This window comes from Enterobacter cloacae complex sp. IR5412 (genome assembly GCF_049237385.1).
Lineage (GTDB): Bacteria > Pseudomonadota > Gammaproteobacteria > Enterobacterales > Enterobacteriaceae > Enterobacter > Enterobacter intestinihominis.
The window spans coordinates 435,504-491,957 of sequence record NZ_JBMKHQ010000003.1; the positions used below are offsets into that span (position 1 = coordinate 435,504).

Sequence of the window (56,454 nt, forward strand, 5' to 3'; positions counted from 1 at the left end):
TCCCCTTTCCCGCCAGGTCGCCAACGGTAAGCTGAAGGCATTAAGCGCCGGGGCTGACATTATCCGTCGCGAGCTTGCCCGCTAACCTTCAGGTTTGCCAGTACAGTGGCGTACCGAACCGCTCAATATAGTAGTCAATCACCGCCCTGACGTTCAGGGGCGGATGACGCGCGTTCGGGTAAATCGCCGCAATCGTCAGTGGCTCCGTATTAATAGAACACTCCATTTCCGGCAGCAGTGCCACCAGCTCACCGCTTTTGAGCCGTTCGCTCACCATCCAGTCCGGGAATAGCACAACGCCCATGCCGCCCAGCGCCGCAATCAGGAGCGTTTCCGCGTTATTGGAAGTCATCAGCGGTACGATGGGATAGTGAACCCACGCCTCGCCCGACTGCCGGATCAGCCAGCGGTTAGGCCCGGACGAGCCGCGGTAAACCAGACAGTGGTGACGGCTGAGATCGTCCGGCCCCTCGGGTGCGCCATGTTTTTGCAGATAGTCCGGCGAGGCCGCCAGATGGTAGAACTGCTGACCGAACACCCGGGCGTGAAACGAGGAGTCCGTCAGCGCGCCGATGCGGAAGATAACGTCCGCGGCGTCGCGGTGCGGATCGATAAAATCGTCGGTGAGGGTCAGTTCAATGGAGAGACGAGGATAACGCGCCAGAAGCCCCGGCAGGCCCGGCGCGATGTGCCGTTGTCCGAAAAAGACCGGGCCATTGATACGCAGCGTGCCCGACGGCTCGCGGGCGCGTTCATCCAGCTCGCGTCGCGCATCCTCCAGATTTCCGGCCATCGCCCGGGCATAGCGCACAAAAAGATGCCCGCTCTCTGTGGGCATAATCGCCCGCGTGTTGCGGTAGAAAAGCTGTTGCCCGAGGGCATCCTCAAGCTGGTGGATCATGCGGGAAACCTGCGACGCAGAAATCCCTTCCCGCCTCGCCACCACGGAAAAATTCTGCGTTTCATAAACGTCGATGAAGATCAGCAGCGCGCGAACGCTGATATGTCCGGCATCCATCATTAATGCATTTCCTGCACAGGTGTTTCCTGCATTATGGCATTTTTCTCAATGATGTTCAGACGTAATCTTCTCCGCCTGGAAAAAGGAGAAAAAGCGTTATGCACATTATTTTAATTTTACTGGTGATTGCCGGCGGCATGGGGTTGTCCGTGGAAGCCGGGCTGCTGGGGCCGCTGGGCGCGGAGGTGGGCGACCTGTGGGCGGCGTTCAGCATATTTAGCGTGGGAACCGGGCTGACGTTTCTGCTGATGCTGTTTTTCAGCCCCCGCAACAGTCCCTCATTTTTTGCGCAGCCGTCATGGCACCTGCTGGGCGGCGTGCTCGGCCCGGTCTACGTCATCATTCTCACCATTGCCACGCCAGCGATCGGTATTGCCATGACGATGATCGGCATTCTGGCAGGCCAGGTCTTTAAAAGCCTGATTATTGACCACTATGGCCTGCTGGGTACGCCGCACCGCAGGATTGATACAAAACGCATTATTGCGCTGGGATTTATCATCGCCGCGCTCATTCTCGTGGCGCAGGGGTAACGTTATGACAGTGATTATGATTATTCTGGCGGTGATTGGCGGCGCGACGCTGAGCATTCAGGCTGCCATTAACGGGCAATTAGGCAGCAGCGTGGGGGTATTCAAAAGCGCGTTTCTGACCTTTTCCGTCGGCGCGCTGGTAACCGCCCTGCTCATTTTCTTTTTTGAGCCGAAACAGGCGGTCAGCCTGATGGATGTGCCCAAGTGGCAGCTTCTGGGCGCCCTGTGCGGCGTGCCCTATATAGTAATTATGGTGCTCGCGGTGCAGCGTATCGGCACCGCCGTTGCCACGGTAGCGGTGATCCTGGGTCAGCTGGCCATGAGCATGCTGATTGATAACTTTGGCTGGCTGAACAATGAAGCCATTCCGTTTTCAGCGAGCCGTTTCGGGGCCGTGGTCTGCCTGAGTATCGCGCTCTTCTTCATCTACTCAAGCAGTAAACCTCAGCCCGAAGAGGATTAACCGCCCTCTTTGCGGGTAAAGAACAGCGTCACCGTGGCGACGGTGACGCCAAATTTCTTCATCTCGGTTTTATTGAATAGGCGGGTGCTGTCCTGCAAATACATCCAGTCATCAAAGTGCAGCAGCCAGGTTTTGCCGTCCGCCTTCACGTTCATGCTGTAGCGCCAGTTAAGGGCGTTGCCCGAAACCTGACCTGTCGCGACACCTTCTATGTCACCCGCCGTGCCTTCGTAACGATCGTGGCCAATGCGGCGGATATGCCAGACGCGCTTTTGCTTCTCGCCGTCGTCATAGACAAAATGCTCGTTCAGCGTCAGCGTATCGCCGATAACATCTCCGGCGATCTCGACGTGAAAACGGCGGATCTGCTTACCGCTGCGGTCCTGCACCATCCCCCACGCCTCGGTTTTGCCCTGGAAGTAGTGGAAAATATCAAGCCTTGGCTGCTGCTGACGATACTCGGTCACTTCTGTGCTGCACCCGGCCACCAGCATTGTCAGTGTAAGCGCCATTAACAGGAATCGTTTCATTGTGGTCCTCCGATTAACTGCTGACGCAGTTCAGGATACTCGGTGCGGGGATCGAGCCAGATCGCCAGAAAGCGCGAGCTAAACGCTGCCGACTGGCGCGGCCCGAGGGGCGTAAATTTTTTCTGCGACGCCGTGGGGCGATACCAGAATTGCCCCTGACCGTTATTAACCACAAACGCGAGCTGCGTGCCGGGCGTGACGTCGGGCCAGAGCGCTTTTAGCATCCGCAGCCAGGCTTCACTCTGCGGCTCCTGCTGCAAAATGCCCTGCGCCTGCCACTGGTCGCGGGTCGCCTCGACCAGGTCGTCGCCATCGATATCCCGGGCATAGGTGATAATCAGCGCGTTATCGCTGTTTGTTCCTGTATATCTGCCGTCGGGCGTCAGCAGCTGAGAGGTATAAACGGTAAACAGCCCCCAGGTGAGGGTGGCATCGCCTACCTTGCGCCAGCTCAGCCAGTCAGTCGCCTGCGCGTTACAGGCCATAACGGTTAGCGCGAGCGCGAGTAACAGATGTCTCATTGTTGTCTCCCCATCAGCAGGTGGAAAAACAGCATCAGCACCAGCCAGCCCGGGATCATCCAGCTGACGACGATAAAAGTCGGCTCCAGGAACGTGATGGCCCCCAAACGCTCGCCAAACAGGTAGGCCAGCGGCCCGCCCAGGGTCGCCAGCGCCGTCAGCAGCCAGCCCGGCAAGGTGGTCGTGCGGGTCAGTTGCGTCCAGACGGTGGCAAACATCAGCCACAGCGCCACCATCCATAGCGGCATCAGAGACGTGCCAGTGAATGAAATCAACCCCGTCAGCGCCCAGAGGGCGTCCAGCATCGCGCCCGACGCCGCCAGCACAAGGGCGTATACCCGGTGTGATGGCGGTAACAACAGCCAGGCAATCAGCGCCAGCGCGATCCAGATGACCAGCCCCTGCTCGCGAAACAGCACCACCAGCGTCCAGTAGAGATCAAACCCGATGGCCAGCAGAAAGACCTGCCCGTAGCGCTTCATACGCGTTCCGCAGTCAGTTGCACCACGCTGATGGTGCGGGCGTTAAACCCGGCTTCACAGTAGCCGAGGTAGTACAGCCACATCCTACGGAAACGGTCATCAAATCCGAGCTTTTCAATCTCCTGCCAGGCGTGAACGAAGCGCTGACGCCAGTGCGCCAGCGTGCGGGCGTAGTCCGGCCCCATATCGAAGAGGTTACGCACGACAAAATCGGTATGGCGGGTCATCAGTTCATTCATGGCGGTGATGCTGGGCAAAAAGCCGCCGGGGAAGATGTAGCGCTGAATAAAATCGACGCTTTTGCTGTAGTCGCGATAGCGCTGATCCTGAATGGTGATGGCCTGAATCGCCATCCGCCCGCCCGGACGCAGACGCGCCTGGCAGGTGCGGAAAAACGTTGGCAGGTAGCGTTGGCCGACGGCTTCAATCATCTCAACCGACACCAGCTTATCGTACACTCCGGTCAGATCGCGGTAGTCACAGAGCAGCACCTCAACGCGATCCTGCAACCCTGCCCGGGCGATCCGCGCGGTGGCCCAGTGGTACTGCTCCTGAGACAGCGTGGTGGTGGTCACCCGGCAGCCGTAATGACGGGCGACATATTCCGCCATCGCCCCCCAGCCGGTGCCAATCTCCAGCAGATGATCGTTTGCGGTGAGCGCCAGTTGGTCGCACAGCCTGGCCATTTTTGCCTGCTGAGCCGCTGCCAGATCCTGCTCTTCCCCGGTAAACAGCGCGCTGGAGTAAAGGAGTTGTTCATCAAGGAAATGGGCGTAAAAGGCGTTGCCCAAATCGTAATGGGCGGCAATATTTTCCCGTGCCTGCGCGCGGGAGTTGCGCCGCATCCAGTGCCGTAGCCGCTCTACCGGTTTCCCGAGCAGGCGAAACCCTTTTTCCAGTTGCCCGAGGATCTGGCTATTGCGCGCTATCAGCTCCAGCAGCGGCGTCAGGTGGGCCGTCTCCCAGTCGCCATCTATCCACGCTTGTGCCGCGGCGAGGCTGCCCCCGGTTAGAATGCGCCAGTAGACGCCCGGAGCGAGTACCTGCACCTCAGCGTGAAGCGCGGCGGAGGCGTCGCCGAACTGGAATGTCTGCGCGCCTTCACGCAGCGTCAGCGAGCCGCCGCGCAGCCCGTTCAGCAGGCGAAAAAGCAGCCATCGCGCGACGCGGACGTTGCGCGGGATATCGGGTTCAAGCGCAAAGACGGGATCGGTCATGAGCGTTCACTCCTGCTTAGGGGATGGTTATGCAGCGGCACGCGCTTCAGCCACAGCCTGAGCGCCTGCCAGTAAATGGCGAAAACGGTTTTGAGGGTCATCAACGGGATCCGCGCCAGCAGCGACCGCAGCGCTGCGCGCGTCAGCGGCTCCCGGCGCAGCGTCAGAGTGGCATCAAACACCTTCGTCTCCTGATGGTTTTCGATATGCATGCGCAGCGTGCTGGCCGGACTGTTGAAGCGCCAGTGGTAGACCATGTCCATCGGATTAAAGGGCGAGACGTGAAACGCTTTTTCCGTCGGCGGGGCGTCCCGCCCCGCTACCGCGTAGTAGTGTCGTTCATTCCACGGCGTGTTGCGGACTTCGGCGAGAACCCAGCGCAGGGTGTCTTCCCCGTCATAGCAGTAGTAAAAATTGACTGGGTTAAAATGAAAGCCGAAATAACGCAGTTGGGTTAGAAGCATGACCCGCCCCGCCGGGCGTTCGCCGGTCAGATTTTCCAGACGCTCAAGGACGCACTCTTTGAGCGGGGTGCCCAGCGGGTAGTCCGCATCATAAAATGCCGCGGGCGCAACGCGGTTACGGCGCACACCGACGGAGGGCAGCGCGTCCAGCTCATCGAGATCGAGCCAGGCCATAAAGACGCTGTAGGTAAAGTGGTGCGCTTTTGGCGAAAGACGGCGATGGCGCAATGTGCCGTGGTAAAGGCAGCTGTTCATCTCAGTTGCCCTCCCCGGCCGCGATAGCGTTTACCACATCCAGCGCACTGCGTACCCCATCTTCGTGGAAGCCGTTGTACCAGTACGCGCCGCAGAACCAGCTCCGCTGGCGACCGTTTATTTCGCCACGCCGGGCCTGGGCTTGCCAGCTTTGCGGGTTAAAAAGCGGATGCTCATAGACAAAGCGGCGCAGCACATAGCGTTCTTCCACCGGCGTTTCCGGGTTGAGGGTGACGCAAAACAGCGGGCTACCCGGCGGCAGTCCCTGCAAGATATTCATGTTGTAGGTGACACAGGCGCTGGCCCGATCCTGCTCGCTGAGGCGGTAGTTCCAGCTCGCCCACGCGCGCTTGCGCACCGGCAGCCAGCGCGGATCGCTGTGAAGCACCACCTCGTTACGCTGCCAGCCGATATCACCCAGCACCTCACGTTCAGCCTGCGTAGGGCTGGCGAGCATCGCCAGCGCCTGAGCGGAGTGGCAGGCGAAGATCACCTGATCAAAGTTGTCTGTTACGCCCTCACGCGTTATATCAACCCCGCGATCGTGGCGAATAACCTGCTGCACCGGCGCATTGAGGTGCAGCGTCAGGCGATTGCCAAGCTTGTCCATCATCGCGCGGATGTACTCCCGGGAGCCGCCCGGCACCACGTACCACTGCGGACGATGGGTAATGTCCAGCAGACCGTGGTTTTCAAAAAAGCGTAAAAAGAGCGGCAGCGGAAAGCGTTTCATCTCCTGTAGCGAGGATGACCAGATAGCCGCCCCCATTGGCAGAATGTAGTGACGCGCAAAAAAAGGCGTGAAGCGGTGCTGGTGCAGGAACGTCTCCAGCGTGGCGGACTCGCTGACGTCACCCCGGAGCGTCTGTTTCGCCAGCCGGTTAAAGCGCACGATCTCCTTCAGCAGCGTCCAGAAGGCAGGGTTTAACAGATTACGACGCTGGGCGAACAGCGACGTCAGCGTGTGGCCGTTGTACTCCAGCCCGCTCTGCGGGTTATGCACCGAAAAACTCATCTGCGTTTTTTGCCCGCTGATGCCCAGTTCGCTCAGCAGCCCCATGAAGCGCGGATAGGTGCGGTCGTTGTAGACAATAAAACCGGTGTCGATGGCAAAGTTGCCCTGCGGCGTGTCGACATCCACCGTTGCGGTATGACCGCCCGGCGTGGCCTGCGCTTCAAACAGCGTGACCTGATGATGTCCGGCGAGCCGCCAGGCACAGGTTAACCCGGCGATACCGCTGCCGATAATCGCGATCTTCATGGTCGCACCATCCTGCGCAGCAGTGCGCGCTGAAGTTTATCGGGCAGACCGGAGAGCAGGCGCAGCGCCAGGCTAAACCCGGCGGGAAACGCGATATGATCCTTCCCTTTTGCCAGACCGCGACGAATGGCATGGACGGCGTCCTCCACGCTGACCCGGCCCGGCATCGGGAAATCATTTTTTCGGGTCAGCGGCGTGTCGACAAAACCAGGTGAAACGACCGTGACGGCGATCCCTTTCGGCTCCCAGTCGAGGCGCAGCGTGTCGGCAAACCAGGTTAACGCCGCTTTAGAGGCGCCATAGGCTTCGGCTCGCGGGAAGTGAAGCCAGTGCGCCATCGAACTGATCAGCACCACGCGGTTGCCGGATATCAGCTGCGGCTGCAACGCCGCAAGGCAGTTTACCGGCCCCATGAAATTGGTGGTCATGACCCGCGCCACCAACGCGGCATCCACCTCGCCGCGATCGAGATACTCGCAGGTTCCGGCGCAAAGAATCACCGTGTCGGCAGCACAGTCCGCCAGCGCCTGGCGACAGGCGTCCCTGTCTGTCATATCGAACAGGCGCACCGTAATGTTGGGGCTGTGCTGATGCACAGCTGCCAGACGTTTCGCATCGCGCCCGCAGGCAATCACCCGGTAACCATCGTCGGCAAAAGATTTCGCCAGCCCGGCCCCTATGCCCGAGCTTGCGCCGGTGATCAGAACCGTTTTCATGATTTCACTCTCCGCTTCACGCCGCGTACGGCCCAGCCGAGCACCGGAAGATGTTCGTAAATCATCTCTCCGGCATCGTAGTAATCCCGCTGGCGAACTATGCGATCGTCGCGCATGTCTACCACAGAGCAGCCCGGCAGCTGGCGCATTGCCCCCCGGGCAATACGCGGGTGCGACCAGTGCATCATCCAGGTAACAACAAAGCGATCGCCCTGCTGCAACGGTGCATCGACGGTAAAGCGGCACCGCTGGACGTTAGCCAGCAGGTGAGTGAAATAGCGCTGAATCGCGAACAACCCGCTGTGTTCGCCAAAGGGATCGATAAGCGTGGCATCGGCGCGATAAATCTTTGCCAGCGCCGAAGGTGGCTGGGTATCCAGCGTGGCGTAATAATCAACGAATCGACTGATGACGGACGGCAACGTGCTCATGGGTCACATCCTGGCTGTAAACAACGTAGCGAAATCGCATAATTAAAACTTACACAATTATCGTTATTTGTCCAAGTTTGTGCAGATATATTTTTTATACCTCTTTTAATTCAGTATTTTAAAAACTTTCCCTGAGGTGCCAATTTGAGTCAAAAGCAGATTCTCACCGCCGTGCCGTTATTTTTTAGGGATAACCTTAAGGCAAAGGTGCCATTTATCTTCCAGACTTATCCTTTTAATTCATAAGGATGTCACGCGATGAAAAATTTACTGATGGCGCTCTTTTCCAGCCCGGAATCCTTGTTGCAGGTTATGAGTCACCAGGAAATTATCGAAGCCGTAGAGGATGGCGACCGCATCATCATCGATCAGGATGGAAACGCCTCGGTTAACTACAAAAGTAACGAGGTTCGGCAGGACTTTCTGCGCCATGTCAACGCGCTGAAGAGGGCCTGAAATGGGAACGGCAATATTCATGGTATTGATGGTATGCGGCTACTGGTACACCAGCCGCGATCTCTCAACCCGGTTCAAAATTAAGCGTTCATTCGGCTGGGATGTCTATTTCCTTGTGGCGCTGTATGGCTGCATTTTCGTTTTACAGGGCGTGATCGCCACCGGCCTGCTCTGGCTGCTGTTGTTCGCCCTCTCCGCCGCCGACAACACGTTCCATTTCACGTCCGCAAAATACGCCGACTGGCAAATTGATTTTATGAACTGGAGCTTTTTAGGGATTCAGGCTCCGGTCGTGGTGATGCTGGCCTTTGCGATCCTGTTTTGTCTCTATCGTTCTAACTGGGCCGGCAGCGCGCGGCTGGACGGCGAAGGCCGGAAAAAGCTCTACAAGCGGCTGGCGCAATCGAGCGGGATTGAACAACTGCTCTATCAGTGCATGGAGGAAGGTGAACTTGCGCACGTCACGCTGAAGTCGCGGCGGATTTATATTGGCATGATCCATACCGCCACGCTGGAGTATGAAAAAACCGCCAATATCGTGCTTATCCCGATGCTGAGCGGCTACCGCGACGGGGAGAACATGCAGCTGTGTATTGAGCACAACTACAGCAAATGGTACGCCGAGCATGAGGTTACGCTCGACTCAGAGCCAAAAAGCGCTATGGATTTCCGTAAGGTGATCATGCTTGATCAGATCGAGAGTATTTCACTGTTCGATCCGGCAAGTGCCAGCGCGCTGGCGATGCGTGAATAAAAAAATGGCGCCTTATTTCTAAGGCGCCAGGATTATGTGGACGAAACCTGAACTTATGGCGTTACGATATTGAACCAGAAGTCAAATTTGTCCATGTAGCTCAGCATCTCTTCCAGCTTCGCCCCGTTTCCACTCACCTTCACGTCACCTTTATCCATCGCCTGCTTCAGCGTCTCTTTCTTAAGGATGATGTTGTTCAGCGTGGTGCGGTCAAGCGCGATAGTTGCGTCGGCATCCTTCGCCTGCGCGTTGGCGGTATGGTTCAGCACGCCGTTTTCCAGCTCCAGCTTGTATTTTCCGCCATCCTTACCGAGATCGACATTGAAGACCGCCTTCGCGTTACCGGCCCGCACCCCATTGATGTGCACACCCAGGTAGTCGAAGAACATTTCCGGGGTCATCGCCCGCACGGTATCCGGGCTGGCGGTGTTCGGCGTCGGCAGCTTCTTCACGCCATTACGCAGTTCTTGCGCGCCGGTCAGGTAGAAGTTACGCCAGGTGCCCGCCTCCGCCTGGTAACCTAACTGCTCAAGCGCGTCGGCTTCCAGATTACGGGCAGCCTGGTTGTTAGGATCGGCAAAGACCACTTTGCTGACCACCTGAGCAACCCAACGGTAATTACCCTGCTGATAATCCGCTTTGGCTTTCTGCATGATGGCATCAGCGCCGCCCATGTACTGCACGAACTTCTTCGCAGCCTGTTCAGGCGGCAGCTCGTCGAGGGTTGCCGGGTTGCCGTCGAACCAGCCGAGATAAAACACGTAAGTGGCTTTGACGTCGTGGCTAACGGAGCCGTAGTAACCGCGGCTTGCCCACTGTTTCTCGAGCGATTCCGGCAGCTTAAATTCTGCGGCGATCTCATCGCGAGTCAGGCCTTTGTTGGCCATACGCAGGGTCTGGTCGTTGATGTAGCGGTACATATCGCGCTGGCCTTTCATCAGCTTGACGATATTCTCGTTACCCCAGGTCGGCCAGTGGTGCTGCGCAATAATCACTTCCGCGTCTGCGCCCCAGCGCTCAATGGCGGCGTTAATGTACTTAGACCAGGCCAGCGGGTCGCGGATTTTCGCGCCGCGCAGGGAGTAGGTGTTGTGCAGAGTATGGGTCACGTCCTCTGCGGCCTCGATCATTTTCTTCTCTTTGACGTACCACAGCATCTCCGACGGAGCTTCTGAACCCGGCGCCATCATAAAGTCGTAGGTCAAGCCGTCGATCACTTCTTCCTGACCGGTATGGGTAATGTAGTCGGTCGGCGGGATGAGGGTGACAGTACCCGCAGAGGTGGTGGTGCCAAGGCCTGCACCCACCTGGCCTTTTGCATCCGGCTTCAGCAGGTTGCCGTACATATAGCTCGCACGGCGGCTCATCGCGTTTCCGGCCATAATGTTTTCGGAAACCGCCTCTTTCATAAAGCCATCCGGCGCGTAGATTTTCACTTTGCCAGACTTGACGTCAGCTTCGTCAACCACGCCGCGCAGGCCGCCATAGTGGTCAACGTGGCTGTGGGTGATCACCACAGCGACGACCGGTTTCTTGCCGCGGTTTGCATAGTAGAGATCCAGCGCTTCTTTCGCCGGTTCAGCGCTTAACAGCGGGTCGATAACGGTAATGCCCTTCTCGCCCTCAATGATGGTCATGTTGGAGAGATCGAGATTACGGATCTGATACACGCCGTCGGTGACCTTAAACAGCCCGCCAATGTTGATCAGCTGTGACTGACGCCACAGGCTCGGGTTAACCGTATCCGGGGCTTTTTCACCCTCTTTGACGAAATCATATTTCGCCGGGTTCCAGATAACGTTCCCCTGCTCGCCTTTGATCATGTTTTGCGGCAGCGGGGCGATAAAGCCTTTATGGGCATTTTCAAAGTCGGTTTTATCGGCAAACGGTAATTTGTTATACAGGGCGTTATTAGCCTGCTGGGTTGTAGGAGTGGCATCCTGCGGCTGTACTTCCGCAAACGCGGAAAGCGACAGCGACGTCAACACACCGGCCAGCGCCAGATGTTTAGCGATTATCGTTAATTTCATTAAATGGCCTCATAGATTAATTGCGCCGCCAGCGATATTTAATTGTGGCGGATAATTTTAATGCGAACTCATTGAGGACCATTCTAACCAGAATACCTTCCCTTCATAGTCCCATATGGGACTGGTTATTTATCGATTCGTAATCCGTGGGCTATTGCTGCTATACTCGCTACCATAGCAGACGTTGCGGGGAGAGGCTTAGCGTGAATTTTCAGGATATCCATACCTATTATCAGCAACTCAATATTGGGCAATTTTTTCCGCAAATGCTTTGTGAAGGCGAGGTCTTAACCGTTGCCGCAAATAAAAAACTCACCGTTGAACCTGGCTATATTTATTTCTGTACTGAAGGGTCGCTGACGATATTAATGCCTGATGATGGGCTGAATATTGGCAATACTATTGAGTATATGCCGATCGGGTTAATGGAAAGGTATTGTCCACTCGCGAAGTATGAATATCGCAGCAGTGCCAGGGTGAAACTGGTGAGAATATCCTGGGCCGCCTTCGACCAGATATTTTTCCAGGGTGGGCCTGAGCGCATGCAGGCGCTGGCCACCATACTGACCTATATGTCGATATTCACCATCGACCTGCATAACGAACGCAGGCAGGTCACCAGCTACCAGACCATTAAACCCATGCTCTATCGCTATCTTTATCGGCAGGAAACCCACACGGGAGAGAATGAGGGTCTGGCGCTGTTTATCATCAAGCGCACTAACCTGTCGCGAACGCATGTCTTTCGCGTGCTGGCGGATCTTAAAGCCGGGGGCTATATCACCATGAAGCGCGGAAAGCTGGTGTCGATAGACCGTCCGCTGCCGGAGGCGTATTAAATTACGCCCCTGAAGCGAATGCTTCAGGGGCTGGCTGATTAACGCACCAGGTGCAGGAAGTGCAGATGTTTTTCATACTGGTCCAGAATATCGTTAATTAACTGCTCCTGGTTCCAGCCCATCACATCGTAATTTTGCCCACCTTCCTTGAGGTAGATTTCTGCCCGATAGTACCGGTGCTGTTCTGCCTGAATCTCATCATTCTCCATGGCCGCTAGCGCGAAGGTCGGCGAGTTATAGCCACGCAGCCTGACTTCATAAATGAAATTCAGCTCATTGCCTAAATCCACCTCAAGGCGAATACGATCGTCCGACGCGTCGCTGATATGGCTCTGCGTTCCCTGCTTATTCAGTTCATCCTGCACCAGCACCATGGCCGGTTTGATCACCTCCTCCATAAAGCGTTTCACCAGGGAGCGTTTAGGTAAGTAGGCGATGTTACGCAGTCTGCGCTGCCACGGAATGGGGTTACGGGCCGCTGTCGGCGCGATCGTGGCCATACTCAGGCTCTCGCGTTTGGTCAAATCGCGTCGGAGCGCCTTCAGCAGGCCATAGATCGACACCAGCAGGATCATCGAGAACGGTAGCGCGCTGGCGATGGTCACGGTTTGCAGCGCACTCAGTCCGCCCGCGAGCAGCAGCGCGATAGCGACTACGCCCATCAGCGCGGCCCAGAAGATGCGCTGCCAGACGGGGGTATTGGCCTCGCCGCCGGACGCGAGGGTATCCACCACCATCGCCCCGGAGTCGGCTGAGGTCACAAAGAAGACGATGACCATCGCCATGGCAATAAATGACAGCACGGAAGAGAACGGGAAATGCTCAAGGAAATTAAACAGCGCCAGTGCCACGTCCTGCTGGACGGTATTCGCCAGATCGGACGCTCCCTTGTTCATGATGAGGTAAATGGCGCTATTGCCGAACACCGTCATCCACATCAGGGTAAAGCCCGCCGGGACAAACAGCACGCCGGTCACGAACTCGCGGATGGTTCTGCCGCGGGACACACGGGCAATGAACATCCCGACAAACGGCGACCAGGACAGCCACCAGCCCCAGTACAGCAGCGTCCAGCCTCCCAGCCAGTTGCTGGATTTCGGTTCATAAGCGTACAGGTTAAACGTCTTGCTCACCAGCTCGGACAGGTATCCGCCGGTATTTTCCACAAAGGATTTCAGCAGGAGTACGGTTGGCCCCAGGCACAACACCAGCACCAGCAGCAGTACCGCCAGCCCCAGATTGAGCTCTGATAAAATGCGAATGCCTTTATCCAGACCGGACACCACAGAAATGGTCGCCAGCCCGGTAATCAGGACGATCAGGATCACCTGCACGGTATCGTTGATGGGTACGCCAAAAAGGTGGTTCAGCCCGGCATTGACCTGTAAAACGCCGTAGCCTAACGAGGTCGCCACGCCAAATACGGTGCCGATTACCGCGAAGATATCCACCGCATGACCTATCGGGCCGTAAATACGGTCGCCGATAATCGGATAAAGCGCCGAACGAAGCGTCAAAGGCAGGCCGTGGCGGTAGCTGAAGAACGCCAGAATCAACGCAACGATGGCGTAGATAGCCCAGGCGTGCAGCCCCCAGTGGAAGAATGTCAGCCGCATGGCCTCTTTGGCCGCAGCGACCGTTTCAGGTGTCCCCACCGGCGGGGAAAGGTAGTGCATGACCGGCTCCGCCACGCCGAAGAACATCAGGCCGATCCCCATCCCCGCCGAGAACAGCATCGCGAACCACGAGTGGTAGCTGAAGTCAGGCTGGGAGTGGTCGGGCCCGAGTTTAATATCGCCGTAGCGGGACAAGCCGAGGAACGTCACGCTCATTAAAATCAGCGCGACGGCAAGAATGTAAAACCAGCTGGCGTTGGTGAATATTTGCTGTTGCAGTAGCTTAAAGTTTTTATCGGCAACGTCAGGGAAAATCGCGGCAAAGGCGACAAGAAGGAAAATTAACAAAGCAGATGTGTAAAATACCGCTTTGTTAATCTGGCTTTTGGACTGCTTTGGGATAGTGTCGTTTTCACTCATATAGTGTCTTCCATAAACGCATTGACCGCTCTGAATGAGAGGCGTGATCTGCGTCAGGGTAACAAAATCCCTTTATGAATGCAGGTCTGAAACGTTCAATTATACACTATCCCCTAAGGGTATTTGTTGCGCGTTAACGCATCCCTATGCCATTGCATTATTTCGCAGGCAAGAAATGGTTAATTATCCCGGCCAGCCGACTTGGGCCGTAAGTTCTCATCGAATACCAGCCGTTTGCGGCCGGGCTCTTCTTCCCGCAGCGGCTCTACCTGATGCAGCGTCTGCTTACAGCGATCCACCAGCACCTGATACTCCCGCGTGCCCTGCTTTTTCCACTCTATTTCCTGCGCGCTTAGCTCACGAATCGCTTTCGCCGGACTGCCAAGAATTAAGTGATTCGCAGGCATTTCCGCTTTGGCCTTCACAAACGCCGCCGCCCCGACGATGCTGTTTTCGCCGATCGTCGCTCCGTCCATCACCACCGCATTCATCCCCACCAGCGCATTACGGCGGATAATGCAGCCGTGCAGGATCGCGCTGTGGCCGATATGCCCGTCCTCTTCCACCACCGTGTCCTGCTCCGGAAAACCGTGCATCACGCAGTTATCCTGAATGTTCGCGCCGTCTTTCACCACGATCCGGCCAAAATCACCGCGCAGGCTGGCGTTGGGGCCTACGTAAACACCTTTGCCGAGGATCACGTCGCCAATCAGCACCGCGGTCGGGTGAACATAGCTCTCTTCAGGCACGACCGGCGTCAGACCATCAATTTGATAAACAGGCATACCCTCTCCTTATGTGATATTAAGACCACCAAAACGCTGGTGATAAAGCGTGCCGGGCGCGGGCAGCTCGCCGACGGAGGTTTCCCCCTTCTCACTGACAAACGCCAGGGCTCCCGCTGCCACGCGCTGGTAGATGTTAATGCACAGCTGTCGCGCGCTCTGTCCCGCCCAGTGCGCCGGGAGTAACTCCTCCGGCAACAGCGGATCTTTCAGCACCACGCGACGATAAAAATGAATGAGTAACAGCTGGATCTGGAAGCAGCGTTCCGGGGTTAAATCCTCGGGCGACGCCTCTTTAAGCAGCGGCAGCAGCGGACGGAACGAGTTGATAAACGTTTCATACATCGCGTTTTGTTCGGTCAGCTGCCAGCACTCTTCCACGCGGGATCGTAACGCCGCGCGTGACAAAGCCAGCGGCGAATGAGCTTCAAAGAAAATGACGTTTTCCGCCACGCCCGCGTCATGCAACAGCGACTGCACGTCCGCGAGGTTCTGCGACGGCGAGGCCATCAGGCTCGGCGCCAGCGTGCCGAACCCTTGCCAGATGAGCTGTTTTTTCACGTCCGCGAGCGTGGTTTTATCCAGCCCCTCGGAAAGCAGTAGCAGCCATTTACCATCCCATGCCGGCAGTTCTGCACGGTAGATTTTATTTTCCGCGCGTCGGGTCAAACGCAGCCCCTTGTCGCTGAGACGGTAAAAGCTGCGGCGGCCAATGCGGGACACGTCCAGCCAGCCCTCTTTGTTGAGGCGAAACAGCGCGGTGCGCACAAAGCGCTCCCCGAATCCCATCCCTTCCAGCAGGGCCGCCAGACTGCCGAGCCAGATCTCTCCGCCGCGATGGGAAAGCGCGTCGCCATACAGCGAGGAGATAAGCGACGTTCCGCTGACGGGAACAGAGCTGACTGCGTGCTGGATAAAGGCATCAAGTTTATTCATGTGATTCATTCTGTTGTTATTTTTTTCCTGGATGAATCATAGCATAGGAATCTGGGGTTTCCCCCTCACCCCAGCCCTCTCCCTCAAGGGAGAGGGGGCCGTCGATGCAGACATTATTTTGTGTAGATCCCTCATCCGTTAGCCGCAACCTTACGCAAATCAAACACCCGGCAGGCTTTACCCTCGGATCGCGGTATGCTGCCGCAGTTAACGATCATCACATCGGTTGAAATCCCCACCATCGATTTAATCCGATGACGCAGCTGATGGCAGACCTGACAACGCTGTTCATGCGTCAGCGTTAAGCTACTCTGTTTCAGCTCGACCTTCACCGAAAGTGAATCAAGATGCCCGCGGCGGTTCACCTCCAGCTGATAGTGCGGCGAAAGATGTTCGAACTTGACGATCTCCTCTTCCAGCTGTGACGGGAAGACGTTAACGCCGCGAATGATGAGCATGTCGTCGCTACGCCCGCTGATGCGATCCATCCGGCGCATGGTGCGTGCGGTACCCGGCAGCAGGCGCGTCAGGTCGCGGGTGCGGTAGCGGATCACCGGGAGCGCCTCTTTGGTCAGCGTGGTGAACAGCAGTTCGCCCTGCTCGCCGTCGGCCAGCGGCGTGCCGTCATTCGGGTTGACGATCTCCGGGAAGAAGTGATCTTCCCAGATGGTCGGACCGTCAGCGGTTTCAAGACACTCCATCGCCACGCCCGGCCCCATCACCTCGGAGAGACCATAGATATCCAGCGCGGTAATGCCCAGCCGTTTCTCGATTTCGCGGCGCATCGCCTGCGTCCACGGCTCGGCGCCAAACACGCCGACGCGCAGGGAACAGGCGCTGGCATCACCGCCCATCTGACGCTCCAGCTCTTCGATCAGGTTCAGGCAGTAAGAGGGCGTCACCATGATCATATCCGGCTGGAAATCGCGGATCAGCTGCGCCTGCTTCTCCGTCTGGCCGCCGGACATCGGGATCACCGTCGCCCCCAGACGCTCTGCACCGTAGTGCGCCCCCAGCCCGCCGGTGAAGAGCCCGTAACCGTAGGCGACGTGAATTTTATCCTTCGCGCTGCCTCCGGCGGCGCGCAGGGAACGGGCGACGATATTGGCCCAGTTGTCGATATCATTCTGGGTATACCCCACCACGGTCGGCTTTCCGGTGGTGCCCGACGAGGCGTGAATACGCACCACCTGCTCCATCGGCACCGCAAAGGTATCGAACGGGTAGTTGTCGCGCAGATCCTGCTTGGTGGTGCACGGGAATTTTTGCAGGTCCGCCAGCTCGTTGAAATCGTCAGGGTGAACGCCCGCGGCATCAAACTTGCGTTTGTACATCGGAACGTTGTTGTAGGCGTGGTTCAGCGTCCACTTCAGGCGCGCGGTCTGCAACGCCTGCAATTCATCAATGGACGCGGTTTCGATCGGATCAAGCTTTGTTGTATTTATCATCGCAGGGTACTCACATTATTGTTCGCTCAAACACGCTCAAGGATCATGGCAATGCCCTGACCCACACCGATGCACATCGTACACAGCGCGTAGCGCCCGCCGCGTCGGTGCAATTCATTGCTCGCGGCCAGCGCCAGTCTGGCACCGCTCATTCCCAGCGGATGACCTAGCGCGATCGCTCCGCCGTTCGGGTTGACATGCTCCGCGTCATCCGGCAAGCCCAGCTGACGCAGCACCCCCAGCGCCTGTGCGGCGAAGGCTTCGTTAAGCTCAATGACGTCCATATCGGTGATACTGAGTCCGGCACGTTCCAGCACCTTACGGGTGGCGGGAACCGGGCCTAATCCCATCAGACGCGGCTCGACGCCCGCGGTCGACATGGCCACAATGCGGGTGCGCGGGGTTAACCCCTGGGCAAGCGCCATCGGCTCGCTGGCGATAATCAGCGCCGCCGCCCCGTCGTTGACGCCAGAGGCGTTCCCCGCCGTCACCACACCGTTCTTGCGAAACGGGGCTTTCAGCGCGGCAAGCTGTTCAAGGGTGGTTTCGGCGCGCGGATGCTCGTCTACGCTCACTTCCGTTACCGCGCCTTTTTTACCCGTTACCTGTACCGGGATTATCTCCTGCGCCAGAACGCCATTCTGCTGCGCCAGCGCGGTGCGCTGCTGGCTGCGCAAGGCAAATGCGTCCTGATCGGCACGGCTTATATTTAACAATTCCGCTACATTCTCTGCCGTTTCCGGCATGCTGTCAGTTCCGTATTGCTGATGCATGAGCGGATTCACAAATCGCCAGCCGATGGTGGTATCGAAGATCTCCGCCTGACGCTGAAACGCCGCGGTGGCTTTACCCATCACGAACGGCGCACGGGACATGGATTCGACGCCACCGGCGATCAGCAGATCGCCATCCCCGGCCTTAATGGCGCGTGCCGCAAAGCCAAGGGCATCCAGACCGGAGCCGCACAGGCGGTTAATGGTGGTACCGGAAACGGTCTGCGGCAGCCCGGCCAGCAGCGAAGACATGCGCGCCACGTTGCGATTATCCTCTCCGGCCTGATTTGCGCAGCCGAAGATCACGTCATCTATGCGCTCCAGATCGAGCTGCGGGTAACGCGCCAGCAGCGCACGCAGCGGAACGGCCCCTAAGTCATCGGCACGCAGGCTGGATAATCCTCCACCGTAGCGACCGACCGGGGTACGCACACCCTCACAAATAAATGCGTTACGCATCAGGCTTCTCCTGTCACACTGCCGCCGGTGCGGTGGGATTTCCCGCGAAAAAGAGCGACGGTTTTCTGTTGTTGATTCTGAATTTCGATGTCGTAGACGCCGGTCAGTTTGCCCTGATGCTTCACCCGCGCGGTAGCGGTCAGCTTATCGCCAGCAAAGCCCGGACGCAGAAAATCGATGGCGCAGCCTGAGGCCACCGCCGCCAGCCCCTGACTGTTGCAGGCGTAGGCAAAGGCGGTATCGGCCAGCGAGAATAGCTGTCCGCCGTGGCAGGTTTTATGCCCGTTAAGCATCTGCGGGGTGATGGTCATGGTCACCACCGCGTAGCCCTCGCCCATCTCGATAATGTCCATCCCCATCGCCTGCGCGCAGGCGTCCCGTTCGTACATCGCGCGGGCGTTATGCCAGGCGTTATGACTCATAACTACTCTCCAGAAGCGCACGCTGGCGCAGCAGTGAACAGGGGCGATAACGTTCCTCGCCGTAGTGACGTTGCAGGTTCTCCAGCAGCGTTAACAGACGCTGCCAGCCAAGGCGCTCGCCCCAGGCGATGGGGCCGCAGGGATAGTTGACCCCTAAGCGCATGGCGGTATCGATGTCTTGCTCACTGGCGACCCCTTTTTGCAGGGCATCCAGCGCTTCGTTGGCAATCATCGCCACCGTGCGCCAGATCAGCAGGCCGGGGTAATCCGCAATCTGGACCACCCGTTTCTCCTGGTGCTGCAACCAGTAAATGGCTTTCTGCGTGGCGGCGTGCGGGTTGCCGGGCGCGGCGGCTATAACGGCCACATCCCGCTCGATGCGGTCGACCACCACCACCGGACAGCCGTGGCGCAGCGCCAGCGACTGCGCGGTTTCACCCTGCGTTTCGATCAGCAACATATCGTCAATTTCCGTGACACCGTCACTTCTTCGCTGTGCGCGCATCGGGCTGAAGCTGTGGCTGACCGGGGCGAGCCAGCTGACGGCGGTTTTGTCCCCCTGCCAGCGGTAAACGCCCTGCCCGCTTTTCTTACCCAGACGCCCCGCCAGCACCAGCTCCTGCTGCACCAGCGACGGCAAAAAACGACGCTCCTGCCAGAAGGCGTTAAATACGGAGCAGGTCACGGCAAAGTTGACGTCCTGACCAATCATGTCCGTCAGCTCAAGCGGCCCCATCGGGAAACCCCCGCCGTCTCGCAGGGCGGCGTCGATCACCTCGGGCGCTGCCACCTGCTCTTCCAGCGCGCGCCAGGCTTCCGAGTAGAAAGGACGCGCTACGCGGTTAACGATAAACCCCGGTGTGGACTGGCAGCGTACCGGCTGCTTTCCCCAGCTCAGCGCCAGCTCGCACAGCGCATCGGCCACTTCGGGTGAGGTCGCCAGCCCGCTGACCACCTCCACCAGCTTCATCACCGGGGCAGGATTGAAGAAGTGCAGCCCGGCGACGCGTTCAGGGTGGTTTACCTCCGCCGCAATCGCGGTAACGGAAATGGACGAGGTATTGCTGGCGAGTAGCGTCTGCGGCGGACAAACCTCTGCCAGCTGGGTAAACAGCGCCTTTTTCACTTCAAGCCGCTCGGAGGCCGCCTCGATCACCAGATCGGCTTTCGCCAGAGCACTGATATTCGTCACCGGCGTCAGGCGGGCAAGGACCTGTTCCCCGGCGTCGGCAGAGAGTTTTCCGCGCGCAACGCGAGAGGACAGCCGCTGGCGAATGCCGTCGACGGCGCGGGAAATCGCCGCAGCGTCAATGTCGTACACCAGAACCGGATGACCGTGGCTGGCTGCCACTTCGGCAATCCCGGCGCCCATGGTGCCGCTGCCAATGACGGCGACCGTATGGATATTCACCATCTTATTTCCCCGTAAAGTTCGGCGCGCGTTTTGCCAGGAACGCGCTGACGCCTTCCCGGTAGTCGTCGCTGCGTCCGGCCAGACGTTGATAGTCGCGCTCCAGATCAAGCTGGGCGTCGAGGGTGTTGGTTTCGGCGGCGTTGATTGCCTGCTTGATCAAGCCCAGGCCATAGGTCGGCTGCGAGGCAAAATGCAGCGCCATCCGCTGTGCGGTGGCGGAGAGCTGCTCGTCGTCCACCACCTGCCAGATCATTCCCCAGGCCTGTGCCTGCTCGGCGCTGAGCTTGTCGCCCAGCAATGCCAGCCCCATGGCGCGGGCGCGTCCGGTCACGCGCGGCAGCAGCCAGGTTCCGCCGCAGTCCGGTACCAGCCCGAGCTTGCTGAAGGCCATCACAAAGCTGGCTGAACGGGCCGCAATCACCATGTCACAGCCGAGGGCCAGCGTGGCACCTGCCCCCGCCGCCACGCCGTTAACCGCGCAAATCACCGGCTTCGGCAGTTTTGCCAGGCGGCGCACCAGCGGGTTGTAAAAAGTCTCAACGGACATGCCCAGATCCGGCGCAGGGCCGTTCGGGTCCACGTTACGGTCGTTGAGATCCTGCCCGGCGCAGAAACCGCGTCCTGCCCCGGTGATCAGCAGGCAGCGGATGGCGTCATCGCGCTCGGCCTGCTTCAGGCATTCGGAAAGCTGCTGGTGCATGACGTCGTTAAAGCTGTTCAGGCGCTCCGGGCGGTTCAGCGTAATGGTCATTACGCCCTGCTCAACATGGCTCAGAATAAATTCCACAATTAGCGTCCTTTAAAGTCTGGGGTGCGTTTCTGTAAAAAGGCGTTGATGCCTTCCCGGCGATCGTCGGTGGCCGCGAGTAGCGCAAACAGCTGACGCTCCTGCGCCAGCCCGGCCTGAAGCGGCACTTCCTGCGACTGGCGAAGCGCCTGCTTCGCCGCCTGTAACGCCAGCGGCGAGTGGCGCGCCATCAGCCCCGCCTGCTTCAGGGCATATTCCAGCGTCAGCGAGGCCGGGTAGACGTCGCTGACCAGCCCGGCGCTGTGCGCCTGAACCGCCGTGATGCTTTCGCCCGTCAGCACCATTTTGCTGGCCAGCGATTTGCCCACGCTACGGATTAGCCGCTGTGTGCCGCCTGCGCCCGGCATGATCCCGAGGGTGATTTCCGGCAGGCCAAAGCGGGCGTTATCACCGGCAATCACCACGTCGCAGAGCAGCGCCAGCTCACAGCCTGCCCCCAGCGCGTAGCCGTTCACGGCGGCAATCAGCGGTTTGGTGAAGGCGTTTATTCGCGCCCACAGCTGCGGGCGGATATCGTTCAGGGTTGCGGGCAGGTCTTTCTCCGCCATTTCGTTGAGATCGGCCCCGGCGGCAAAGCAGCGTTCGTTGCCGTAAATCACACAGACGGCGATCTCCGCATCCGCGGCGGCGGCTTCAAGCTGCTCCGCGATTTGCGTGAGCAGCGCATTGTTGAGCGCGTTGCGCGCCGCCGGACGGTTAAGCGTCAGCTGCAACACGCGGCCATGACGGGTGACAATCAGTTCGCTCATGCCATCCCCTTCGCATCAAAATCGACGATAACGTCAGCGGTTATCGGCAGCGCCTGACAGCTCAGCACATAGCCTGCGGCCAGCTCGTCCGGCTCCAGGCTGTAGTTGGTCGCCATGTCCACCTTCCCGCGAAGCACTTTGCATTTGCAGGTGGCGCACACGCCGCCCTTGCAGGCGTAAGGCAGATCCGCCCCCTGACGCAGGGCCGCGTCAAGAATGCTCTCGTCGTCCGCCGTCAGGGTGATCTCCCTGTCGCGCCCGTCCTGACGGACGGTGACCTTCTGCCCGTCGGCCTGCACGCTGACTGTCCGTTTAACGGGGGTTCCCGGCGTGTTAAAGCGCTCAAGATGGATCGCTTTTTCCGGCATACCCAGCGCTTTCAGCGCCGCCTCAGCCTCGTCCATCATCGCCGACGGGCCGCAGATGAAGGCTTCATCGTACTGGCGGAAATTCACCAGCGTTTTTGCCAGCGCCTGGAGCTTTTCCCCGTCAATACGGCCATGGAGCAGATCGCTGTCGAGCGTCTCCTGGCTGAAGATGGAGATCAGCTGCAAACGCTGCGGGTATTTATCTTTCAGGTCCGCCAGCGCCCGGCGGAACATCATGCTCTGGCTGCTGCGGTTGCCGTAAATCAGGGTGAAGTGGCTGTGGGCTTCAGTGGCCAGCGTAGCGGACATAATCGCCAGCATCGGGGTGATCCCGGACCCGGCGGCAATCGCCAGATAGTGGCCTTCGCGTTCGGCCTGCGGCTGGTAGCCAAAATGCCCCTGGGGCACCATCACCTCCAGTGCCATGCCCGGTTTGATTTCGTCCCGGGCATAGCGGGAAAAACGTCCGCCCTCGATGGCTTTGACCGCCACGCTGATCTCCCCGCACGCGGTGCTCCGGCAGATGGAGTAGCAGCGGCGCAGTTCATCCCCGCCAGGACTGGCTTTCAGGGTCAAATGCTGACCGGGACGGAAGCGGTACGCCTCCTGTAACGCCTGCGGCACCGCGAAGGTAATGGTCACCGCGTCGCGGGTTTCGGGTTCCACTTTTGCCACTGTTAATGAATGAAACGTTGTCATGGCAGCCTCAAATACATTTGAAATAGTCGAAGGGCTCACGGCAGGTATTGCAGCGGTAGAGCGCTTTGCAGGCCGTGGAACCAAATTCACTGATGAGCGAGGTATCGGTGCTCGCACAGCGCGGGCAGCTCACCTCCGCGGGAACGTGGGCATGGCAGCTATGGCCGACAGGCGGGCTGATGCCATATTCCCGCAGGCGCCTGCGGGCATCGTCGGTCATCCAGTCGGTGGTCCAGGCGGGCTCCAGTTGCAGCACAATATGTATCGGGGAAAAGCCGTTCCCGGTCAGAGTTTCGCGGATCGCCCCCAGCAGATGCTCCGTTGCCGGACAGCCCGAATAGGTTGGCGTGAAGCCTATAACCCAGCCTTCCCCCTGCGCCTTCACGCTGCGCACCATGCCTAAGTCGGTGATGGTCAGCACCGGCACTTCCGGGTCGGGGATCTGGCTTAACAGCGCCCAAATCTGCGGGATTTGGGCAGGCGCAATGTCGACGAGGCGTTGCATAGCGTTCTCCTTTACCACTGCTGGTCGGGGTAAACGCGCTGGAGATACTGCATCTCAGCCAGCATCGGTCCGAGGTGTTCAGTATGTAGCCCCTTCTTGCCGCCCGTGCGATACGCCACTTCCTCGGGTACGCGGAGGGTAGCTTCCGCCAGCCCGGCAAACACTTCGCGCTCCCACGGTTCCCGCAGGGCGCGCGGATCAACCGCCACGTCGGTGTCAACCAGCGCCAGCTCGACGTCGTCGGCGTCAAACAATTCAGCCGTAAAGCGCCACAGGCTATCCACCGCCTGCTGCATTTTCTGTGAGGAGGTTTCTGTCCCGTCCCCCAGCCGCACCAGCCAGCCGCGGCTAAAACGCAGGTGATAGCGCACCTCTTTAATGGCTTTTGCCGCGATGGCGGCAAGCTGACTGTCGCTGCTGTGGATCAACCGTTCGTACAGCGCTACGTTCCACGCATCCATCAGATACTGACGGGCAATGGTGTCGGCGAAGCTGCCGTTTGGCTGTTCCACCAGCAGCAAATTGCGGAACTGACGCTCATCGCGGCCATAGGCCAGGGTGTCTTCATCACCCTTACCCTCCCGTTCAGCGGCGTAGGTCAGGAAATTGCGCGCCTGCCCGAGCAGATCAAGGCCGATATTGGCGAGCGCCAGGTCAATTTCCAGCTCCGGCGCATGGCCGCACCAGGCGCCCAGACGCTGTGAGAGCACCAGACCGTTGTCGCCCAGACGCAGGGCATAAGCAGATACGTTGTTCATCCCCAACCTCACATATGCTCAATGCCATCAGGGATGGTGTAAAACGTCGGATGGCGGTAGACCTTGCTTTCCGCCGGATCGAAAAACTCCCCGCTCTCTTCCGGCTGGGAGGCGACGATTTCACTCGCCTTCACCACCCAGATGGAACAGCCTTCGCTGCGGCGGGTATAGGCATCGCGCGCGTTTTCCAGCGCCATGCGGTCGTCGGCAGCGTGAAGGCTGCCCACATGGCGGTGCGACAGCCCCTGCTTCGAACGGACAAAAACTTCGTATAACGGCCAGTAAACATTGCTCATGGTTGATTCCTCTTATGCAGCCTGGCGGGCGCGTTGTTTTTCCGCGTGGGCCAGAGCGGCTTCACGCACCCATGCGCCGTCGTCCCAGGCTTTACGTTTTGCGGCCAGACGTTCGTGGTTGCAGATCCCGCGCCCGTTGATCACCTCGTCAAATTCCTGCCAGTCGATTTCGCCGAAGCGGTAGTGGCCGCTCTCTTCATCGAAACGCAGGTCGGGATCCGGCACGGTCATGCCGAGCATCTCCACCTGAGGCACCGTGTTGTCCACGAAGCGCTGGCGAAGCTCATCGTTGCCAAAGCGTTTGATCTTCCAGGCAAGACTGCGGGCGCTGTTTGGGGAGTTGTCGTCGTTGGGTCCGAACATCATCAGCGCGGGCCACCAGAAACGGTTGATGGCGTCCTGCAACATCTGCCGCTGTGCTTCACTGCCCTGCGCCAGCGCCATACAGGCTTCAAAACCCTGACGCTGGTGGAAGCTCTCTTCTTTACAGATTTTCACCATCGCCCGGGCGTACGGGCCGTAAGACGTACGGCACAGCGCCACCTGGTTCACGATGGCCGCCCCGTCCACCAGCCAGCCAATGACGCCGATATCGGCCCAACTCAGGGTCGGATAGTTGAAGATGGAGGAGTATTTCATCTTGCCGTCGAGCATCTTTTGATAGATGTCCTCCCGGGCGCAGCCCAGCGTTTCCGCCGCGCTGTAGAGGTACAGGCCGTGTCCGGCTTCGTCCTGAACCTTCGCCAGCAGAATGGCTTTCCGGCGCAGCGTCGGCGCGCGGGTGATCCAGTTTCCTTCCGGCAGCATGCCGACAATCTCAGAGTGGGCGTGCTGTCCAATCTGGCGGATCAGCGTCTTGCGATAGGCATCCGGCATCCAGTCCTGCGGCTCGATGGCCGTCTCCTGTGCGATGCGTTGCTCAAAGCGTTGTTCTTGCGTCACATAACCACCTTTGTGATTCGTTAAATCACCACAAACAGCAAAATGGTGAATCATTTGGTTTCTTAAAAGTTACACAAAGGTTAAATATAACCCCAAGAAGTGTTTGATTATTTTGTGACGACGCTCGCAAGCCTTTTCATGAAAGGCCGATGACACAAGGCTTTCGGGTGGTCAGGCTAAGCAATAGAGATCACAACGTTAACAATTCATTAAAACTCAGCTTGATTTTTATGATTCGCGATCAAACTATTTATAGTGAAATCACGAAACACCTGGAGAGAAGAAATGCAGCAGTTAGCCAGCTTCTTGTCCGGCACCTGGCAATCAGGCCGGGGCCGCGAGCGCACCATCACCCACGCCATCAGCGGGGAAACGCTATTTGAAGTCACCAGCGAAGGGCTGGATATGGCGGCCGCACGCCGTTACGCCATTGAACAAGGCGGAGAAGCGCTCCGCGCAATGAGCTTTATCGAGCGCGCCGCCATGCTGAAGGCGGTGGCCAAACATCTGCTGAGCCAGAAGGATCGGTTTTATGCCCTGTCAGCCCAGACCGGCGCGACGAAGGCCGACAGCTGGGTGGATATTGAAGGCGGTATCGGCACCCTCTTCACCTACGCAAGCCTCGGCAGCCGTGAGCTGCCGGACGATACCCTGTGGCCGGAGGATGAGCTGATCCCGCTGTCGAAGGAAGGCGGCTTTGCGGCACGTCACGTGTTAACGTCGAAATCCGGCGTGGCGGTGCATATCAACGCGTTCAACTTCCCGTGCTGGGGGATGCTGGAAAAGCTCGCACCCACCTGGCTTGCCGGGATGCCCGCCATCATCAAGCCCGCCACCGCCACCGCGCAGGTGACTCAGGCAATGGTGAAAGCGATCGTCGAGAGCGGACTGGTGCCGGACGGCGCCATCAGCCTGATCTGTGGTGGCGCGGGCGATCTGCTGAACCAGCTCGACAGCCAGGACGTGGTGACGTTTACCGGGTCGGCCAGCACCGGGCAGAGCCTGCGCGTACATCCGAATATCGTCGCGCATTCCATTCCGTTTACCATGGAAGCAGATTCCCTTAACTGCTGCGTGCTGGGTGAGGACGTGACGCCGGAGCAGCCGGAGTTTGCGCTGTTTATTCGCGAAGTGGTGCGCGAGATGACCGCCAAAGCCGGGCAAAAATGTACCGCCATCCGCCGCATCATCGTGCCGGAAGCGCAGGTTGAAGCCGTCAGCCAGGCGCTGATTGCGCGGCTGGAGAACGTGGTCGTCGGCGATCCGGCCCAGGAAGGGGTGAAGATGGGGGCTCTCGTCAACAGTGAGCAACGTGCTGACGTGCAGGAAAAAGTCGATCATCTGCTTGCCTCGGGCTGCCAGATCCGTCTGGGTGGTAAAGCCGATATGCAGGCGGCTGGCGCATTCTTCCCGCCCACCCTGCTGTTCTGCCCGCAGCCGGACGAAACTCCGGCCGTTCACGCCACCGAAGCCTTTGGCCCCGTCGCCACCCTGATGCCCTGCCGCAACAGTGAACACGCCATGCAGCTGGCGCGGGCGGGCGGCGGCAGCCTGGCGGGAACGCTGATCACGGCAGATTCAAACGTGGCGCGGCAATTTATTGCCGGTGCCGCGCGCGCCCACGGACGCATTCAGATCCTCAACCAGGAATCCTCGAAAGAATCCACCGGCCACGGTTCACCGCTGCCGCAGCTGGTGCACGGCGGCCCGGGACGTGCGGGCGGCGGCGAGGAGCTGGGCGGCCTGCGTGCGGTGAAGCACTATCTCCAGCGCACGGCCATTCAGGGCAGCCCGTCCATGCTCGCCGCCATCGGCAAACAGTGGGTCCGTGGCGCGGAGGTGCAGGAAGATCGCGTTCATCCGTTCCGTAAATACTTCGAGGAGTTACAGCCGGGCGACAGCCTGCTGACCCCGCGTCGTACCCTGACGGAAGCGGATATCGTGAATTTTGCCTGCCTGAGCGGGGATCATTTCTATGCCCATATGGACAAAATTGGCGCGGCGGAGTCGATTTTTGGCGAGCGCGTGGTACACGGTTATTTCCTGATTTCCGCCGCGGCGGGGCTGTTTGTCGATGCCGGGGTTGGGCCGGTCATTGCCAACTACGGCATGGAAAACCTGCGCTTTATCGAGCCGGTCAAGCCGGGCGATACCATTCAGGTGCGCCTGACCTGTAAACGTAAAACGCTGAAGAAACAGCGCACTGCCGAGGAAAAACCGACGGGCGTGGTGGAATGGGCGGTGGAGATCTTCAACCAGCATCAGCAGGCCGTGGCGCTTTACTCCATTCTGACGCTGGTGGCGCGCCAGCAGGGTGACTTTTAATCAAAGCAATGGCATTAACCTTGCTGCCTCGAGTGTTTGAGCGCATCAAAATAAACGGAAGGTAATACAGGGACTGGTTGGCTTTGATTAATCGAACCATCCAGTCTGCCTGGTTTGGATAAGTTACAACCGGAAACACTAAGCAAATTGACCGTATAGTTAGCATGGTTATTATTTATCGCCGGGAATATTCCCGCGTTAAATTACATGGATGATTAACAGACTATGGCAATTCCTGTTTACCTTTTCTTGACTGACGATGGTGGTACAAAAATTACAGGCTCGGTGGATGTTTGTTACCGTGAGGGAAGCATTGAAGTCACTGGCTTTACACACAATCTTCGCCTCCCAACCGATCCATTGACCGGGAAAATTACCAGTAAACGTAACCATGCCCCAGTCGTATTTCAAAAAGAAATCGATTCCTCCTCCCCTTACCTGATGAAAGCCGTTGCGACTGGCCAAACCCTTAAAACGGCCGAGTTCAGGTGGTATCGCATTAATGACGCCGGACAGGAAGTAGAATATTACAATATGCGTCTCGATAATATTCGCGTCGTTTCCGTTACGCCATTGATGCATGACATTAAAGACCCGACGAAAGAAAAACATAATCATCTTGAAGTCGTGGAACTACGCTATGATAAAATAACATGGACATATTGCGATGGTAATATACAGTTTGCAGACTGTTGGGCTGAGCGTTAAATATGCGAAATCCTTCCTATTCAACACCCTATAATATTGCATCCTTTGCACCACCTGGCGTGGACGTCGTTAGCCACATGATAATAGCGCGATTTCATGGTGGCCCCTCATTAATGACCTACATATGGTTTTATCAAATGGTCAGAAACCATGGTCCCTGGGATTATAAACAAGGCCGTGCAGAGTATGCCAATTTTGGCAATTTTCATTACGGTGCCGTTGGTGCGGCAGCAGGCATTCCTGAGGGAATTCTGCTCCAGGGGGCAGGCACTGCACAGATTCTTGCCGGGACAAGCGATCCTGCCGAATTTGCAAAATTCCAGAACAATAATAATTACGGTGATGATCCAGTCGATCAGTTATGGATAAGGGCAGGAATAGATTATGCGCGACGTTCGGGTTTTTAACTGGCGAGCTGGAATTATTATCTTTATTTTTCTCATATTCATTGCATACCCTTTCCGCGATCTTTTTACCGTGTATGAAAATTTGCAGGAAAAAATCAAGGTTAACGATCGTTTAACTCTTTACATCACCCAGGTTGAGACGGGTTCACTGTCTAAAAACAGGTATCATATTTATCTCTTTGATGCGAAAAAAAGTCCGGAAGAATTCATGTCTAATATTAAGAATATCAATCCCGTCATGATCACCGATGATGATAAAGCTTCAGCGGCAATTAAAAATGGAGACATTTATCTTCGCGTTCGCGGTACGGTTTATTCGTTCACGACGGTAGGTTTCGATGTCCGCATTCATCTCGACAGTTCACCTTACTGAAGCATACTTTCACTTTCACGGGGTGTGATGCACCCCCGGTCTTTTTTTAACCTGGCAAGACTGACAAACAACCTGGCAGATGCAGGCAAACGCTTTTCGCGCGCGCCTGTCAGGATAAGGCTGACACAACACAATAAACACAACAAGATGAGGTCTGCGATGGGAAGCAATTCTTCTTTTTTTGCCCGTAGAACGGCACTGGCCATGGCCGTTGCGCTCTTTTGCGCCTGGCAATCCCCTGTTTACGCTCACGGCAGCGAGGCGCATATGGTCCCGATGGACAAAACGCTTCAGGCGTTTGGCGCGGACGTGCAGTGGGATGATTACGCCCAGATGTTCACCATCGCTAAAGACGGTGCCTTTGTGAAGGTCAAACCCGGCGCCAACACCGCCATCGTTAACGGCAAACCGCTGACGCTCCAGGTGCCCGTGGTGATGAAGAACAATAAGGCCTATATCCCGGAGACTTTTATCAACGATGTCTTTCAGTCCGGTCTTGATCAGACATTCCAGGTTGAAAAACGCCCCCACCCGTTAAACGCGCTGACCGCTGATGAAATCAACCAGGCCGTAGCCATTGTGAAAGCCTCTGCGGATTTTAAACCCAATACCCGCTTTACCCAGATTGCGCTGGCGGAGCCAGAAAAAGCTAAAGTCTGGGACTTCGTGCTTAACGGCACGGCGGTGGATGCGCCCCGCCAGGCCAATATCATTATGCTTGACGGCAAACGCATCATCGAAAGCCGGGTGGATCTGAAGGACAAAAAGATCCTCCGCTGGGAGCCGATCAAAGACGCGCACGGCATGGTGCTGCTGGATGACTTCAATACCGTGCAGCAGATCATCAATGAAAGCCCGGAGTTTGCCGCCGTGCTGAAAAAGCGCGGCATTACCGATCCGAAGAAAGTGATCACCACCCCGCTTACCGTCGGCTTTTTTGACGGCAAGGATGGGCTGAAACAGGAAGACCGCCTGCTGAAAGTGATCAGCTATCTCGACGTGGGCGACGGTAACTACTGGGCGCACCCGATCGAAAACCTGGTTGCGGTGGTGGATCTTGAGCAGAAGAAAATCCAGAACATTGAGGAAGGCCCGGTCGTGCCGGTGCCGCTCACCCCGCGTCCTTATGATGGCCGTGACCGCGTTGAAACGGTGAAAAAACCGCTGGAGATTATCGAGCCGGAAGGCAAGAACTACACCATTACCGGGGATATGGTGCACTGGCAGAACTGGGATTTTCATCTGAGCCTGGACTCGCGCGTCGGCCCGATGATCTCCACCGTGACCTATAACGACAACGGCAAAAAGCGACAGGTGATGTATCAGGGATCGCTCGGGGGCATGATTGTGCCGTACGGCGACCCGGATATCGGCTGGTACTTTAAGGCCTACCTGGACTCCGGTGATTACGGCATGGGTACCCTGACCTCCCCGCTGGTGCGCGGCAAGGATGTTCCGTCTAACGCCGTGATGCTCAACGAAACCATCCCGGACTATACCGGTGCGCCAATGGAGATCCCCCGGGCGATCGCCATTTTCGAGCGTTACGCCGGGCCGGAGTATAAGCATCAGGAGTTAGGTAAACCCAACGTCAGCACCGAGCGCCGCGAGCTGGTGGTGCGCTGGGTCAGCACCGTGGGTAACTACGATTATATCTTCGACTGGGTATTCCACGAAAACGGCACCATCGGCATTGATGCAGGGGCCACGGGCATTGAAGCGGTGAAAGGCGTGCAGACGAAAACCATGCATGATGCCACCGCGAAAGATGACACCCGATACGGTACGCTGATCGACCATAATATTGTCGGCACCACCCACCAGCACATCTACAACTTCCGTCTGGATATGGACGTGGACGGCATCAACAACAAGCTGGTGGCCATGGATCCGGACGTCAAACCGAACACCGCTGGCGGACCGCGCACCAGCACCATGCAGGTTAATCAGTATGATATTGATACCGAACAGCAGGGGGCGCAGAAGTTTGATCCGGGCACCATCCGCCTGTTGAGCAACACCAGCAAAGAGAACCGCATGGGCAACCCGGTCTCGTATCAGATCATCCCTTACGCGGGGGGCACACACCCGGTGGCGACGGGCGCGAGGTTTGCCCCGGACGAGTGGATTTATCACCGCCTGAGCTTTATGGATAAACAGCTGTGGGTGACGCGTTACCATCCCGACGAGATGTACCCGGAGGGAAAATACCCGAACCGTTCCACGCATGATACGGGCCTCGGCCAGTACAGCAAAGATAACGAGTCGCTGAACGACCAGGATAACGTCATCTGGATGACCACCGGCACCACCCATGTCGCCCGCGCCGAGGAGTGGCCGATAATGCCGACGGAATGGGTGCACACGTTACTCAAGCCGTGGAACTTCTTTGACGAGACGCCAACGCTCGGTAAGAAAAAAGAGCAGAAATAACACGTTGACCGGGCACGATGCCCGGTTTTTCATTCGCTTTCTTGCTGAATACCACTCCCCGATTATAGTTAATGTTACTTCGCTTAATGCTTTTGCAACATCTGAAACATTTTGTAGATATCGAAGTATCCATGAACAACGCTATACATAACCGAGAGGTTTTAGGATGAAAGTCAATGAGATAGTAAGAAGCCTTGCGCTGGCCGGTTTTTTCATTTCCGCCAGTTCAGCCTGGGCCGCAGAAGCCCCTAAGGATGCAACCGCAGCAACTCAGCAGGCCAACAACGCACTCTTCAACCAGCTTCCTTTCTCCGATAACACCGATTTTACCAATGCCCACAAAGGGTTTATCGCCCCGCTACCTCAGGAAATTATCAAAGGGGAGCAAGGCAACACCGTCTGGGATCCACAGCAGTACGCCTTTATCAAGGAAGGCGATAAAGCGCCCGATTCGGTTAACCCGAGCTTATGGCGTCAGTCCGAGCTGATTAACATCAGCGGCCTGTTTGAAGTCACCGAGGGCGTGTACCAGATCCGTAACCTCGACCTGTCAAACATGACCATTATTGAAGGTAAAGAAGGCATTACCGTGGTCGACCCGCTGGTGTCGGCGGAGACGGCCAAAGTCGGGATGGATCTTTACTATAAAAATCGCGGCAAGAAACCTGTCGTCGCTGTTATTTACACCCACAGCCACGTTGACCACTATGGCGGCGTGCGCGGCGTGGTGGACGAAGCCGACGTGAAGTCCGGCAAGGTTAAAGTCTACGCGCCAGCCGGATTTATGGAGGCCGCCGTCGCGGAAAATATCATGGCGGGCAACGTCATGAGCCGCCGCGCCAGCTATATGTACGGCAACCTGCTGAAGCCGGATGCGAAAGGCCAGGTGGGTGCAGGGCTCGGCACCACCACCTCCGCCGGGACGGTGACCCTGATTGCCCCGACCAATATCATCGAGAAAGATGGTCAGAAAGAGGTGATCGATGGCCTGACCTATGATTTTATGCTCGCGCCGGGCTCCGAAGCGCCTTCTGAGATGCTCTGGTATATCGAAGAGAAAAAGCTGATCGAGTCTGCGGAAGATGTCACCCATACCCTGCACAACACCTACTCCCTGCGCGGTGCGAAAATTCGTGAACCGCTGCCATGGTCGAAATACATCAACCAGGCAATTGTACGCTGGGGTGATAAGGCCGAAGTTATCATGGCGCAGCACCACTGGCCGACCTGGGGCAACGAGAATGTGGTTAACCTGCTGAAAAGCCAGCGCGACCTCTACCGCTACATCAACGACCAGACCCTGCGCATGGCGAATGAAGGGCTGACGCGTGACGAGATCGCCGCCAACTTCAAGCTGCCGAACTCCCTGGCCAATACCTGGGCCAACCGAGGCTATTACGGTTCAGTCAGCCATGACGTCAAAGCCACCTACGTGCTCTATTTAGGCTGGTTTGACGGCAACCCCGCGACCCTGGATGAACTGCCGCCTGAAGAAGCCGCGAAGAAATTTGTGGAGTATATGGGAGGCGCGGATGCCATCCTGAGTAAAGCTAAAACCGATTTTGACCAGGGCAACTATCGCTGGGTGGCTCAGGTGGTCAGCAAAGTGGTGTTCGCCGATCCAAACAACCAGGCCGCACGTAACCTTGAAGCGGATGCCCTGGAGCAGTTGGGTTATCAGGCTGAATCCGGCCCATGGCGTAACTTCTACCTGACCGGCGCGCAGGAGTTGCGTAACGGCGTGGTGAAAGGTCCGACCCCGAATACCGCCAGCCCGGATACCGTGCGCGCAATGACGCCAGAAATGTTCTTTGACTATCTGGCGGTGCATATCAACGGTGAAAAAGCAGCAGATGCAAAATCGGTGTTTAACATCGACCTCGGCAGCGACGGCGGCAAATACAAGCTGGAGCTGGAAAATGGCGTGCTGAACCACACGGCGAACGCCGAAGCGAAGGATGCTGACGCGACCGTGACCCTCAACCGCGATACGCTGAATAAAATCATCCTGAAAGAAGTGACGCTTAAACAGGCTCAGGATAATGGCGATATCAAAGTGACGGGCGATGCCGCAAAACTCGATGCCATGCTCGGTTACATGGATAAATTTGAATTCTGGTTTAACATTGTGACCCCGTAAAGGCATGCACTCGCGGGCGGTCTTTCCGCCCGCCACAGGGACATTCTCTCTCATGGAAAAAAGACACAACGCCACTCCGGAGCCCGCGACCTGGCCGACCCGTAACGCCATGGTTGTCCACGGGCTGGCCATGAACCTGCCGTGGCTCGCCTTCGTCAACGCGAGCTTTGCGCTCATGATCCTGCTGCGCAATTCCCTGTTCGGCCAAATTGATACCCTCTTACACGTCAGCCCACCTCTCACACAGATGATTGACGCTTCCATGCTGGGGGTAGTCATCCTTTCCGTGGCGCTGGTAATAATGGCCTGGCGCCACATCCGCGGCGTCAGCGCCGTGCTGTTAATGAGTAGCCTGCTATGGTCGATAAGTTGTTACTGGTTTATCAACGTGATACAGCTTCCTCATCCCTGGCCGATATTCGTTACCCTGCTGATGGCCGGTATGACCGCGCTCTATTTTCATCCGGTGGGGCTGGTGTGCTTTATCGCGCCGCTGTGGATCACCATGCCCGTTGCCAGCATGCTGCTGAATCAGGAGATGAACCTTCGCTTTGCCGGGCTGTGGGTGGTGTTCACGTTCATTCTCGTTTGCGGACGCTACATCCTCTTGAGCTGGTTTGAAGAGGCCTGGCGTCGCAACCAGCAGAATCAGCGTTTAATTTCGCGGCTGGATGCGCTGGCCCATCAGGATCCGCTGACGAAAACGGCCAACCGCAGGGCGATGGAGCTGGTGCTGGAAAACGCGGTGGAGCAAGGCAAACGCTTCACGGTCCTGATGCTGGATGTCGACTACTTCAAACTGTATAACGACACCTATGGTCACCAGGCGGGGGACGCGTGTCTCGCGCGGGTCGCGGAGGTGCTGAACTCCTCGGTGCGCACGCCAGAGGATGTGGTTTCGCGCTACGGTGGTGAGGAGTTCGTCGTGATCCTCTTTGACTGTGAAGAAAGCGTTGCTGAGAAAGTCGCCGCGCGGATCCAGGCTGGCCTGCGCACCGCAGCCATTGCGCACAGCGCGTCGAAGGTGAGTGAATGTGTGACGGTGAGTATGGGCATTGCCGGCTATACCCCAGGACTGGCCGGCCCGGAAATCATCGCCCGCGCCGATGCGGCGTTGTATCGGGCGAAGGAGTCCGGGCGGGATAGGTGGTCGCTGTAAGTTACGCCGGGTGGCGCTGCGCTTACCCTGCCTACAAAACCAACCTTTTTCCTCGATCCCGTAGGCCGGGTAAGGCGTAGCCGCCACCCGGCGTTTTTTTAATACCGCACACACACCGACTTGGTTTCGCACCAGCCGTCCAGCCAGTCGGGGCGGAAATCATTGCCCGCGCCGATGCGGCGCTGTACAGGGCGAAGGAGGCCGGGCGGAATCGGTGGTCGCTGTAAGTTACGCCGGGTGGCGCTGCGCTTACCNGGAAATCATCGCCCGCGCCGATGCGGCGCTGTACAGGGCGAAGGAGGCCGGGCGGAATCGGTGGTCGCTGTAAGTTACGCCGGGTGGCGCTGCGCTTACCCTGCCTACAAAACCAACCTTTTTCCTCGATCCCGTAGGCCGGGTAAGGCGTAGCCGCCACCCGGCGTTTTTTTAATACCGCACACACACCGACTTGGTTTCACACCAGCCGTCCAGCCAGTCGGGGCCGAAATCGCGCCCGGTGCCAGACTGCTTCATGCCGCCGAACGGCAGGTTGGCATCTATCAGCGTGTGGCTGTTCACCCACACGGTTCCGGCCTGTAGCCTGTCGGTGTACTCCAGCGCTTTACTGATGTTCTGCGTCCAGACGCTGGCCGTTAAGCCGTATTCAGTGTCGTTCGCCAGCTGAAGCGCCTCTTCCCCGTCAGCTACACGGACCAGATTCACCACCGGCCCGAAGACCTCTTCACGCGTCAGTCGCAGATGATTATCCGGGTTGACCACCAGCGTTGGCGAAACGTAATAGCCTTTGCCGTCTGGCCCCCGGTTCCCGGCGATCAGCTCCGCATTGTGCGCCTTCGCCTCATCCAGAAACGCCTGGACCTTATCGCAGTGGGCGCGCGACACCAGCGGGTTGATAAACGCATCCGGCGACATGCCCGGCCCGACGCTCAGGGATTTCACGGCCTGTTCAAAGCCGCTGACCAGCGTGTCGAACAGCGGAGCTTCAATATATATACGTGAACTGGCCGCGCAGACCTGCCCCTGATTCAGGAAGCTGCCGGTCATCAGCCCTTCAATCACCCACGCCGGATCGGCATCTTTCAGCACGATGGCCGGGTTTTTGCCGCCCAGTTCCAGCGTCACGCCCGTTAGCGTATCCGCCGCCGCGCGGGCAATCTGCTTGCCCGTCGCCGTCGATCCGGTAAAGCTCACTTTGGCAATGCGCGGGTGCGAGGTCAGTGCCGCGCCACAGACGGCGCCACTACCGGTCACCACGTTGAATACGCCATCCGGGATCCCCGCCTCGCTCGCCAGTTCCGCCACCCGTAACAGGGTGAGCGGCGTGGTTTCCGAGGGTTTGATCACGATGGAGCAACCTGCCGCCAGCGCGGGCATCACTTTCCACATGCCAATCATCAGCGGGAAGTTCCATGGCACAATCCCCGCCACGACCCCAACCGGCTCTTTACGCGTCCACGCCTGATAACGCGCGCCCTGCGGCAGTGGAATCGAGAGATCGAGGGTTTTACCGGCAATTTTGGTGGTCAGCCCTGCCGTGTAGCGCATCCAGTTCAGGGTGCAGCCCACCTCGAAGGCGCGGGAAATGTTAATCGATTTCCCCTGCTCCAGGGTTTCGAGCTGTGCCAGCTCTTCGCCATGCTGTTCCACCAGATCCGCAAACCGCAGCAGGATGCGTTCCCGCTCTGCCGGAAGCCGCCCGGCCCAGCTTCGGGCGACAAAGGCGCGCCAGCCAGACATCACCGCACGATCGACATCATCAACGCTGGCATCGGCGGTGGAGGCAATGACCTCTCCGGTCGCCGGGTTGTAGACGTTCAGACGCTTTTCGCTATCGGATGCCGCCTGACGCCCTTCGATCCACAGGCCGTGCTGGCGATCTAAAAACTGCTGCACGCCAGGCAGGACGGCGACGTGTGATTCGGACATAGGATACTCCTTCGTTATGCTTCGCAGGGTGTGTATGCAGTCTAAGAGGGGATTCGCATTCCTGCTTTTGTCTGTGTGACATTCGCTTTGCCAGCTGTGACAGGCTCCGCAAATCGCGATAATTCCCGCTTATATCGCTGTAACCGTTGAGTGTTCTTTCCTATAGTCAGCCTCGTAACCCTGACAAAATGCAACATAAATGCAACAATGCGAAAACAGTGACGGTGCAGCGAGAAAATCAATGGCATGTGCAAGCGAACAGGACAATTTTCAGCAGTGGCTGGCGCAAATTAACCAGGTTTGTGGGCGCTTTGCGGCACGTCCATTAGAGGGGGCGTTTCTCGGCGAACTGGAAACCAGCTATACCCAAAGTCTGAAGCTGAGCACGGTGACCGCCGCAGGCGTTAACCTGTTTCGCACCCGTCAGGAGATCAAAAACGGCAACGACGCCTGGTTCTACACCGTGTTTCAGCTGGAAGGCAGCGCCGGAATCGAACAGGACGACCAGCGCGCGCTGCTGAAAGCCGGGGATATCACGCTGATTGATGCCTCCCGCCCGTGCTCCATTTACTGGCAGGAGCGTTCCCGCCAGATTTCTCTGTTGCTCCCGCGACAAATCATTGAGCAACACGCGCGTTTTCAGGAAGTGAGGTGCGCGTTGCCCCTCTCCCGCAGTCTGCCTACCGTACAGCTGAGCTACCGACTATTACAGGAGAGCATGGGCAATGCCGATCTCAGCGCCAGTGAAAGCGAAGCGGCGCTGGAGGCGATGGTGTGTCTGCTGCGTCCGGCCTTCCAGCAGCATGACGAGGTGCTGCCGCGCAAGGAGCGTCAGTTCCGCCACGTTCTGTCCCTGATTGACGATCATATTCAGTCGGAGGCGTTAAGACCGGAGTGGATAGCCTCAGAGAGCGGCATGTCCGTGCGTAGCTTGTACCGCATGTTTGCCGGGAAAGGGCTGGTGGTGGCGCAGTATATTAAGAACCGTCGCCTCGATTTATGCGCTCAGGCGCTGCGTTCCATCGGCGATGACGAAAAGCTGGCGGGCATTGGCTACAGCTGGGGCTTTACCGACCATAGCCATTTTTCCACCGCCTTTAAGCAGCGTTTCGGGGTTTCGCCGGGCGAATACCGTAAGCGTTACCGCTAGTTACTTTTTCAGCCATTTGCCGTTAATCCCCTTCACGTACTCACCCGGCTGCGCGCGGGCCACCAGCTTTTGCCCCGCCATTTTCGCCACCTCGTCGACGGGCAAATTATTGCTGTCAGCAAGCTGCTGGTAACTTTCCGTGCGTGCGGCGTTGATACGGTTCACCAGCGCCAGGGTTTCAGCGTCGTGCTGAACGGGCGCAAGATAGCCGCTCAGGGTTTCCCCTACGCGCCCCTGGGTGCGCGCATCGTTGAGCGTAAGCGTGGCGGCGTGAACGTTCATCCCCAGCGCCAGTAACATCAGAGCTAATCGTTTCATGGCATCCTCAGAACAGATCGCTGCGGGATTTCAGCAGGGCTTCGACGTCTTTATCCACCTTGATATGGATTTCATGCTCGATTTTCACGTTCATGTTGATGGTGATCGGCTCTTTGGGCGCCGCCACTTCAATGCGCGGCGTGCAGCCTGACAGCAGCGCGACGACGGCCACGGTGAGTACACCTGCCCTCTTTTTCATTGTTGTTCCTCACTTTCCTTGCCTGTCGAACTGCGGAGAAGGGGTATCGCCGCATGTTGCTCAAACCATGTTTGCAGATTGTCCCCAAAGCGCAGGCTGCGCCAGAGGGTAAAAATGTTCTCTTCATGGGTGTAATTCAGGTTAACGAAACTGCTTTTGCCCTCGACGCGGCTGGTGCCTTTAATGGCCGCCTGCATGGTTAACACACCCAGATTATCCACATTGAGTTTTGTCCACGACTGCGAAATTTCCATATAGCGGAGCCAGTTGATCGCCGCCCCGGCAACCACGTTGTCTTTCACAATGGCATCCGCCGTGTCCTGGTCGATGCGCAGCGTCATCGGCCCCGGGTTGGTCAGCCAGCCATCTTTAATGATCCATTTCTCATTGTCCAGCCAGAACGGCAGCGCGCCGCTCACCGGGCCGGACATGGCAAACTGCTTCGGATTTACCGCGCTTATCAGTTCGCTGGAGGAAATATTATCCACGCGCAGTAAAGCCGGATCGTGCTGCGGCATTCTCAACTGCTGCATGGTGATTTTCCCGCCGAGCGCTTCCACCTTCACGTTGGTGAGCAGGAGCGGGTTCGCTTCGGTCCAGGGATAATCGCCCTGGAGATCCGCGGTGAGATTTCGGGCTGTGACCAGGTTTTTCACCTCGTCGATTCGTAACGTTACCGGTCCGCGCGTGCCCAGTGACCAGGTGCCCTGGCTTAAGCGGAACGGCAGAACAAAATCAACGCCGTTGATTTCGTTATCCGGCATCCACGCGCTGCCCGCTTTCAGCACGCCGTGCCCCCCGGCCTCAAACCCCTGGTCGGGGGCCGCCGAGAAAGCCACCTGCGCGTACATTTCGCCGCCGCGCAGGGTCATTTTCCAGTCTGGCGGGATCAGCGGCTGGAACACTGTAAGAGACTGTTTTGGCCACCAGGCCTGACCGCGGAGGCGTTCGCCGTCCCAGCGTCCATTCACCTGGACCGGGCCGATGTCATCCGCATGAAGGTTCCCTTTAAACTGGAACACCGTCGGGTCTGTCCCGTCAACGCTGAAGGTCAAAACGGACGGCGGCAGCACGCTTCCGCCTGAAAAGCTTGTTTGCCCGGCATTGAGCGCGAGCGCACCGCTAAAGGTGGGGTTATCCGGGTCCCGCGACCAGCGCACCGGGTGATCCAGCACCAGGCGCGGTTTGCTGACCAGCATCGTGCCGTACTGCAGTTTGTCGAACCCCGTAGAAAGATCGGTCAGTTCGATAACGTTGTCGCGCCACTCCCCGGTTCCCCGGACATCCCAGCGCGCGTTCATCGGCGTGAAGTTCCCTTTACCCCAGTAGCGCCACTGCCACAAACCGTTGTCCGGTAAAAAGTCGTTAGCCTGGCCGTCCAGATGCAGCTCAAAATTGCCCATCTCGTTTTCATGCGCCCGCAGAATGGCTTGCAGGCGGCCGTCCACGCCCTTTTGCGTGAGCTTCACGCCCGCCAGCGGCCAGCGGATCTCATCGATATCCAGCGAGTCAATGATGCGTCCGCGCGAGCGCAATAGTGCGCCGGGTTCAAACGTAAGCTGCGGATCGTAAAGGCTGCCGGTCAGCTTCGCCGGGAGTCTGGCATACAGGATCAGATCGTTTTGCTTGGCTTCCCCGCTCAGGTGCAGCGGCATAGCGCTGTTTTCCATACTGAGCGAGCCGGGACCGATATTCAGCACCGCGTTGCCCTTACCCGCGTCCCCCTGGGTCAGCACGTTGAGCCGCCCCGTGAAGGTGGCTTTCTCCAGCCCCTGCTGCCAGTTATCCACCTTCAGGCCGATGCGACCGCTCATCGGCATACCGGAGGCTGACCAGTTCCAGCGCCCGTCGCTGATGGTCAACTGCTGAGCGGTGATCTGCCACGGTAAATCGAGCAGCGGATCGGGGTTGTCCCGCGCCATAACCACCAGCTGGCCCTGATTATCCTCCCAGTCCAGATCGGCATCGACCAGCGAGGATAACTGTGGCACGTTAAAGGTCGCGACCGTATGCCCTTTCACCGGTACGCCGTCCGGCACCAGCGGCAGGGTAAATTCACCGACCAGCTTCACGGGCTGCGACTGGTCCGGCAGCTGCACATCGAACTGGCTGAAGGAGAGCGTCTGGCCGCGCAACTGCCCCTTAATGCTCACCTGCTCGCCTTTATAGGTGATGTCCTGGCGGGCTGGCGTGAGTGAGGCATGTAGCTCACCCTCCCACTGCTGCCAGGGAGAAAGGGTAAAACGGTGGATGGTCAGCCAGGTGTTGGGCAGGACGGCCTGCCACTGCGCCAGCGTTTTCGGCGCCACCGTAGACGGCGCCGATTGCGGTAATTTGCTCAGGCAGACAGAGTTAAGTTCAAGTGCGCCAATATCCAGATCCCAGCGGCTGGGGTGTGACAGGGTCACGTTTTCCACGCGGGCAATTTCGCACTCTTCTACCAGATAACGGAGATCGGGGATGATCAGGGCGTGGCGCGTGAGCCGTGGGCTTTTTTCAAACGCGATGCGTGTTCCAACGGGAAGCCAGATCCCGGCGAGCGTGGGCACCCACTGGGCGAGCGTCATCAGCAGCGTCAGCGGCACAAGAAATAGCAGCAGTAATAGCGCGATTGCGGCTTTGTATTTACCCTTCATGGGCAGTTAATATCCTGATTTTGCGAAATAAATAAGCCGTTCTTGCCGCTCATTGTCGCATGTTTAGCCAGTCAGTTGAAGGTAATGCCATTTTTAAGAGTAGATGCTCTACAATAATTCATAGAACTTATTGATTTCAATGAATTTTGAAAAATTGTAAGATAATTTTAAACATGCTAACGTGGTTCCAAAATCACTGGAGAAAGTCTTATGAAACTCGCGGTATATAGCACAAAGCAGTACGACAAAAAGTATCTGCAACATGTTAACGAGACGTACGGTTTCGATCTTGAATTTTTCGACTTTCTGCTGACTGAAAAGACGGCTAAAACCGCCCACGGCTGCGAAGGCGTGTGTATCTTCGTTAACGATGACGGTAGCCGACCGGTACTGGAAGAGTTGAAAAAACAGGGCGTGAAATACATTGCCCTGCGCTGCGCGGGCTTTAACAACGTCGATCTCGATGCCGCCAAAGAGCTGGGTCTGAAGGTTGTTCGCGTTCCGGCCTATTCTCCGGAAGCCGTGGCAGAACATGCGGTCGGGATGATGATGTCGCTCAACCGTCGTATTCACCGTGCCTATCAGCGTACCCGTGATGCCAACTTCTCTCTGGAAGGGCTGACCGGCTTTACTATGTACGGTAAAACCGCAGGCGTGATCGGTACCGGTAAAATTGGTGTGGCCGCCCTACGCATCCTGAAAGGATTTGGCATGCGCCTGCTGGCGTTTGATCCGTACCCAAGCGCCGCTGCGCTGGAGCTGGGCTTGGAGTATGTCGATCTGAAAACGCTCTTCTCGCAGTCTGATGTTATCTCCCTGCACTGCCCGCTGACTCCTGAAAACTATCACCTGCTTAACCAGTCGGCGTTCGACCAGATGAAAGACGGCGTGATGATCATCAATACCAGCCGCGGCGGACTGATCGACTCTCAGGCCGCTATCGAAGCGTTGAAAACGCAAAAAATCGGCGCGTTGGGTATGGACGTGTATGAGAACGAACGCGATCTGTTCTTTGAAGATAAATCTAACGACGTGATTCAGGACGACGTGTTCCGTCGCCTGTCGGCCTGCCACAACGTGTTGTTCACCGGCCACCAGGCGTTTCTGACCGCCGAAGCGCTGATCAGTATTTCGGAAACCACGCTGGGGAATTTACAGCAGCTTGATAAGGGCGAAGCGTGCCCTAACGCGATCGTTTAAGACCGTCAGGCCGGGTGGCGGTAACCTCTGCCCGGCCAATAATAAGCCCATCAGAAAAATAAGCACAGGTTAACTATTAAGATGGCTAACGTTCATCGTAAATATAACAATCAAGGATATGACTGTTCCGGTGTGACCATATCAGAATGAGGCTCTGCTGAAGGCTGCGTGATTTGCTGCACTATCGTAACCAGTTGTTCAAAAACAGCTCTCATTTGCGTCGGGTAGGTTAAAGACAACCAGGTTGCCAGCACTGCTCCAGCCAAAAAGCCCAACTTCATACACCATCCCTAATAAATTCAGCGAGATACAAGCTTTAACGTATGTGTGGTGCCGGGTGCCTCCCGGTGAGTCGTTGGTCAGCCACCTTGACTCGCTACTGATTACCTAAGCTACACATGCTGTTTAGCCCCACCGCACAGGGGGATTCACCACGCGAGAAAAATAACACAGTGCCCCGGCTGGTTTAGGGGATATTTCGTTTAAAAATAAATAATGACCATACAAAATTAATCTATAACTGTTTTCAGGAACCCTTCTACACTTTAAGCGGATATATCAGTAATAAGATTAATATAAGTCAGTTTTATTACGTCCCTAAATGCTGGGCTATTTACTTAGCCTTCACACATGTTGCCATTAGCAGAGGAGTCTGAAATATGGCATTCGTAACAACGAAAGATGGTGTCAGTATTTATTACAAAGACTGGGGTCCGAAGGATGCGCAGCCGATCGTTTTCCATCACGGCTGGCCGCTGAGCGCCGATGACTGGGATAACCAGATGCTCTTTTTCCTTGCAGAAGGCTTCCGCGTCATCGCCCTCGACCGTCGTGGTCATGGTCGTTCCGATCAGGTGAGTGAAGGTCATGATATGGATCATTATGCCTCCGACGCATCAGCCGTGGTCGAAAGCCTTGATTTGCGTAATGCCGTGCACGTCGGCCACTCCACCGGCGGAGGCCAGGTCGCCAGATACGTTGCGAAGTACGGCCAGCCTCAGGGGCGAGTGGCCAAAGCGGTACTTGTCAGCGCCGTTCCTCCGCTGATGGTAAAATCAGACACGAACCCCGGCGGTACGCCCATTGAAGTGTTCGACGGCTTCCGCCAGGCGCTGGCCGCTAACCGCGCCCAGTTTTACCTCGACGTCGCCAGCGGTCCTTTCTATGGATTTAACCGAGACGGAGCAGAGGTTTCGCAGGGAACAATCCAGAACTGGTGGCGTCAGGGTATGATCGGTAGCGCCAAAGCCCACTATGATGGCATTAAGGCATTTTCAGAAACCGACCAGACGGACGATCTCAAAGCCATCACGGTTCCCGTCCTGGTGTTGCAGGGTGATGACGATCAGGTCGTCCCGTATAAAAATGCCTCCCTTCTTCAGGATAAGCTGCTCGCAAACAGCGAGCTTAAAATCTATCCAGGCTTCCCGCATGGGATGCATACCACGCATGCAGATACCATAAATGCCGATATCCTGACGTTTATTCGCTCATAAAGACGTTGATTATCCATAAAACAACCGGGCACCACGCCCGGTTCTCTTTTGCGGCAAGAATTGAGCGACCATTTCAGGAAGAAACGCTTACAGGAGTTTGATTTTTACTTCATACCCCTCCAGGCCTGTCATGGCCTCATGAGCGATAAACTCAATTTCAGAGACTTCCTGCCCTGTTTTTTTTCGTAATTCTGCAATTTTTTTGGCTATAAGCGCTGAAATTTCTTCCTCTGCCTTTTGCGTCATTGCGTCAACTTTCATATTTACCTCTTGCGGCCGTTTACTGTTTCCAGTATCTAACTGGTTTTAACCATAACCCTATGTAAAGCGTAGACTATCTGCGTTACGTATGCTGCCTTCACCTTGAGATGAGGGGCAGATGGGGCCATTGCATTTAAATATGCATTTAGATTGCATTATTTGAATAAGCTGTTATTGTGCCAACGCCTTAGAGCACATAAACATAAGAAAAGATTTGACTCAAACTCGCCCCGCACCAGGGGCATTTTTTTTGCTCTCTATAAGCAAAAAACCCGCCATGAGCGGGTTTCTGCGTTATTCGGAAAGATTATTTGAAGACTTCTGCTACGGCCTGGAAGTTAGGGCCATGCTCTCGAGCAGCGATGATGACATAGTATTTCCCGCCCTTCTCATCTGCCAGTTTCGAGAGTTTTTGATGAAGATCTGAAGGTGAAGAAACTTGTCCACCTGAAGCCCCTACAGATACATTGCCCAGGTATTCAAGTTTGAAGTGGTGCGCTTCATCTTTGGAAATCATATCTGCCGCAGATGCGCCAAAGCTTGCAACTGTTAAAGCCAATACACTCCCTAATAGTGCTTTTTTCATATCATTCCTCCTGTTAATAAATCTATCTATTTAACATTAGCATCAAATATGGGAATGATCCGTGCCAATGTCGTAGAGAGACTGAGCGATAAGCGTCGCCAGTTGAGCATTATTACCTGCCCTCTCTGACGCAACCTGCGATTACAGCAGGTTCATCTACTATACTGACCTGTGCAGTTAGCATTTATCTGCCCGGTTGCGCGTAAGGTAACCGAAACTTACCTGTACCATGACCATCAGGAGAACAATATGCACACGAGTAAAACCCTGAAAAGGCTGCTAGCCGTATCAGCAGTTGCAGCAATGTTCAGCACCGTTGGCGTACAAGCCCAGACGACAAGCGCCGCGCAAACTAACGCTGCGGGCCAGGCTCAACCGGACGCCAGACTCAGCTCCGGCGACGAGAAAGCGTTGAAGGACATGGCGCAGGCCAATATCAACGAAGTCGCCGCCGCCAGGCTCGCCCTGGACAAGGCCCAGACCAGTGAAGTGAAAACATTCGCCCAGAAAATGGTCGACGACCACGGCGCCGCCCTGACCAAAGTGCAGGCCGTTGCCCAGAAAAAGGGCGTAGAGCTGCCGACCGAGCCAGACGCCGCCCATAAAGCCCTGAACTCAAGGCTTGAAAACCAGCGCGGTGACGCTTTTGACAAAATGTATATGGAATATGCTGGCGTGAAGGACCACGAGAAGGTGCTGTCGAAGCTTAAGAGCGACGCCAGTAAAATCGACGATCCGGATGTGAAGGCTCTGGCCAACGAGCACACGCCGGTCGTTGAGCAGCATCTGAAGTCCGCCGAGCAGATGTCAACGCGTGCTGGCGCATCAGCCGATAAATAACGCGTCGGTGAAACGACTACTGCAAAATAAAGTGGGGCCCGCAGGCCCCACGCTTATTTCACCTTCCTGATGAATTATTCCGGCAACGCGTAGACAACCACCTGATCGCCTACCTGATCCTTCAGGATCGTGTTCCCGCCAGCCACGAAGGCCACATACTGCCGACCCTTATATTCATACACGGACGGGTTCGCTACCGCTGGAGCTTCTGCCTGATCGGACCACAGCTCTTCACCGCTCTCTACCGAGTAGGCACGCACTTTGGCATCCATTGAAGCACCGATGAAGATCACGCCACCCGCCGTCACTGCCGGGCCACCAATGGTAGGCGAACCCCAGCTTTCCGGCATGAAGAAGCCATACTGCTGTGAGGCGCCAACCGGACGACGCCATTTCACATCGCCCGTGTGCATGTCTATCGCCACGATTTCACCAAATGGCGGCTGCCAGCACGGCATGCCCAGCCAGTTGCTCGCCACCAGCAGACGCATACCGTACGGGGCGCCTTCCTGTGGGGCAAAGCCGCTTTCGTTGCCGGAGTCTTTGTCCGCGTTATCGTAATCCTCACGGCTGTAGAGCTTCACGTACTGAACGATATGCGAGGTGTTGACGATGGCGATCTGTTTTTGCGGATCGAACGCCACCCCGCCCCACTGCACGCCGCCGGCGCTATCGGGATAGGTGAGCGTGCCTTCGCCTTTGGTGGTAGGCGGAGTATACATTCCCTCATAGGTCAGGTTATCCCACAGGCGAGAGCACTGGCCGCCACCGACGATATCCGCCAGCTTCCAGATTTCCGGCTTTTTCGACTGGTCGAGCAGCGGCGCAGGTTTGGTCGGGAACGGCTGTGTAGGCGAGAGAACTTCGCCCTGGACCGAACCATCACCCTGCGGAACCGGACGCTCTTCAATTGGCCAGACGTCCTCCCCGGTCAGGCGGTTAACCACAAACAGGAAGCCCTGCTTGGTGGCCTGAACCAGCGCCGGGATCTGCTTGCCGTCTACGGTGATATCCATCAGCGTCGGGGCAGAGTTGATGTCGTAATCCCAGACGTCGTGGTGTACCCACTGACGGGACCAGACCACTTTACCGGTGTTGATGTCCAGCGCGGTGGTGGAGGTGCCAAGCGGAATTGCGTCGACGCGGTTGCCGCCCCAATAGTTGGGAGACGGCGATGAGACCGGGAGATAGACCAGCCCATTGGCCTCATCGGCGGACATGTGCGTCCAGACGTTAGCGGTACCGGTACGCTTGCGGATCTCTGCCGGTATCGCCTCAAAGGTCCATTCAAGCTTGCCGGTCTGGGCGTTGACAGAAAATACGGTACCCGGAGGCGCTTCGGCATAGGCCCAGTCTTTCCCGGCCCAACCCACCAGCAGATGGTTGCCGACGACGGTTGGCGGTTGCAGGACAGAGAGCGGATACTTGGCGTTAACGGTGTTCCACTGATTCAGATCCAGCACCCCGTTGTCCGCAAAGCCGCTGCACGGTTTGCCTGAATCGGCGTCCAGCGCAAAGAGCTTGCCGTCAACGGTGCCCATATAGACCATCTTCTGGCACGCCTCTCCCTTCACCGGATTTTTGGCCTGCCAGTAGGAAACGCCGCGGTTTTTCAGCACCGGCTGGGTCAGTGCCTTGCGCGACGATTTGGTGTCATAGTGCCACTTCTCTTTACCCGTGCCCGGATCCAGCGCAATCAGGCGATCGAAAGGGGTACCGATGTAGAGCGTGTCGTTAGCGAAAATGGGCGTTGCGGACCACACGGTCGCTGGCGTATCACCTTTACCATCCGAGACGTCGCCGGTATGGAACTCCCAGACTTTCGTTAATTTACTGACGTTATCCGCCGTGATCTGGGTAAGCGGGCTGTATTTCTGCGCGTTAAGCTGGCCGTGGAAGCTGTCCCAGGTTGGCGTGCCGGGCACCAGCGGCGTCGCTGGCTGGCTGGCCGAGGCGACTTTCTTTCCGTCACCGCTACCGGTTGAGGCATCGTCTGTGGTTTTTGTGGTTCCAGGCGCCTGCTGATCGGCCGCATCAATATTCAGTGATTCCTGGGTCCCCTGAGAGGCCTCAGCGGCTTTATCCTGCGCCTGCAGCGCGAACGGGGTGACCAGCAGCGCCAGCGCCGTCATGCTGACTTTTATGAAGGGATAATGCTTATCGTTATGCACGGGCGGCTCCTCAGGTTCTGACGGAATGGTTGTAACGGGCGGAATGGCTGCTCAGCATAATCAGACCAATCAGGCCGACCACCATGGCTGCCGTTATGATGTACTGGTGCAGCAGCGCGGCGGCAAAACCAATACCCGCCAACACCACCAGGGTGACAATAATCAGGAAAACACGCGCCCCGCGCCCCGATGCCGCACGTAACACAAAGATCAGTATCGCCAGCACCGCGCTGGCAATGGCCACGCCCAGTGCGCCAATGGTGTCTGTGACGCCGGTAAGCGGCGTCCACCAGGCGTATAGCGCCACCGCGAAGCCTATAACCGCGGCCAACAGCAGCAAAATAGTGCCGACGCGCGAAGATTGAGAATGCAACATACCAGGAATCCCCCTCTAAAAAATGCAAAATGGACCAACATTAAGGCGTTTTCGTGGATATATGTCCCTGCTGTTCGCGCGTGCAATGGCTATTAAAACAACGCGACGTGAAAAACGGCGGCATATTTCCCTAAACGTAACTGAGTATAGAAGAGGATTTTTTAAAGGGGCGTTTATCCGGCGAGTCCCCTTCCTCACGTTGAGCCCATAAGGCAGTGTGTTTCGCTAAAAACGCACGGGCGAGGTTTATTGTCTGCTTTGAGCGAGGGACAAACGCTGGGGTGTAAAAAAAATCGCCAGATGGGGTAGTAAAGGCTAGATTTAATTCAGGCATAACTGGTATGACCACATAAATAAGGCTCTATGAATGCGTTCAGTCATAATACCCGTAAATGGAGGTGGATTTCTGGCAGCCACAATTTGGGAAAGAAGCGATGCCAAAGCGATAGTGCTCCTTCATCCGGCAACGGCGGTTGTACAGGGGTTTTATAAGGGATTCGCAGAATATCTTTTTAACAGAGGATTCAACGTCCTCACATACGATTATCGCGGCACCGGCCTCTCTAAATCCGGGCTGGTCCGTACTTACCGCGTTTCTATGTCTGACTGGATCGACCAGGACGTCGGATGTATAACCGCCTGGGCTAAAGCACATTTTCCAGGGCTTAGCCTGTTGGCGGTAGGACACAGTGTGGGCGGGCATGCCGTTCTGCTTTCAACAGCCACCCACGCCCTGCAAGCTGCGGTCATTGTAGCCTCACATGCCGGGGTGACGAGCACCATCAAACGCACCACAGAAAAGGTGCGTGTCTGGTGCGTATTACGTGTTCTGGCTCCGATTCTGTGCCGTATTTTCGGTTACATGCCTGCCAGGCGCCTGGGGCTGGGTGAAGATTTACCGGCGCCAGTCATGCTTCAATGGGGGCGCTGGAGCGCAATGCCTGGATATTTTTACGATGATCCACACTGGAATGCACGCCAACGGGCTAGTGAGATCACCCTACCCGTGCTGGTAATGGGATTTGATGACGATCCCTGGGCTAACCGTGAAGCTATTGCGCGGCTGATGGAGCCGGTGCAACAAGCAAAAATAGAACGCTGCGAGATACGGCACGCAGAGTTTGGTCTTTCGTCCATTGGGCATATGGGATTTTTTCGTACGCGATGTGCGGAGAAATTATGGCCCGTCGTCGGTCAATGGCTGGAGAGTCAGTGCCCGGATTGAACGACGCGTGAACATGACCTTTCTGAGTATTCAACATATTAAAACCTGCCGGCATAAAAATTTGGAAATTTAACGGAAATGGTTAAGCTTCTTAGACACATGCTTAAGGGATAGTCAGGAAATGATTGTTAACTGTATGGTCTACCGTTCAGGCCACCCCGCCGAAACCGTAGATATTGAGGATATCAGCGAAATCATCCAGGATACCGATGCGTTTATCTGGCTGGGGCTTTGGCAGCCTGAACCTGCTTTTATGTACAAAGTCCAGGAGGAGTTCGGTCTGCACGATCTGGCCGTTGAGGATGCGCTTAATGCACATCAGCGGCCTAAAATAGAGCGTTATGGCAGCTCGGCATTTATCGTTGTAAAAACCGTCAGTGGACAGGACGACAATATTGAGTTTGGCGAAACGCATTTGTTTGTGGGCCGAAACTTCCTTATTACGGTGCGCCATGGTGCTTCAGTGAGCTATGCACCTATACGCGCCCGTGCTGCTGAGGCCCCGGACATGCTTTCGTACGGTCCGGCTTATCCTCTTTACTGTATTCTGGATTTTATTGTTGACAGTTATGCAGAGCTGACTGCGCGCCTCAACACCAAAATTGGTGATATAGAAGCGACACTTTTTCACAGTGAATTTGACCGTGAAGCTATTCAGGACGTGTATTCCCTCCGCCGTAATCTACTCGGGCTTCGCAACGCCGCTCAGCCAGTAGAAGAAATCTGTACAGAGCTTATCCGCATTCATGAAGAACTTATTCCAAAACCCCTCAGGGCGTATTTCAGAGATATTCAGGATCACGCAAGCCATGTAGTAACGGATGTAAATGACATGCGTGAGCTGCTAAGCAGCGCGATGCACGTTAACCTGGCACTGGTTTCAGTGCAGCAAAACGAAGTCGTGAAGAAACTGGCCGGTTGGGGGGCCATCCTCGTGATCCCGACGGTAGTCTTTAGCATGTATGGTATGAACTTCGACCATATGCCGGAACTGAAGACGCTCTTTGGTTATCCGGCTACGGTCGCTGTCACGCTGGGAGCCTGTGTATTACTGTGGCTTCGGCTCAAACGCTCTCGCTGGCTTTGATTGATAAGCGATCTGATAGTTTTTGGTGTCGTGAAGTACAGTAAAGCCTCACGCTTATGTCGATTATGCCACGACACCATACCCTATCCGTTATTTCCCCTGCATATGTCGGTACATTCCTGTTCACCGGGACCCGGTTTCTCAATCTGGGATCGCCCGCTCCACCGTTTATAAAATCCTGAAAAACGAGGCTATCACAGGGCAAGGTCACTCGTTATTCTAAATTATCAAACCACATCGATAATTATTATATTTGTTTATGATTCATTGAGCTCAGATGTGAATTTATATTGACGGACGTAAACATTATTTTTTCACACAAGGATGGTTAATATGAAAAGGGTTTTTATGACGGCTGCATTAACGGGTTTATTTGTCAGTAATAATCCGTATGCAGGAGAAAGCTATCTGGTCTATAACCCACATAATATTGCGGTATTTGAAGTGCGTTTCTTTAATGTTGGCGATGGCCCCTTTATGCCGGACTGGCCGAATGCGTCTGAGTCAACCTGGGATCTTGGCCAGCAACAAAAAGAAAAAATACTCGATGCTATGCGTTACTGGGCTGAGGTTATTACCCCCAGCCCAGGGCAACTGCCTGCCATTATCAATGTGGGGACGTTTAACGACGAGAATGCCGCAGGTTCCAGCGATTCAGTTACCGACGGCATTATAAGTCTGACGCAGTTGCAAGGCGCATTGAACGGTATTGATACCGGAGAGCTGACCTTTGGCTCCCACGCCCAGTTCATCATGGGCAAACTGGATTTTGATAACGTTCCCTATGTGCCCGCGCAATTGCCGCGCACTGGAAAGGCCGATCTGGTCAGCGTCGCTGTTCATGAGCTGGCCCATGGACTGGGAATATCCAATATGGTTACCGATCTGCAAGGAAGTGGCACATTCACGCCCGCTTTCGATACCGTGCCTTTTGGCTCCTGGACCAGCCATCTGCGCGATGACCGTGGCAATCCTGCCCGGACAGGGCAAGTAATATTGTGTAATGGATGCAATAACAGATGGGATCCACAAGGCTTTGATGTACGGCTTGATAAAGGCTATTTCACCGGCAGGCATGTGGATGAAGTCCTTGCAGGCGCCATGCCTGGCGTGCCGGTGAAAATGTTAGCAGACGACGGCTCGGTCGATGATAACTACATGAGCCATATCGAGCTGAAAAACAGCATGATGAGCCATCAGAACTACCGCAATTACACCACGTTTATGGAAGCGGAACTGGCGTTGCTGCAGGATATGGGATATCAGATTGACCGGCGTAACTTTTTCGGTTTTTCGCTATATGGCAACGGGCAAACGCTCGTTAACCGCAATGGCTATTTTCAGCGTAATCAGCAGGCGGATGGCTATCTGGCTGGTCAATACAATACCGCTAATCTGGGAGTTGGCCTGCATGTGTATGGCAGTAATAACCATATCTTTCAACAAGCGGACCTGTTGACGTCAGGGGCTGGCGGCGCGGGCATCCGTATAGATGGGCAAAATAACACCCTGAGCATCGATCCCGGTGTACGGATATACGCCGATGGCGTTAATGGCCGTGGGGTGATGTTTGCCTACGGTAAACAGCACAGCCTTATTCAACGTGGCGACGTTCAGGCACTGGGAGCCAGTGGCGTCGGTATCAGTTTTGATTTTGGCAATAACCTCCTGGGTAACGAGGTGGACTATCGCGGATCCTGGCTTCATATCGTGGACGGCTATTACGATGCGTTATTACCCGAGTTGCAGGGAGCGCTGGTAGACAATGCCGACATCAGCGGACGGGTTGCCGGTAAAGGCGCGGCGATTTATATATCACCGAACGCGCTGGTCGGTAATATAAATATATTAACGGGTGCCCGGCTGGAGGGTGATATTTATTCGGACTACGCCCAGCGGGATGACTATGGCCAACAGCGGTTAACGCTGCTTACCTTCGGTCGGAAGGCCAATGCGTACGGGCAAGCGACGGAAGCTGCCGATGCTGATTTCAGCTTTACGTACCGCGGAAACATTGAAGGTATCAATAATCTGGCACTGGACGCGCACGGAGGGAAAACCTCGCTTAATGGCGATTTCCAGATTTACAGCATGACTATCGCGCCAGGTGCCAGCCTGTCCGGCAACGCCAGCTATACGCTTAATGAGGAAGGCCGCTTTGTAAATAACGGGATCCTTGCGCCGGGTAATTCACTTGGGCAAATCAATATATCCGGTGCTTATCAACAGGGGAATACCGGGCAGTTGTTGTTGGAAGTCGACGGGCGCGGCAGGCATGATACTCTGCGAGTGGACGGTCACGCACAATTTGACGGTCAACTGACGTTTGCGCCGCAGCCGGACTGGTACGCAACAAACTGGCGTCTGAATACGCAAGATTTGCTAAAAACGGACGCTTCCGACGGCAATTTCAGTGCGGTGAACAGCGTGCTCCGTTCACCCACGCTAACGCTGCAAACAACGCCACAGGGAAAGAATGGCTGGCAGCTCTCAATGCTGCGCGCTTCAAACGCATACAGCCGGTATGCGCAGGACGCTAATGCGCGTCAGGTAGGGCAAGCGCTGGATAAAATTGTGGCGGAAGCTAAGTCGGATATACAACCGCTGTACCGTACTCTGGATTTCTCAGCCACTGATGGCGGGAGTATCAGCAATGCCTTGCCGCAACTTTCTGCGGGCGCCTACAGCGCCATGTTCGCAAGTTCCCTGCAGCGTGAACAGCAGATAGCGCGGATCGTTGGCGGGCCAAATCCTGTGGTTATGCCGAAGCAACTGACGGAAGGCGAATGGCGCAGCTTTGCCATACCCTTTGGCGGCGGCTTCTGGCAACAGCGTCAGGGTGACAGTGTAGGGTACGACGCCAGCAGTTATGGCATTGTATTCGGTGCTGAAAAACAAAACGATGAGAATCACAACTGGATGTATGGCTTTCATGGTGCGGTCAGCGGTCAGTCGGTGACGGTGAAATCACCAGAAACCGCAACCGGGAAAACCACTGCTTTCGATCTGGGTATTCATGCTCGTTACGGCGCTGAAAGGTCCGAAGGAATGTATTTATTCGGCACTGGCCGATTGGGTATTGAAGACAGCTGGCTGGACAGAAACATTAATGTAGAAACTTACGGAGCAAGCCACCATGCCACCTGGACCGGATTGTCAGGTTCTGTTACGGCCGGCGGAGGCTATCGATGGGCGCTGAATAATAATGTGAACGCCGGACCGGTAACGTCATTGAATTACACCACATTACATCGTCCCGGCATGAAGGAAAGCGGCAATGACGGCAGCCGACTGATGCTGGGTTCGCAGACCTTCGATTCTCTGAGATCAAGTATCGGGGTGAATGGTAACTGGAATGTACCCCTCGCTTCAGGGGCATCGTTCGCAGCTGAGCTGCAGCTCACCTGGGATCATGAACTGCTTGATGGCAACGTAGTGCAACAAGCCTCTTTCGCCAACTATCGAAGCACAGGGTTTAGTTCCAGGAATCAGGTGACTGGTCGTGACACTCTGGGTGTTAAGGCAGGTATGAGCTATAAAATCAACGCTGATGTCGAATTGGGCATCGGGGTTGAAAGCGAAATGTTTCGTTCTGGCTATGACTCGATTGCAGGTAATCTTTCAGCCACCTGGCGTTTCTGATGTCTGAGGACGAGAAAATAATAGGACTGGCCCTGTCCCCGGCGTTGCCGGGGTATTCCTGAAGGCTTTTGATATCAAAAATGGCTTGTGTCGCCCTGGCCATGCTCACCTGAACCTTTAACCCGCTTAAGCTGGATCTCTTCACCACGTTGCCAGGCATCCGCTCCCTTAGCAACTGGGTGCGCCACAATATCCTTACGTTCTTCTTTGATGGCTTGCGTGCTCACGTCAAAGCGTCGATCTCTGTCCGCCAGAAGTTTAGGGTCTAACTGCCCTTCCCCGGTAAAGCCCATCATCAGTGCCGGAATGCCGAGCGGCAGCTTTTTATCGCGGTCGGTGTGCCAGGTATGCCAGGTCTTGCCGTAGGTATTCACAATTTTGCTCATCAATGCTTTGTCAGCCACTGCAGGTAAACCTGGAGCAATCAGGCTGCCGGATTTCACTTCATATTGATGGCTGTGCCACAATTTTTTTTCTTCCGGCGGCAGTGTGTTAAACAAACGCTCACTAATGATGTACTCAACGCCCATTAAACGGGCATCTTTGGTGTTACCGTCGTAGATCACCGCCTGCATCACGTCTTCATTCAACACGGTTACATAATGATGGGCTTCCATCTGGCCATTTTTATCCCCGCTATAAAAATGGAAACCGTCAAGGTAGGCACTCATTGCATCAATGGGCGGACGGGACTGGATAAGCTGAGCACCGGCTTCAAGCGTGCTCGTCCCGACGGAGGTTTTTACACCCGGAACAGGCGTATTTGAAGGGGTATTGTTCGCGCCACAACCCACTAACGTCAGGCTCGACAATAATAAAAGCGATAATGGTTTCATTGACCCTCCCTGTAAAAGTCACTTTACTGAAAGTAGTACATTCGCGCAGACACGCCAGGAGAGTTTTTATTAAACCATCCGGCAAACTGGCGTACGTTCCGTTTAAGAACACCATTTAAATACTGGCAGAAAGAGCATCAGAGATTTTTCAGCCGCGAAGGCCATTTTTCTGAAGATATGGAGTTGATCGCAGAAGAGTTTGAAGTGGTTGAGATCCTGTAGGACAAAGTAAAGGGGCTGGCGTTTGATCAATTGCCATTTATATCAGTGCCCGCTTCTGGCACAAAACAGCCATTAACATTCATCGAATTCTCAGTAAATCTGAATACCGGGTCGTATACCGCGGTGAAAGCATTTCACGCTTCATCTGCCATTGCTGCTGTATGCCCTGCCCGGCAAAATAAAGCGTACCCTTTCCATCTTTCGCGTTCAGACGATCCAGCACTTCCATCAGCTTTTCACTTCCGGCACGCGGCGCGCTGTTGTCAAACAAATTGAGCTGGGCAACGCCCTGGCTGAAGAAGTCCCCGAGCATAATGCCGGCTTTCTGGTAGCGGTGGCCCTCCTTCCAGATTTTGTCGAGGCACTTTACCGCGGCGTTGATAATGTCGCGGGAGTCCTGAGTGGGTGTGAGAAGCGTCATTGAGGCACTGTTGCCGTAATAGGGTTCGTTCAGAGCGAACGGAGAGGTCTTTACGAACGCCGAGATAAAGCGGCAATACTGGTGCTCGCCACGTAACTTCTCAGCGCCACGGGCCGCATAGCTGCATATAGCCTGGCGCACCTGCTCGTATTCTGTCACGCGCTCACCGAATGACCGACTACAGACGATCTCCTGCTTTGTCGGTGCAAACTCTTCCAGATCGAGGCACGGCTCGCCGCGCAGCTCCCGGACCGTTCGCTCCAGCACTACATTGAAGTGCTTGCGGATAATCCACGTGCTCTGCTCTGAGAGATCCAGCGCCGTTTTGATACCCATCGCATTGAGCTTCTTGCTGATGCGCCTGCCCACGCCCCATACGTCCTCTACAGGCACGATAGCCAACAACCGGCGCTGGCGGTCGATATTGGATAAATCAACCACCCCACCCGTCTGCTGCTGCCATTTCTTCGCCGCGTGATTTGCCAGCTTCGCCAGCGTCTTCGTCTGGGCTATGCCAACGCCGACCTTCAGGTGCGTACGCTTCAAAACCGTTTCGCGGATCTCCTTGCCAAAATCAGTCAGGTCCCGGCAATTACGAACCCCGGTGAGATCACAAAAGGCCTCATCAATGGAATATATTTCGACGCGAGGGCTTATTTCTTCCAGCGTGGTCATTACCCGGCTGGACATGTCAGCGTAAAGTTCGTAGTTACTGCTGAAGCAAACCACGCCGGCGCGCCGGAACAGGTCTTTCTGCTTAAAGTATGGCGCCCCCATGGTAACGCCAGCGGCTTTGGCCTCTGCGCTGCGCGCTATCACGCAACCGTCGTTATTTGAGAGGACAACCACCGGTCGGCCTCTCAAATCTGGCCTGAATACCGTCTCGCATGATGCATAGAATGAATTCACATCACAGAGCGCAAACATATCAGCTGGCCGATTTAAC

General features: G+C 56.3%; 55 protein-coding genes and 1 pseudogene (2 of these 56 running past the window's edge). 21 read left to right on the plus strand and 35 right to left on the minus strand.

The window, feature by feature from the left end; all coding sequences use genetic code 11:
- Positions 1-85: the final stretch of a methionine synthase gene (locus tag ACOTX2_RS08275; RefSeq protein WP_003857302.1), read on the plus strand. It extends 944 nt beyond the left edge of the window; 85 of the gene's 1,029 nt are visible here — the last part of the coding sequence; the start codon falls outside the window, past its left edge; its stop codon occupies positions 83-85.
- 3 nt (positions 86-88) lie between these two features.
- Here ACOTX2_RS08275 and ACOTX2_RS08280 read toward each other — a convergent pair whose 3' ends face one another.
- Positions 89-1,021, minus strand: a complete 933-nt coding sequence (locus ACOTX2_RS08280; RefSeq protein WP_032624303.1) for a LysR family transcriptional regulator — start codon at positions 1,019-1,021, stop codon at positions 89-91.
- 98 nt (positions 1,022-1,119) lie between these two features.
- Between ACOTX2_RS08280 and ACOTX2_RS08285 the strand changes: the two genes are divergently transcribed.
- Positions 1,120-1,554, plus strand: a complete 435-nt coding sequence (locus ACOTX2_RS08285; RefSeq protein WP_003857304.1) for a DMT family transporter — start codon at positions 1,120-1,122, stop codon at positions 1,552-1,554.
- A 4-nt stretch (positions 1,555-1,558) separates the two neighbouring features.
- Positions 1,559-2,017 carry a DMT family transporter gene (locus ACOTX2_RS08290; protein ID WP_022648044.1) on the plus strand — a complete coding sequence of 153 codons (459 nt, stop codon included), beginning with the start codon at positions 1,559-1,561 and terminating at the stop codon, positions 2,015-2,017.
- Here the strand turns inward: ACOTX2_RS08290 and ACOTX2_RS08295 are convergent.
- From ACOTX2_RS08295 to ACOTX2_RS08330, 8 genes are read right to left on the minus strand one after another with little or no spacing between them, the layout of a single operon-like run.
- Positions 2,014-2,547, minus strand: coding sequence for a DUF3833 domain-containing protein (locus ACOTX2_RS08295; protein WP_023300045.1), 534 nt, complete (start codon positions 2,545-2,547; stop codon positions 2,014-2,016). The two genes, ACOTX2_RS08290 and ACOTX2_RS08295, sit on opposite strands and share 4 nt — an antisense overlap.
- Complete coding sequence (locus ACOTX2_RS08300) at positions 2,544-3,068, minus strand: hypothetical protein (protein ID WP_023306146.1); 525 nt, start codon at positions 3,066-3,068, stop codon at positions 2,544-2,546. The genes ACOTX2_RS08295 and ACOTX2_RS08300 overlap by 4 nt, the downstream gene beginning before the upstream one ends.
- Positions 3,065-3,550: a DUF2878 domain-containing protein gene (locus ACOTX2_RS08305; protein WP_023300043.1), complete on the minus strand. Its 486-nt coding sequence runs from the start codon at positions 3,548-3,550 to the stop codon at positions 3,065-3,067. The genes ACOTX2_RS08300 and ACOTX2_RS08305 overlap by 4 nt, the downstream gene beginning before the upstream one ends.
- Positions 3,547-4,767 carry an SAM-dependent methyltransferase gene (locus ACOTX2_RS08310; RefSeq protein ID WP_063147357.1) on the minus strand — a complete coding sequence of 407 codons (1,221 nt, stop codon included), beginning with the start codon at positions 4,765-4,767 and terminating at the stop codon, positions 3,547-3,549. The genes ACOTX2_RS08305 and ACOTX2_RS08310 overlap by 4 nt, the downstream gene beginning before the upstream one ends.
- Entirely contained in the window at positions 4,764-5,486 is a 723-nt protein-coding gene (locus ACOTX2_RS08315; RefSeq protein ID WP_023306144.1) for a DUF1365 domain-containing protein, read from the minus strand. Before ACOTX2_RS08315 ends, ACOTX2_RS08310 begins: the two co-directional genes overlap by 4 nt.
- A gap of 1 nt (position 5,487) precedes the next feature.
- A complete protein-coding gene (locus ACOTX2_RS08320) occupies positions 5,488-6,747 on the minus strand; it encodes an NAD(P)/FAD-dependent oxidoreductase (protein ID WP_058646695.1) in 1,260 nt (419 codons plus the stop codon).
- Positions 6,744-7,463, minus strand: a complete 720-nt coding sequence (locus ACOTX2_RS08325) for an SDR family NAD(P)-dependent oxidoreductase (RefSeq protein ID WP_063147358.1) — start codon at positions 7,461-7,463, stop codon at positions 6,744-6,746. The genes ACOTX2_RS08320 and ACOTX2_RS08325 overlap by 4 nt, the downstream gene beginning before the upstream one ends.
- Positions 7,460-7,894: a nuclear transport factor 2 family protein gene (locus tag ACOTX2_RS08330; protein WP_022648036.1), complete on the minus strand. Its 435-nt coding sequence runs from the start codon at positions 7,892-7,894 to the stop codon at positions 7,460-7,462. Before ACOTX2_RS08330 ends, ACOTX2_RS08325 begins: the two co-directional genes overlap by 4 nt.
- Positions 7,895-8,152: 258 nt before the next feature.
- Between ACOTX2_RS08330 and ACOTX2_RS08335 the strand changes: the two genes are divergently transcribed.
- Both ACOTX2_RS08335 and ACOTX2_RS08340 read left to right on the plus strand, forming a co-directional pair.
- A complete protein-coding gene (locus tag ACOTX2_RS08335) occupies positions 8,153-8,350 on the plus strand; it encodes a hypothetical protein (protein ID WP_022648035.1) in 198 nt (65 codons plus the stop codon).
- A gap of 1 nt (position 8,351) precedes the next feature.
- Positions 8,352-9,104 (plus strand): hypothetical protein, encoded by a 753-nt coding sequence (locus tag ACOTX2_RS08340; protein WP_022648034.1) that lies wholly within the window; start codon positions 8,352-8,354, stop codon positions 9,102-9,104.
- Positions 9,105-9,157: 53 nt separating this feature from the next.
- On the opposite strand, the gene ACOTX2_RS08345 is transcribed toward ACOTX2_RS08340, so the two are convergent.
- A complete protein-coding gene (locus tag ACOTX2_RS08345; RefSeq protein WP_022648033.1) occupies positions 9,158-11,134 on the minus strand; it encodes an alkyl/aryl-sulfatase in 1,977 nt (658 codons plus the stop codon).
- Positions 11,135-11,337: 203 nt separating this feature from the next.
- On the opposite strand from ACOTX2_RS08345, the gene ACOTX2_RS08350 reads away from it, so the two are divergent.
- A complete protein-coding gene (locus ACOTX2_RS08350) occupies positions 11,338-11,973 on the plus strand; it encodes a helix-turn-helix domain-containing protein (protein WP_063147359.1) in 636 nt (211 codons plus the stop codon).
- 38 nt (positions 11,974-12,011) lie between these two features.
- Here the strand turns inward: ACOTX2_RS08350 and ACOTX2_RS08355 are convergent, their stop codons facing one another.
- The 14 genes from ACOTX2_RS08355 to paaA all read right to left on the minus strand — a co-directional run bounded on the left by ACOTX2_RS08355 (position 12,012) and on the right by paaA (position 25,371).
- Entirely contained in the window at positions 12,012-14,009 is a 1,998-nt protein-coding gene (locus ACOTX2_RS08355; RefSeq protein ID WP_063147360.1) for a BCCT family transporter, read from the minus strand.
- Between the two features lie 179 nt (positions 14,010-14,188).
- The gene (paaY, locus tag ACOTX2_RS08360; protein ID WP_023300036.1) at positions 14,189-14,794 is read right to left on the minus strand and encodes a phenylacetic acid degradation protein PaaY; all 606 of its coding nucleotides are present in this window, start codon (positions 14,792-14,794) and stop codon (positions 14,189-14,191) included.
- Between the two features lie 9 nt (positions 14,795-14,803).
- Entirely contained in the window at positions 14,804-15,739 is a 936-nt protein-coding gene (gene paaX / locus ACOTX2_RS08365) for a phenylacetic acid degradation operon negative regulatory protein PaaX (RefSeq protein ID WP_032622213.1), read from the minus strand.
- A gap of 122 nt (positions 15,740-15,861) precedes the next feature.
- Positions 15,862-17,178 carry a phenylacetate--CoA ligase PaaK gene (paaK, locus tag ACOTX2_RS08370; RefSeq protein ID WP_023306139.1) on the minus strand — a complete coding sequence of 439 codons (1,317 nt, stop codon included), beginning with the start codon at positions 17,176-17,178 and terminating at the stop codon, positions 15,862-15,864.
- A gap of 26 nt (positions 17,179-17,204) precedes the next feature.
- On the minus strand, positions 17,205-18,410 hold the full coding sequence (gene pcaF, locus ACOTX2_RS08375; protein ID WP_022648027.1) for a 3-oxoadipyl-CoA thiolase: 1,206 nt from the start codon (positions 18,408-18,410) through the stop codon (positions 17,205-17,207).
- On the minus strand, positions 18,410-18,832 hold the full coding sequence (gene paaI, locus ACOTX2_RS08380; protein ID WP_023300032.1) for a hydroxyphenylacetyl-CoA thioesterase PaaI: 423 nt from the start codon (positions 18,830-18,832) through the stop codon (positions 18,410-18,412). The genes pcaF and paaI overlap by 1 nt, the downstream gene beginning before the upstream one ends.
- Positions 18,822-20,246, minus strand: a complete 1,425-nt coding sequence (gene paaH, locus ACOTX2_RS08385; RefSeq protein WP_023300031.1) for a 3-hydroxyacyl-CoA dehydrogenase PaaH — start codon at positions 20,244-20,246, stop codon at positions 18,822-18,824. Before paaH ends, paaI begins: the two co-directional genes overlap by 11 nt.
- Position 20,247: 1 nt before the next feature.
- Positions 20,248-21,036 (minus strand): 2-(1,2-epoxy-1,2-dihydrophenyl)acetyl-CoA isomerase PaaG, encoded by a 789-nt coding sequence (gene paaG, locus ACOTX2_RS08390; protein WP_100148794.1) that lies wholly within the window; start codon positions 21,034-21,036, stop codon positions 20,248-20,250.
- Positions 21,036-21,803, minus strand: coding sequence for a 2,3-dehydroadipyl-CoA hydratase PaaF (gene paaF, locus ACOTX2_RS08395; RefSeq protein ID WP_022648023.1), 768 nt, complete (start codon positions 21,801-21,803; stop codon positions 21,036-21,038). Before paaF ends, paaG begins: the two co-directional genes overlap by 1 nt.
- Complete coding sequence (paaE, locus tag ACOTX2_RS08400; protein WP_063147361.1) at positions 21,800-22,870, minus strand: 1,2-phenylacetyl-CoA epoxidase subunit PaaE; 1,071 nt, start codon at positions 22,868-22,870, stop codon at positions 21,800-21,802. Before paaE ends, paaF begins: the two co-directional genes overlap by 4 nt.
- A gap of 7 nt (positions 22,871-22,877) precedes the next feature.
- Complete coding sequence (gene paaD / locus ACOTX2_RS08405; protein ID WP_063138212.1) at positions 22,878-23,375, minus strand: 1,2-phenylacetyl-CoA epoxidase subunit PaaD; 498 nt, start codon at positions 23,373-23,375, stop codon at positions 22,878-22,880.
- Positions 23,376-23,386: 11 nt separating this feature from the next.
- Complete coding sequence (gene paaC, locus ACOTX2_RS08410) at positions 23,387-24,133, minus strand: 1,2-phenylacetyl-CoA epoxidase subunit PaaC (RefSeq protein WP_063147362.1); 747 nt, start codon at positions 24,131-24,133, stop codon at positions 23,387-23,389.
- 8 nt (positions 24,134-24,141) lie between these two features.
- Positions 24,142-24,429, minus strand: coding sequence for a 1,2-phenylacetyl-CoA epoxidase subunit PaaB (paaB, locus tag ACOTX2_RS08415; RefSeq protein ID WP_003857353.1), 288 nt, complete (start codon positions 24,427-24,429; stop codon positions 24,142-24,144).
- 12 nt (positions 24,430-24,441) lie between these two features.
- The gene (gene paaA, locus ACOTX2_RS08420; protein ID WP_003857355.1) at positions 24,442-25,371 is read right to left on the minus strand and encodes a 1,2-phenylacetyl-CoA epoxidase subunit PaaA; all 930 of its coding nucleotides are present in this window, start codon (positions 25,369-25,371) and stop codon (positions 24,442-24,444) included.
- A 285-nt stretch (positions 25,372-25,656) separates the two neighbouring features.
- Between paaA and paaZ the strand changes: the two genes are divergently transcribed.
- The 7 genes from paaZ (at position 25,657) to ACOTX2_RS08455 (ending at position 34,916) form a co-directional block, all read left to right on the plus strand.
- Positions 25,657-27,696: a phenylacetic acid degradation bifunctional protein PaaZ gene (paaZ, locus tag ACOTX2_RS08425; protein WP_063147363.1), complete on the plus strand. Its 2,040-nt coding sequence runs from the start codon at positions 25,657-25,659 to the stop codon at positions 27,694-27,696.
- Positions 27,697-27,921: 225 nt separating this feature from the next.
- Positions 27,922-28,404: an Hcp family type VI secretion system effector gene (locus ACOTX2_RS08430; RefSeq protein ID WP_022648017.1), complete on the plus strand. Its 483-nt coding sequence runs from the start codon at positions 27,922-27,924 to the stop codon at positions 28,402-28,404.
- 113 nt (positions 28,405-28,517) lie between these two features.
- The gene (locus ACOTX2_RS08435) at positions 28,518-28,811 is read left to right on the plus strand and encodes a polymorphic toxin type 44 domain-containing protein (RefSeq protein WP_226856374.1); all 294 of its coding nucleotides are present in this window, start codon (positions 28,518-28,520) and stop codon (positions 28,809-28,811) included.
- Positions 28,789-29,184 (plus strand): hypothetical protein, encoded by a 396-nt coding sequence (locus ACOTX2_RS08440; RefSeq protein WP_063147365.1) that lies wholly within the window; start codon positions 28,789-28,791, stop codon positions 29,182-29,184. Before ACOTX2_RS08435 ends, ACOTX2_RS08440 begins: the two co-directional genes overlap by 23 nt.
- 159 nt (positions 29,185-29,343) lie before the next feature.
- On the plus strand, positions 29,344-31,617 hold the full coding sequence (tynA, locus tag ACOTX2_RS08445) for a primary-amine oxidase (RefSeq protein ID WP_063147366.1): 2,274 nt from the start codon (positions 29,344-29,346) through the stop codon (positions 31,615-31,617).
- A 166-nt stretch (positions 31,618-31,783) separates the two neighbouring features.
- Positions 31,784-33,757, plus strand: coding sequence for an alkyl/aryl-sulfatase (locus ACOTX2_RS08450; protein WP_421625903.1), 1,974 nt, complete (start codon positions 31,784-31,786; stop codon positions 33,755-33,757).
- A gap of 52 nt (positions 33,758-33,809) precedes the next feature.
- Positions 33,810-34,916, plus strand: a complete 1,107-nt coding sequence (locus ACOTX2_RS08455; RefSeq protein ID WP_063843858.1) for a GGDEF domain-containing protein — start codon at positions 33,810-33,812, stop codon at positions 34,914-34,916.
- A gap of 426 nt (positions 34,917-35,342) precedes the next feature.
- Here the strand turns inward: ACOTX2_RS08455 and ACOTX2_RS08460 are convergent, their stop codons facing one another.
- Positions 35,343-36,842, minus strand: a complete 1,500-nt coding sequence (locus ACOTX2_RS08460; protein WP_022648012.1) for an aldehyde dehydrogenase family protein — start codon at positions 36,840-36,842, stop codon at positions 35,343-35,345.
- 241 nt (positions 36,843-37,083) lie between these two features.
- On the opposite strand from ACOTX2_RS08460, the gene feaR reads away from it, so the two are divergent.
- Positions 37,084-37,992, plus strand: coding sequence for a transcriptional regulator FeaR (gene feaR / locus ACOTX2_RS08465; protein WP_023300024.1), 909 nt, complete (start codon positions 37,084-37,086; stop codon positions 37,990-37,992).
- Here feaR and ACOTX2_RS08470 read toward each other — a convergent pair whose 3' ends face one another.
- Genes ACOTX2_RS08470 through ACOTX2_RS08480 form a run of 3 tightly spaced genes read right to left on the minus strand, consistent with a single transcriptional unit; the run spans position 37,993 to position 41,145 of the window.
- Positions 37,993-38,310 (minus strand): YdbL family protein, encoded by a 318-nt coding sequence (locus ACOTX2_RS08470; RefSeq protein WP_022648010.1) that lies wholly within the window; start codon positions 38,308-38,310, stop codon positions 37,993-37,995. It abuts the gene before it with no gap.
- 7 nt (positions 38,311-38,317) lie between these two features.
- Positions 38,318-38,509, minus strand: coding sequence for a YnbE family lipoprotein (locus ACOTX2_RS08475; protein ID WP_003857369.1), 192 nt, complete (start codon positions 38,507-38,509; stop codon positions 38,318-38,320).
- Entirely contained in the window at positions 38,506-41,145 is a 2,640-nt protein-coding gene (locus tag ACOTX2_RS08480; protein ID WP_063147368.1) for a YdbH family protein, read from the minus strand. The genes ACOTX2_RS08475 and ACOTX2_RS08480 overlap by 4 nt, the downstream gene beginning before the upstream one ends.
- A gap of 210 nt (positions 41,146-41,355) precedes the next feature.
- Between ACOTX2_RS08480 and ACOTX2_RS08485 the strand changes: the two genes are divergently transcribed.
- Entirely contained in the window at positions 41,356-42,345 is a 990-nt protein-coding gene (locus ACOTX2_RS08485) for a 2-hydroxyacid dehydrogenase (RefSeq protein WP_063147369.1), read from the plus strand.
- Positions 42,346-43,004: 659 nt separating this feature from the next.
- Complete coding sequence (locus ACOTX2_RS08490; protein ID WP_022648007.1) at positions 43,005-43,841, plus strand: alpha/beta fold hydrolase; 837 nt, start codon at positions 43,005-43,007, stop codon at positions 43,839-43,841.
- Positions 43,842-43,928: 87 nt separating this feature from the next.
- On the opposite strand, the gene ACOTX2_RS08495 is transcribed toward ACOTX2_RS08490, so the two are convergent.
- Positions 43,929-44,102, minus strand: a complete 174-nt coding sequence (locus ACOTX2_RS08495) for a GnsA/GnsB family addiction module toxin (RefSeq protein WP_074136302.1) — start codon at positions 44,100-44,102, stop codon at positions 43,929-43,931.
- Positions 44,103-44,409: 307 nt separating this feature from the next.
- Positions 44,410-44,688: a DUF1471 domain-containing protein gene (locus ACOTX2_RS08500; protein WP_063147370.1), complete on the minus strand. Its 279-nt coding sequence runs from the start codon at positions 44,686-44,688 to the stop codon at positions 44,410-44,412.
- Between the two features lie 249 nt (positions 44,689-44,937).
- Between ACOTX2_RS08500 and ACOTX2_RS08505 the strand changes: the two genes are divergently transcribed.
- The gene (locus ACOTX2_RS08505) at positions 44,938-45,528 is read left to right on the plus strand and encodes a DUF4142 domain-containing protein (protein WP_022648005.1); all 591 of its coding nucleotides are present in this window, start codon (positions 44,938-44,940) and stop codon (positions 45,526-45,528) included.
- Between the two features lie 74 nt (positions 45,529-45,602).
- Here the strand turns inward: ACOTX2_RS08505 and ACOTX2_RS08510 are convergent, their stop codons facing one another.
- The gene (locus ACOTX2_RS08510; RefSeq protein ID WP_022648004.1) at positions 45,603-47,699 is read right to left on the minus strand and encodes a pyrroloquinoline quinone-dependent dehydrogenase; all 2,097 of its coding nucleotides are present in this window, start codon (positions 47,697-47,699) and stop codon (positions 45,603-45,605) included.
- A 10-nt stretch (positions 47,700-47,709) separates the two neighbouring features.
- Positions 47,710-48,075 (minus strand): hypothetical protein, encoded by a 366-nt coding sequence (locus ACOTX2_RS08515; RefSeq protein ID WP_045621686.1) that lies wholly within the window; start codon positions 48,073-48,075, stop codon positions 47,710-47,712.
- Positions 48,076-48,442: 367 nt separating this feature from the next.
- On the opposite strand from ACOTX2_RS08515, the gene ACOTX2_RS08520 reads away from it, so the two are divergent.
- The 3 genes from ACOTX2_RS08520 (at position 48,443) to ACOTX2_RS08530 (ending at position 54,029) form a co-directional block, all read left to right on the plus strand.
- Positions 48,443-49,300 carry an alpha/beta fold hydrolase gene (locus ACOTX2_RS08520; protein ID WP_421625904.1) on the plus strand — a complete coding sequence of 286 codons (858 nt, stop codon included), beginning with the start codon at positions 48,443-48,445 and terminating at the stop codon, positions 49,298-49,300.
- Positions 49,301-49,421: 121 nt separating this feature from the next.
- Positions 49,422-50,387 (plus strand): magnesium and cobalt transport protein CorA, encoded by a 966-nt coding sequence (locus tag ACOTX2_RS08525; protein WP_048966601.1) that lies wholly within the window; start codon positions 49,422-49,424, stop codon positions 50,385-50,387.
- 333 nt (positions 50,388-50,720) lie between these two features.
- Positions 50,721-54,029: an autotransporter outer membrane beta-barrel domain-containing protein gene (locus tag ACOTX2_RS08530; protein ID WP_063138218.1), complete on the plus strand. Its 3,309-nt coding sequence runs from the start codon at positions 50,721-50,723 to the stop codon at positions 54,027-54,029.
- Between the two features lie 74 nt (positions 54,030-54,103).
- On the opposite strand, the gene ACOTX2_RS08535 is transcribed toward ACOTX2_RS08530, so the two are convergent.
- Positions 54,104-54,865: an OBAP family protein gene (locus ACOTX2_RS08535; RefSeq protein WP_023300017.1), complete on the minus strand. Its 762-nt coding sequence runs from the start codon at positions 54,863-54,865 to the stop codon at positions 54,104-54,106.
- A 117-nt stretch (positions 54,866-54,982) separates the two neighbouring features.
- On the opposite strand from ACOTX2_RS08535, the pseudogene ACOTX2_RS08540 reads away from it, so the two are divergent.
- Positions 54,983-55,087 (plus strand): annotated as a pseudogene (locus ACOTX2_RS08540) (ASCH domain-containing protein); the annotation flags it as partial.
- A 79-nt stretch (positions 55,088-55,166) separates the two neighbouring features.
- Here the strand turns inward: ACOTX2_RS08540 and ACOTX2_RS08545 are convergent.
- Together ACOTX2_RS08545 and ACOTX2_RS08550 are read right to left on the minus strand one after the other, a co-directional pair.
- A complete protein-coding gene (locus ACOTX2_RS08545) occupies positions 55,167-56,435 on the minus strand; it encodes a Y-family DNA polymerase (protein WP_032622206.1) in 1,269 nt (422 codons plus the stop codon).
- 1 nt (position 56,436) lies between these two features.
- Positions 56,437-56,454, minus strand: the 3' portion of a protein-coding gene (locus ACOTX2_RS08550) for a translesion error-prone DNA polymerase V autoproteolytic subunit (RefSeq protein ID WP_022647996.1). It continues 402 nt past the right edge of the window; only the last 18 of its 420 coding nucleotides appear in the window; its start codon lies off the right edge, out of view; its stop codon occupies positions 56,437-56,439.

Excerpts from the sequence above, each read along its gene's own strand:
- ACOTX2_RS08470 (WP_022648010.1), bottom strand. The coding sequence starts at position 38,310 with ATGAAACGATTAGCTCTGATGTTACTGGCGCTGGGGATGAACGTTCAC.
- ACOTX2_RS08530 (WP_063138218.1), top strand. The coding sequence starts at position 50,721 with ATGAAAAGGGTTTTTATGACGGCTGCATTAACGGGTTTATTTGTCAGT.
- ACOTX2_RS08455 (WP_063843858.1), top strand. The coding sequence starts at position 33,810 with ATGGAAAAAAGACACAACGCCACTCCGGAGCCCGCGACCTGGCCGACC.
- paaE (WP_063147361.1), bottom strand. The coding sequence starts at position 22,870 with ATGACAACGTTTCATTCATTAACAGTGGCAAAAGTGGAACCCGAAACC.
- paaI (WP_023300032.1), bottom strand. The coding sequence starts at position 18,832 with ATGAGTCATAACGCCTGGCATAACGCCCGCGCGATGTACGAACGGGAC.
- ACOTX2_RS08325 (WP_063147358.1), bottom strand. The coding sequence starts at position 7,463 with ATGAAAACGGTTCTGATCACCGGCGCAAGCTCGGGCATAGGGGCCGGG.
- ACOTX2_RS08345 (WP_022648033.1), bottom strand. The coding sequence starts at position 11,134 with ATGAAATTAACGATAATCGCTAAACATCTGGCGCTGGCCGGTGTGTTG.
- ACOTX2_RS08430 (WP_022648017.1), top strand. The coding sequence starts at position 27,922 with ATGGCAATTCCTGTTTACCTTTTCTTGACTGACGATGGTGGTACAAAA.
- ACOTX2_RS08515 (WP_045621686.1), bottom strand. The coding sequence starts at position 48,075 with ATGTTGCATTCTCAATCTTCGCGCGTCGGCACTATTTTGCTGCTGTTG.
- ACOTX2_RS08435 (WP_226856374.1), top strand. The coding sequence starts at position 28,518 with ATGACCTACATATGGTTTTATCAAATGGTCAGAAACCATGGTCCCTGG.
- paaD (WP_063138212.1), bottom strand. The coding sequence starts at position 23,375 with ATGCAACGCCTCGTCGACATTGCGCCTGCCCAAATCCCGCAGATTTGG.
- ACOTX2_RS08525 (WP_048966601.1), top strand. The coding sequence starts at position 49,422 with ATGATTGTTAACTGTATGGTCTACCGTTCAGGCCACCCCGCCGAAACC.
- ACOTX2_RS08330 (WP_022648036.1), bottom strand. The coding sequence starts at position 7,894 with ATGAGCACGTTGCCGTCCGTCATCAGTCGATTCGTTGATTATTACGCC.
- paaF (WP_022648023.1), bottom strand. The coding sequence starts at position 21,803 with ATGAGCGAACTGATTGTCACCCGTCATGGCCGCGTGTTGCAGCTGACG.
- ACOTX2_RS08545 (WP_032622206.1), bottom strand. The coding sequence starts at position 56,435 with ATGTTTGCGCTCTGTGATGTGAATTCATTCTATGCATCATGCGAGACG.
- ACOTX2_RS08280 (WP_032624303.1), bottom strand. The coding sequence starts at position 1,021 with ATGATGGATGCCGGACATATCAGCGTTCGCGCGCTGCTGATCTTCATC.
- ACOTX2_RS08340 (WP_022648034.1), top strand. The coding sequence starts at position 8,352 with ATGGGAACGGCAATATTCATGGTATTGATGGTATGCGGCTACTGGTAC.
- paaH (WP_023300031.1), bottom strand. The coding sequence starts at position 20,246 with ATGGTGAATATCCATACGGTCGCCGTCATTGGCAGCGGCACCATGGGC.
- ACOTX2_RS08500 (WP_063147370.1), bottom strand. The coding sequence starts at position 44,688 with ATGAAAAAAGCACTATTAGGGAGTGTATTGGCTTTAACAGTTGCAAGC.
- tynA (WP_063147366.1), top strand. The coding sequence starts at position 29,344 with ATGGGAAGCAATTCTTCTTTTTTTGCCCGTAGAACGGCACTGGCCATG.
- paaB (WP_003857353.1), bottom strand. The coding sequence starts at position 24,429 with ATGAGCAATGTTTACTGGCCGTTATACGAAGTTTTTGTCCGTTCGAAG.
- ACOTX2_RS08300 (WP_023306146.1), bottom strand. The coding sequence starts at position 3,068 with ATGAGACATCTGTTACTCGCGCTCGCGCTAACCGTTATGGCCTGTAAC.
- ACOTX2_RS08290 (WP_022648044.1), top strand. The coding sequence starts at position 1,559 with ATGACAGTGATTATGATTATTCTGGCGGTGATTGGCGGCGCGACGCTG.
- paaC (WP_063147362.1), bottom strand. The coding sequence starts at position 24,133 with ATGAACAACGTATCTGCTTATGCCCTGCGTCTGGGCGACAACGGTCTG.
- paaZ (WP_063147363.1), top strand. The coding sequence starts at position 25,657 with ATGCAGCAGTTAGCCAGCTTCTTGTCCGGCACCTGGCAATCAGGCCGG.
- ACOTX2_RS08460 (WP_022648012.1), bottom strand. The coding sequence starts at position 36,842 with ATGTCCGAATCACACGTCGCCGTCCTGCCTGGCGTGCAGCAGTTTTTA.
- paaK (WP_023306139.1), bottom strand. The coding sequence starts at position 17,178 with ATGATAAATACAACAAAGCTTGATCCGATCGAAACCGCGTCCATTGAT.
- ACOTX2_RS08495 (WP_074136302.1), bottom strand. The coding sequence starts at position 44,102 with ATGAAAGTTGACGCAATGACGCAAAAGGCAGAGGAAGAAATTTCAGCG.
- ACOTX2_RS08310 (WP_063147357.1), bottom strand. The coding sequence starts at position 4,767 with ATGACCGATCCCGTCTTTGCGCTTGAACCCGATATCCCGCGCAACGTC.
- ACOTX2_RS08285 (WP_003857304.1), top strand. The coding sequence starts at position 1,120 with ATGCACATTATTTTAATTTTACTGGTGATTGCCGGCGGCATGGGGTTG.
- ACOTX2_RS08505 (WP_022648005.1), top strand. The coding sequence starts at position 44,938 with ATGCACACGAGTAAAACCCTGAAAAGGCTGCTAGCCGTATCAGCAGTT.
- pcaF (WP_022648027.1), bottom strand. The coding sequence starts at position 18,410 with ATGCGTAACGCATTTATTTGTGAGGGTGTGCGTACCCCGGTCGGTCGC.
- ACOTX2_RS08535 (WP_023300017.1), bottom strand. The coding sequence starts at position 54,865 with ATGAAACCATTATCGCTTTTATTATTGTCGAGCCTGACGTTAGTGGGT.
- ACOTX2_RS08305 (WP_023300043.1), bottom strand. The coding sequence starts at position 3,550 with ATGAAGCGCTACGGGCAGGTCTTTCTGCTGGCCATCGGGTTTGATCTC.
- ACOTX2_RS08440 (WP_063147365.1), top strand. The coding sequence starts at position 28,789 with ATGCGCGACGTTCGGGTTTTTAACTGGCGAGCTGGAATTATTATCTTT.
- ACOTX2_RS08295 (WP_023300045.1), bottom strand. The coding sequence starts at position 2,547 with ATGAAACGATTCCTGTTAATGGCGCTTACACTGACAATGCTGGTGGCC.
- ACOTX2_RS08355 (WP_063147360.1), bottom strand. The coding sequence starts at position 14,009 with ATGAGTGAAAACGACACTATCCCAAAGCAGTCCAAAAGCCAGATTAAC.
- paaY (WP_023300036.1), bottom strand. The coding sequence starts at position 14,794 with ATGCCTGTTTATCAAATTGATGGTCTGACGCCGGTCGTGCCTGAAGAG.
- ACOTX2_RS08450 (WP_421625903.1), top strand. The coding sequence starts at position 31,784 with ATGAAAGTCAATGAGATAGTAAGAAGCCTTGCGCTGGCCGGTTTTTTC.
- ACOTX2_RS08335 (WP_022648035.1), top strand. The coding sequence starts at position 8,153 with ATGAAAAATTTACTGATGGCGCTCTTTTCCAGCCCGGAATCCTTGTTG.
- ACOTX2_RS08475 (WP_003857369.1), bottom strand. The coding sequence starts at position 38,509 with ATGAAAAAGAGGGCAGGTGTACTCACCGTGGCCGTCGTCGCGCTGCTG.
- ACOTX2_RS08520 (WP_421625904.1), top strand. The coding sequence starts at position 48,443 with ATGCGTTCAGTCATAATACCCGTAAATGGAGGTGGATTTCTGGCAGCC.
- ACOTX2_RS08480 (WP_063147368.1), bottom strand. The coding sequence starts at position 41,145 with ATGAAGGGTAAATACAAAGCCGCAATCGCGCTATTACTGCTGCTATTT.
- ACOTX2_RS08320 (WP_058646695.1), bottom strand. The coding sequence starts at position 6,747 with ATGAAGATCGCGATTATCGGCAGCGGTATCGCCGGGTTAACCTGTGCC.
- ACOTX2_RS08485 (WP_063147369.1), top strand. The coding sequence starts at position 41,356 with ATGAAACTCGCGGTATATAGCACAAAGCAGTACGACAAAAAGTATCTG.
- feaR (WP_023300024.1), top strand. The coding sequence starts at position 37,084 with ATGGCATGTGCAAGCGAACAGGACAATTTTCAGCAGTGGCTGGCGCAA.
- ACOTX2_RS08315 (WP_023306144.1), bottom strand. The coding sequence starts at position 5,486 with ATGAACAGCTGCCTTTACCACGGCACATTGCGCCATCGCCGTCTTTCG.
- paaX (WP_032622213.1), bottom strand. The coding sequence starts at position 15,739 with ATGAATCACATGAATAAACTTGATGCCTTTATCCAGCACGCAGTCAGC.
- ACOTX2_RS08490 (WP_022648007.1), top strand. The coding sequence starts at position 43,005 with ATGGCATTCGTAACAACGAAAGATGGTGTCAGTATTTATTACAAAGAC.